44 protein-coding genes and 2 tRNA genes (1 of these 46 running past the window's edge) are annotated in these 42,760 nt (G+C 72.1%); 34 read left to right on the forward strand and 12 right to left on the reverse strand.

Annotation, left to right across the window (positions count from 1 at the left end):
- The 4 genes from ettA to D7147_RS19760 form a co-directional block, all read left to right on the forward strand.
- A protein-coding gene (gene ettA / locus D7147_RS19745; protein WP_120679730.1) for an energy-dependent translational throttle protein EttA crosses the window boundary here: on the forward strand, window positions 1-809 show its final stretch. Its footprint begins 868 nt before the window's first position; only the last 809 of its 1,677 coding nucleotides appear in the window; the start codon falls outside the window, past its left edge; it ends in the stop codon at window positions 807-809.
- A 2-nt stretch (window positions 810-811) separates the two neighbouring features.
- Window positions 812-1,258 (forward strand): acyl-CoA thioesterase, encoded by a 447-nt coding sequence (locus D7147_RS19750; RefSeq protein WP_120679732.1) that lies wholly within the window; start codon window positions 812-814, stop codon window positions 1,256-1,258.
- A gap of 23 nt (window positions 1,259-1,281) precedes the next feature.
- The gene (locus tag D7147_RS19755) at window positions 1,282-2,001 is read left to right on the forward strand and encodes a serine/threonine-protein kinase (protein ID WP_120679929.1); all 720 of its coding nucleotides are present in this window, start codon (window positions 1,282-1,284) and stop codon (window positions 1,999-2,001) included.
- A gap of 131 nt (window positions 2,002-2,132) precedes the next feature.
- Entirely contained in the window at window positions 2,133-2,717 is a 585-nt protein-coding gene (locus D7147_RS19760; protein ID WP_120679734.1) for a type III secretion system chaperone family protein, read from the forward strand.
- A gap of 208 nt (window positions 2,718-2,925) precedes the next feature.
- On the opposite strand, the gene D7147_RS19765 is transcribed toward D7147_RS19760, so the two are convergent.
- From D7147_RS19765 to D7147_RS19775, 3 genes are all read right to left on the reverse strand, one after another.
- Window positions 2,926-3,345: a globin gene (locus D7147_RS19765; protein ID WP_120679736.1), complete on the reverse strand. Its 420-nt coding sequence runs from the start codon at window positions 3,343-3,345 to the stop codon at window positions 2,926-2,928.
- Window positions 3,346-3,574: 229 nt separating this feature from the next.
- Entirely contained in the window at window positions 3,575-4,987 is a 1,413-nt protein-coding gene (locus D7147_RS19770) for an MFS transporter (protein WP_120679738.1), read from the reverse strand.
- A 239-nt stretch (window positions 4,988-5,226) separates the two neighbouring features.
- Window positions 5,227-6,279 carry a mechanosensitive ion channel family protein gene (locus D7147_RS19775; RefSeq protein ID WP_120679931.1) on the reverse strand — a complete coding sequence of 351 codons (1,053 nt, stop codon included), beginning with the start codon at window positions 6,277-6,279 and terminating at the stop codon, window positions 5,227-5,229.
- A gap of 341 nt (window positions 6,280-6,620) precedes the next feature.
- Here D7147_RS19775 and D7147_RS19780 point away from each other — a divergent pair, with 341 nt between their 5' ends.
- On the forward strand, window positions 6,621-7,154 hold the full coding sequence (locus D7147_RS19780) for an HNH endonuclease (RefSeq protein WP_120679740.1): 534 nt from the start codon (window positions 6,621-6,623) through the stop codon (window positions 7,152-7,154).
- Window positions 7,155-7,165: 11 nt separating this feature from the next.
- On the opposite strand, the gene D7147_RS19785 is transcribed toward D7147_RS19780, so the two are convergent.
- The 3 genes from D7147_RS19785 to D7147_RS19795 form a co-directional block, all read right to left on the reverse strand.
- Window positions 7,166-8,026: a class F sortase gene (locus tag D7147_RS19785; protein WP_120679742.1), complete on the reverse strand. Its 861-nt coding sequence runs from the start codon at window positions 8,024-8,026 to the stop codon at window positions 7,166-7,168.
- Window positions 8,027-8,038: 12 nt separating this feature from the next.
- Window positions 8,039-8,575 carry a hypothetical protein gene (locus D7147_RS19790; protein ID WP_233563225.1) on the reverse strand — a complete coding sequence of 179 codons (537 nt, stop codon included), beginning with the start codon at window positions 8,573-8,575 and terminating at the stop codon, window positions 8,039-8,041.
- Window positions 8,576-8,707: 132 nt separating this feature from the next.
- The gene (locus D7147_RS19795; RefSeq protein WP_120679744.1) at window positions 8,708-9,187 is read right to left on the reverse strand and encodes an Lrp/AsnC family transcriptional regulator; all 480 of its coding nucleotides are present in this window, start codon (window positions 9,185-9,187) and stop codon (window positions 8,708-8,710) included.
- 145 nt (window positions 9,188-9,332) lie between these two features.
- Here D7147_RS19795 and D7147_RS19800 point away from each other — a divergent pair, with 145 nt between their 5' ends.
- The 14 genes from D7147_RS19800 to D7147_RS19865 all read left to right on the forward strand — a co-directional run bounded on the left by D7147_RS19800 (window position 9,333) and on the right by D7147_RS19865 (window position 22,376).
- On the forward strand, window positions 9,333-10,235 hold the full coding sequence (locus tag D7147_RS19800) for a tryptophan 2,3-dioxygenase (RefSeq protein ID WP_120679746.1): 903 nt from the start codon (window positions 9,333-9,335) through the stop codon (window positions 10,233-10,235).
- Between the two features lie 22 nt (window positions 10,236-10,257).
- The gene (kynU, locus tag D7147_RS19805) at window positions 10,258-11,568 is read left to right on the forward strand and encodes a kynureninase (protein ID WP_120679748.1); all 1,311 of its coding nucleotides are present in this window, start codon (window positions 10,258-10,260) and stop codon (window positions 11,566-11,568) included.
- Window positions 11,565-12,902, forward strand: a complete 1,338-nt coding sequence (locus tag D7147_RS19810; protein WP_120679750.1) for an FAD-dependent oxidoreductase — start codon at window positions 11,565-11,567, stop codon at window positions 12,900-12,902. Before kynU ends, D7147_RS19810 begins: the two co-directional genes overlap by 4 nt.
- A gap of 23 nt (window positions 12,903-12,925) precedes the next feature.
- Complete coding sequence (locus tag D7147_RS19815) at window positions 12,926-14,407, forward strand: 2-hydroxymuconic semialdehyde dehydrogenase (protein WP_120679935.1); 1,482 nt, start codon at window positions 12,926-12,928, stop codon at window positions 14,405-14,407.
- Between the two features lie 94 nt (window positions 14,408-14,501).
- Window positions 14,502-15,299 (forward strand): 2-keto-4-pentenoate hydratase, encoded by a 798-nt coding sequence (locus D7147_RS19820; protein WP_120679752.1) that lies wholly within the window; start codon window positions 14,502-14,504, stop codon window positions 15,297-15,299.
- Window positions 15,296-16,252, forward strand: coding sequence for an acetaldehyde dehydrogenase (acetylating) (locus D7147_RS19825; RefSeq protein ID WP_120679754.1), 957 nt, complete (start codon window positions 15,296-15,298; stop codon window positions 16,250-16,252). The genes D7147_RS19820 and D7147_RS19825 overlap by 4 nt, the downstream gene beginning before the upstream one ends.
- Window positions 16,249-17,310 (forward strand): 4-hydroxy-2-oxovalerate aldolase, encoded by a 1,062-nt coding sequence (gene dmpG, locus D7147_RS19830; RefSeq protein WP_120679756.1) that lies wholly within the window; start codon window positions 16,249-16,251, stop codon window positions 17,308-17,310. Before D7147_RS19825 ends, dmpG begins: the two co-directional genes overlap by 4 nt.
- 52 nt (window positions 17,311-17,362) lie before the next feature.
- Window positions 17,363-18,136 carry a 2-keto-4-pentenoate hydratase gene (locus tag D7147_RS19835; RefSeq protein ID WP_120679758.1) on the forward strand — a complete coding sequence of 258 codons (774 nt, stop codon included), beginning with the start codon at window positions 17,363-17,365 and terminating at the stop codon, window positions 18,134-18,136.
- Window positions 18,133-18,570, forward strand: coding sequence for a RidA family protein (locus D7147_RS19840; protein ID WP_120679760.1), 438 nt, complete (start codon window positions 18,133-18,135; stop codon window positions 18,568-18,570). The genes D7147_RS19835 and D7147_RS19840 overlap by 4 nt, the downstream gene beginning before the upstream one ends.
- Window positions 18,567-19,091, forward strand: a complete 525-nt coding sequence (locus tag D7147_RS19845; RefSeq protein ID WP_120679762.1) for a 3-hydroxyanthranilate 3,4-dioxygenase — start codon at window positions 18,567-18,569, stop codon at window positions 19,089-19,091. Before D7147_RS19840 ends, D7147_RS19845 begins: the two co-directional genes overlap by 4 nt.
- Window positions 19,091-20,092, forward strand: a complete 1,002-nt coding sequence (locus tag D7147_RS19850; protein ID WP_120679764.1) for an amidohydrolase family protein — start codon at window positions 19,091-19,093, stop codon at window positions 20,090-20,092. The genes D7147_RS19845 and D7147_RS19850 overlap by 1 nt, the downstream gene beginning before the upstream one ends.
- 63 nt (window positions 20,093-20,155) lie before the next feature.
- Window positions 20,156-21,619, forward strand: a complete 1,464-nt coding sequence (locus tag D7147_RS19855; protein ID WP_120679766.1) for an amidase — start codon at window positions 20,156-20,158, stop codon at window positions 21,617-21,619.
- Window positions 21,620-21,676: 57 nt separating this feature from the next.
- Window positions 21,677-21,982, forward strand: a complete 306-nt coding sequence (gene ctaJ, locus D7147_RS19860; RefSeq protein ID WP_435820950.1) for an aa3-type cytochrome oxidase subunit CtaJ — start codon at window positions 21,677-21,679, stop codon at window positions 21,980-21,982.
- Complete coding sequence (locus tag D7147_RS19865; RefSeq protein WP_120679770.1) at window positions 21,969-22,376, forward strand: DUF5130 family protein; 408 nt, start codon at window positions 21,969-21,971, stop codon at window positions 22,374-22,376. Before ctaJ ends, D7147_RS19865 begins: the two co-directional genes overlap by 14 nt.
- 198 nt (window positions 22,377-22,574) lie before the next feature.
- Here D7147_RS19865 and pepN read toward each other — a convergent pair whose 3' ends face one another.
- Window positions 22,575-25,124 carry an aminopeptidase N gene (gene pepN / locus D7147_RS19870; protein WP_120679773.1) on the reverse strand — a complete coding sequence of 850 codons (2,550 nt, stop codon included), beginning with the start codon at window positions 25,122-25,124 and terminating at the stop codon, window positions 22,575-22,577.
- 216 nt (window positions 25,125-25,340) lie between these two features.
- On the opposite strand from pepN, the gene D7147_RS19875 reads away from it, so the two are divergent.
- The 4 genes from D7147_RS19875 (at window position 25,341) to D7147_RS19890 (ending at window position 28,378) form a co-directional block, all read left to right on the forward strand.
- Window positions 25,341-25,967, forward strand: a complete 627-nt coding sequence (locus D7147_RS19875) for a mycothiol-dependent nitroreductase Rv2466c family protein (RefSeq protein WP_120679775.1) — start codon at window positions 25,341-25,343, stop codon at window positions 25,965-25,967.
- A 166-nt stretch (window positions 25,968-26,133) separates the two neighbouring features.
- The gene (locus D7147_RS19880) at window positions 26,134-26,535 is read left to right on the forward strand and encodes a hypothetical protein (RefSeq protein ID WP_120679776.1); all 402 of its coding nucleotides are present in this window, start codon (window positions 26,134-26,136) and stop codon (window positions 26,533-26,535) included.
- 106 nt (window positions 26,536-26,641) lie between these two features.
- Window positions 26,642-27,841, forward strand: coding sequence for a DUF1015 family protein (locus D7147_RS19885; RefSeq protein ID WP_120679778.1), 1,200 nt, complete (start codon window positions 26,642-26,644; stop codon window positions 27,839-27,841).
- A gap of 69 nt (window positions 27,842-27,910) precedes the next feature.
- Window positions 27,911-28,378, forward strand: coding sequence for a ribose-5-phosphate isomerase (locus D7147_RS19890; RefSeq protein ID WP_120679780.1), 468 nt, complete (start codon window positions 27,911-27,913; stop codon window positions 28,376-28,378).
- Window positions 28,379-28,467: 89 nt separating this feature from the next.
- Here the strand turns inward: D7147_RS19890 and D7147_RS19895 are convergent, their stop codons facing one another.
- On the reverse strand, window positions 28,468-28,803 hold the full coding sequence (locus D7147_RS19895) for a hypothetical protein (RefSeq protein ID WP_120679782.1): 336 nt from the start codon (window positions 28,801-28,803) through the stop codon (window positions 28,468-28,470).
- Between the two features lie 193 nt (window positions 28,804-28,996).
- Between D7147_RS19895 and D7147_RS19900 the strand changes: the two genes are divergently transcribed.
- Window positions 28,997-29,536, forward strand: a complete 540-nt coding sequence (locus tag D7147_RS19900) for a DUF2189 domain-containing protein (RefSeq protein ID WP_120679784.1) — start codon at window positions 28,997-28,999, stop codon at window positions 29,534-29,536.
- A 356-nt stretch (window positions 29,537-29,892) separates the two neighbouring features.
- Here D7147_RS19900 and D7147_RS19905 read toward each other — a convergent pair whose 3' ends face one another.
- Window positions 29,893-32,037, reverse strand: a complete 2,145-nt coding sequence (locus D7147_RS19905; RefSeq protein WP_120679787.1) for a M14 family zinc carboxypeptidase — start codon at window positions 32,035-32,037, stop codon at window positions 29,893-29,895.
- A gap of 21 nt (window positions 32,038-32,058) precedes the next feature.
- Between D7147_RS19905 and D7147_RS19910 the strand changes: the two genes are divergently transcribed.
- On the forward strand, window positions 32,059-33,240 hold the full coding sequence (locus D7147_RS19910) for a major royal jelly family protein (protein ID WP_233563226.1): 1,182 nt from the start codon (window positions 32,059-32,061) through the stop codon (window positions 33,238-33,240).
- 121 nt (window positions 33,241-33,361) lie between these two features.
- On the opposite strand, the gene D7147_RS19915 is transcribed toward D7147_RS19910, so the two are convergent.
- On the reverse strand, window positions 33,362-33,943 hold the full coding sequence (locus tag D7147_RS19915) for a GNAT family N-acetyltransferase (RefSeq protein WP_120679789.1): 582 nt from the start codon (window positions 33,941-33,943) through the stop codon (window positions 33,362-33,364).
- A gap of 197 nt (window positions 33,944-34,140) precedes the next feature.
- Here D7147_RS19915 and D7147_RS19920 point away from each other — a divergent pair, with 197 nt between their 5' ends.
- From D7147_RS19920 to D7147_RS19930, 3 genes are all read left to right on the forward strand, one after another.
- Window positions 34,141-34,863: an acetate uptake transporter family protein gene (locus D7147_RS19920; RefSeq protein ID WP_120679791.1), complete on the forward strand. Its 723-nt coding sequence runs from the start codon at window positions 34,141-34,143 to the stop codon at window positions 34,861-34,863.
- Window positions 34,864-34,976: 113 nt separating this feature from the next.
- Window positions 34,977-35,156, forward strand: a complete 180-nt coding sequence (locus tag D7147_RS19925; protein ID WP_120679793.1) for a hypothetical protein — start codon at window positions 34,977-34,979, stop codon at window positions 35,154-35,156.
- 215 nt (window positions 35,157-35,371) lie between these two features.
- Complete coding sequence (locus D7147_RS19930) at window positions 35,372-35,818, forward strand: GNAT family N-acetyltransferase (protein WP_120679939.1); 447 nt, start codon at window positions 35,372-35,374, stop codon at window positions 35,816-35,818.
- 162 nt (window positions 35,819-35,980) lie between these two features.
- On the opposite strand, the gene D7147_RS19935 is transcribed toward D7147_RS19930, so the two are convergent.
- Window positions 35,981-36,054 (reverse strand) — tRNA-Gly (locus D7147_RS19935).
- Between the two features lie 227 nt (window positions 36,055-36,281).
- Here D7147_RS19935 and D7147_RS19940 point away from each other — a divergent pair.
- The 6 genes from D7147_RS19940 to D7147_RS19965 all read left to right on the forward strand — a co-directional run bounded on the left by D7147_RS19940 (window position 36,282) and on the right by D7147_RS19965 (window position 41,720).
- Window positions 36,282-36,355, forward strand: a tRNA-Pro gene (locus D7147_RS19940).
- A 145-nt stretch (window positions 36,356-36,500) separates the two neighbouring features.
- Complete coding sequence (gene tig, locus D7147_RS19945) at window positions 36,501-37,850, forward strand: trigger factor (protein WP_120679795.1); 1,350 nt, start codon at window positions 36,501-36,503, stop codon at window positions 37,848-37,850.
- Between the two features lie 172 nt (window positions 37,851-38,022).
- Entirely contained in the window at window positions 38,023-38,664 is a 642-nt protein-coding gene (locus D7147_RS19950; RefSeq protein WP_120679797.1) for an ATP-dependent Clp protease proteolytic subunit, read from the forward strand.
- A 10-nt stretch (window positions 38,665-38,674) separates the two neighbouring features.
- Window positions 38,675-39,337, forward strand: a complete 663-nt coding sequence (locus D7147_RS19955) for an ATP-dependent Clp protease proteolytic subunit (protein WP_120679799.1) — start codon at window positions 38,675-38,677, stop codon at window positions 39,335-39,337.
- Between the two features lie 210 nt (window positions 39,338-39,547).
- Complete coding sequence (clpX, locus tag D7147_RS19960; protein ID WP_120679802.1) at window positions 39,548-40,837, forward strand: ATP-dependent Clp protease ATP-binding subunit ClpX; 1,290 nt, start codon at window positions 39,548-39,550, stop codon at window positions 40,835-40,837.
- An 85-nt stretch (window positions 40,838-40,922) separates the two neighbouring features.
- Window positions 40,923-41,720: a carbon-nitrogen hydrolase family protein gene (locus D7147_RS19965; RefSeq protein ID WP_120679804.1), complete on the forward strand. Its 798-nt coding sequence runs from the start codon at window positions 40,923-40,925 to the stop codon at window positions 41,718-41,720.
- Between the two features lie 5 nt (window positions 41,721-41,725).
- On the opposite strand, the gene D7147_RS19970 is transcribed toward D7147_RS19965, so the two are convergent.
- Window positions 41,726-41,953, reverse strand: coding sequence for a hypothetical protein (locus D7147_RS19970; RefSeq protein WP_120679806.1), 228 nt, complete (start codon window positions 41,951-41,953; stop codon window positions 41,726-41,728).
- Between the last annotated feature and the right edge of the window lie 807 nt (window positions 41,954-42,760).

Genomic DNA, 42,760 nt, shown 5'->3' on the forward strand with positions numbered 1-42,760 from the left:
GCTACGACGAGATGGCCGCCGAGGCGGAGAAGACCCGGAAGCTGGACTTCGAGGAGATCCAGATCCCGCCGGGCCCGCGCCTGGGCAGCACGGTGATCGAGGCGCGCGACCTCAGCAAGGGCTTCGGTGACCGGCTGCTGATCGACGACCTGTCGTTCTCGCTGCCGCGCAACGGCATCGTCGGCATCATCGGCCCGAACGGCGTCGGCAAGACCACCCTGTTCAAGACCATCGTCGGGCTGGAGCAACCGACCGACGGCGAGGTCCGGGTCGGCGAGACCGTCTCGCTGTCGTACGTCGACCAGAACCGGCAGGGCCTGGACGGCGACAAGACCGTCTGGGAGGTCGTCTCCGACGGGCTGGACCACCTCATGGTGGGCAAGGTCGAGATGCCGTCCCGGGCGTACATCGCGGCGTTCGGCTTCAAGGGGCCGGACCAGCAGAAGCCGACCAAGGTGCTCTCCGGCGGCGAGCGGAACCGGCTCAACCTGGCGCTGACGTTGAAGATCGGCGGCAACGTGATCCTGCTCGACGAGCCGACCAACGACCTGGACGTGGAGACCCTCTCCAGCCTGGAGAACGCGCTGCTGGACTTCCCGGGCTGCGCCGTGGTCATCTCGCACGACCGGATGTTCCTGGACCGGGTCGCCACGCACATCCTGGCCTGGGAGGGCGACGACCAGAACCCGTCGAAGTGGTTCTGGTTCGAGGGCAACTTCGAGGCGTACGAGAAGAACAAGATCGACAGGCTCGGGGCCGAGGCGGCGCGCCCGCACCGGGTGACGTACCGCAAGCTGACCCGCGACTGAGCATGGCTGACCGGTTCGTCTACCACTGCGCCCTGCGCTGGTCCGACCTCGACGCCTTCGGTCACGTCAACAACTCGCGCTTCCTCACGCTCTACGAGGAGGCCCGAGTGGCGTTGATGTTCGCCGACGCCCGGGCGTGGGGGGTGGACTCGTTCGCGGAGGGCGTGGTGATCCGCCGCCACGAGGTCGACTACCTGCGCCCGGTCGACTACTCCCTGGACCGGGGGACGCGCGAGGCCGCGCCGACCGTACGAATCGAGCTGTGGGTGGAGGAGATCCGGGCCTCCCGGTTCACCGTCGCCTACGAGCTCTACGACGGCGAGACGCTGGCCGGGCGGGCCCGTTCGGTGCTGGTGCCGTTCGACCTGGGCCGGCAGGTGCCACGCCGGATCACCGAGCGGGAGCGGGAGTTCCTGCTGAACTACGCGCCGGCGGGCGGGTCCGCGTGACCCGCCCGGAGGCGGCGGGCTCGGTGGCCGGCGCCGGTGGCGGGCCGCCGGAACGCGCCGCCATCCCGAGCGGCGGGCACGGCATCGTCGGGTCGGCCGACGCCGGGGCGTTCCTGGCCCGGCTCGTCCGGCTGGACCGCTCCGCGCCGGTGCGGCTGCGGCCGGTCGGGGCGGACCGGATCGCCCTCTGGGCCCGCTTGCCGTGGCAGGTGCTGGTGGTGCGGACCGTGGCGGGTTCGGGCGGCGGTGACGTGGCCGTGGGGGCCGCTGATCTCCTCGCCGAGCTGGAACGCTCCGGTGCGGCGCTCCCGCCCCGCCGGGACGCACAGTGGCGCTGGCCGCTGCCTCCGGCGGCGAGCCGCCCGATCGAGGTCCTGCCCGCCGGCGAGGTGTGGCGGATCGCCCGGGCGGCGGCCGGCACCCTGCGGACGGCGAGCGAGCAGGGCGTGGCGGGCCGGGCGGTGGGGCAGCGGGCGCTGCGCGACGCCCTGCTCGACCACGTGGCCGTGCTGGTCACTCCTGACGACCCGCCGGGCCCTCCGGTCGAGGTGCCGCAGCGGCTGGTGCAGGGGCTCGTCCGGATGGGTTTTCTGGGCGCGCCGGAGCAGCCCGGACCGGTGGCCGACGTGCAGGTGCGGGTCGCGGGCCGATGGGTCGGCCTGGTGGGACCGTACGGAGCGGCTTGGTTGCAGAAAGGCACGGATCTTGCCGTGATGTCCCTCACGCCTCATCCGAACGGCTGAGCTGGGATCGTCCTTCTGGGTTGGGGCGGTCGTTGGGGGGATGCTTCAACTCGGCTGTCCGGGTACCGTCCATCCTCGGATCCAACGCACGGTAGGCGACTGGATCCGCTGGGGAGTGAGGTGCGCGAGCGATGCCGTGGTGGTCATGGCGCCCCGGTCCCGCCGACGGCGGCGAGCCGGAAACTCGAAGCGGGATCACAGTGGAGGGCACCGTCCGGGTCGGACCGCCGACCCAGCGCCAACCGGAAGACGACTGCAAGACCAACGACCGGTCCGTGCTCGCCGAGATTCCGGCGACCGTCGCGCCGGTCACCCTGAGCCGGGTCTGCGACGCGCTCGACCTGCTCGACGTGCGCTACCTGGCCGACGGCGACGGCAACCTGCTCGCCATGTGGGAGCGGCACGCCGTGCTGGTCACCCTCGAGGGGCCGGAGGACGAGATTCTGGTCATGCGGGCCCGTCCACACGCGACGGTGCCGCCGGACTGGGCCGACCGGGCCTACCGCGTGGTCAACGAGTGGAACCACACCCGCCGGTTCTGCAAGGCGTACGTCGGCGACCCCACCGAGCGTGGCCAGTTGCCCATCTACGCCGAGTTGCAGGTGCCGATGGGCGCCGGGGCGCACGACGCGCTCCTGGTCGAGATGCTCGACTGCGGTGCGGCGGTGGCCACGAGCTTCGTGGACTGGCTGCACGACGAGGGCGCGCTGCTCTGAGCCTCCGGGCCCGACGGTCCCCGCCACGGGCCACGGGCTCGGGGTGCCGACCAGGCGGCGGCCCGTCCGGCTCGGGCGGGCCCTGGCCCGGTGAGCGGCCCGGCCGCCAGGCGGCGCCTCCGGCTCGGGGCGGGCCCTGGCGGTGGGCCGCTGAGCGGTCCGGCCGCGACGGCGGGCGGCCCCGCCCGGTGGCGGGTACGCCCGCGGATCAGGCCGGGTCCTCCATCACGTTGACCATGAAGTACGCGGCGCGTTCCAGGTAGTCCCAGAGCGCGGTGGCGTGCTCCGCCGGCAGGTCGAGCCGATCGACCGCCCGGCGCATGTGGCGCAGCCAGGCGTCCCGCTCGGCCACCCCGACCCGGAACGGCGCGTGCCGCATCCGCAGTCGCGGATGCCCCCGCTGCGCGGAGTAGGTGTTCGGGCCGCCCCAGTACTGGATGAGGAAGAGGGTCAGCCGGTCAGCCGCCGGGCCGAGGTCCTCCTCCGGGTACATCGGGCGCAGCAGCGGGTCCGCCGCCACCCCGGCGTAGAACTCGTCCACCAGCTTGCGGAACGTGGGCTCGCCGCCGATCGCGTCGAAGAGGGTCTGCGACGGCCGGGAGCGCTCGGATTCGCCTGCGGGGTTCACCGCTCCATCCTGCCAGGCACCCGGCCGGCACCGGCACCGAGGAGACCGCTGGCGCTGTGCGTCCGGTCACCGCCGGCGAGCGGAGCGCGGCCCCGCCGAGCCTCCGCCCAGGGTCTGTTTGATCAGGCTCGCCGGCGCGGCCGGGAACGGTCCGGTGAAACAGACCCCGAAGGGCGGCCGGGCGTGGTGGTGTCGTGGCCGTGCCGGGCGGCTGGGCGCCTGCGGAGCTTCAGGTGACCGCGTGCCGTTCCCGCTCGCCGTCGACGGCATCGTCGCCCGGCAGGTCAGCCGCCGCCGGGGCCTCCGGACCGCCGGTGGAGCCGACCCGGCTCGCGTCGGCGGAGCGGTTCCGGGCCGCGCCGGCGCCTCCGCGTGAGGCGAGCGCGACGGCCGCCTCCACCGCCGGGCGGCTGGGCCAGCTCAGGCTGGCCACCAACATCAGCACGACCCCGGCGGCGCTCCACACGCCGACCACGGACGGGATGGAGAAACGTTCGGCGAGCACGCCGGTGACCAGTACCGCCAGCCCCTGGATCACCTGCATCCCGGTGGCCATCACGCCGAAGGCGCGGGCGCGGAAGGAGTCCGGCAGGACCTGGACGAAGAGCCCGTTCGCTGTCGGCAGCATGCCCGCGACGGCGAAGCCGCAGGCGGCGGCGAGCAGCGCCACCACCACCGGGGAGGGGTCGAGCAGGGCGGGCACCAGGGTCAGTGGGGCGAGTATGGCCAGCGGCCGCATCAGGGCCAGCCGCCGGGCCGGGCCGAAGGCGCGCCCGATCAGCAGCCCGCCGAGGACGAAACCGACCGGGTTGGCGGCCATGATGACCGCCTGCGCCAGGCCCGGATCCAGGTCGCCGCCGGCCTTCTGGTCCGCCCACGCCGCGGCCAGGCCCTCGGGCACGATCGAGAAGAGCATGGAGCTGAAGACCAGTACGGCGATAGCCCGCAGCACCGGGGTGCCGAACACGATCTGGAACCCCTCGGCGGTCTCCCGGAGCAGGTGGGTGCGGTTCGCCACGTCCAGCGCCGCGGACCGCTCGCGCACACCGAAGCGGAGCAGGGCCGCCGAGAGGGCGAAGGTGGCCGCGTTGATCAGCAGCGCGAAGGCCGGATCGAACTGGGCGATCGCGGCACCCACCAGGTAGCCGACCACCTGGGCCGCCTGACCGGCGCTGGCGTTGAGTGAGAGCCCGAGCACCAGCCGGTCGCCGGTGAGGATCTGCGCCATCAGCGCGGACTTCGCGGCCTGGCTCGGCGGGTTGGCCAGGGTCGCGAGGAAGAGCAGCGCCAGCACGACGTAGACCGGCAGGCCCGGAATGGCGATGAGCAGCATCAGCGCCATCCGGATCAGGTCGCACGCCACCATCACCCGCCGGTACGGGTGGCGCTCCGCGAGCGCGGCGAGCAGCGGGCCGCCGACCAGCCACGGCAGGAAGCTGACCGCGAAGGCGGTGGCGGAGAGCGCGACTGACCGGGTCTCCTGATAGACCAGCACGGTGACCGCGGCCTTGGCGAGATAGTCGCCGATCCAGGAGAGTGCACCCGCCGTGAAGACGGCCCCGAACTCCCGCTGGGCGAATACCTCGCGGAAGGTCGCCGGCCCTTCCGGAGAGGGTCGCTCGTCGGTCAACGTCGCCTCCATCGCTCCCGAGGGGGCAGGCCACTGGTGGCGGCGCCGGCTCGAGAACTCTCGTCAGATCTGCGGATCAGCGAGGACGCAACACGCTTCTGGCGGGAACACGTGCCCCGGATTCTGCCCGATCGTCTGACAACTGGCTAGGGCGAACGGATAGATCGTCGCATCTCCGACTGAACGAACGGACGATACCTGAGGGGCCGCGCGGCCCGCGACCCCTCCGTCGATGGACGGCCGAGAAAGACTCAGGTCGCTCCGCTCTGGCCGGTCTCACCGTCGGCCGGCGGCCGGGTCGGCATGCCGGGGAAGAGGCGGGCGGCGGCGATCTGCGCGGTGATCCCGGAGTTCTCCAGCGCCTCGGCGAGCCGGCGGCGCAGCTCCCGGCCGACCGCGAACTGGCCGTCCGCGGTCGTCTTCACCACCGTCCGGATCACGGCGCCGTCCACGGTCATCTGCTCCACGCCGAGCACCTCGGGCGGCTCGACGATCTCCGGGGCGAGCTCCGGATCCACCGCCACCGAGGCGGCCGCCGTACGCAGCACCGCCGTGGCCTCCTCCGTGCCGGCGAACCCGATCGGCAGGTCGACCACGACCAGTGCCCAGCCCTGGCTCTTGTTGCCGACCCGGACGATCTCGCCGTTGCGGATGTACCAGAGCACCCCCCGCCCGTCCCGGACGGTGGTGACCCGCAGCCCCACCGACTCGACCACCCCGGTCGCCTCGCCCAGGTCTACGGTGTCGCCGACGCCGTACTGGTCCTCGATCAACATGAAGAGGCCGGCCAGCAGGTCCTTGACCAGGCTCTGCGCGCCGAAGCCCAGTGCCACACCGGCGATCCCGGCGCTGGCCAGCAGCGGGGCCAGGTCGAAGCTGAACTCGCGCAGGATCATCAGCAGCGCGATGCCGAAGACGAACGCGGTGGTGAGGCTGCGCAGCACGGAGCCGATCGCCTCGGCCCGCTGCCGGCGCCGCTCCGGGACGAACTCGCCGGGCTCCGTCGCGGCCGTCGGCACCCGCTCGCGCAGCGGCCGGAGCATCGCCGGCACGCCCGCGTCACTGGTGGTGCGGACCAGCCGGTCGATCGTCTTGCGCACCGCCCAGCGGGCGATCACGGCGAGCAGCAGGATCAGGATGATCCGTAGCGGCTTGACGAGGATCCAGTAGCTGCCCTCGGCGAGCCAGCTCCAGTGGGTCGCCCGCCAGACGGCGTTGCACAACGCCTCGTTCAGGCACTCCGGGCTGGGGCTGTCGTCCGGGGGAGCGGCGGCGGCGAGGGCCGTCAGGGCAGAGGCAGTCACCTTGAATTCGTACCGCAAGACGTCGGCAGGTCCACGGCCGACCCACCGCCGGGCGGCGCCCGCGGCCCGGTTGCGGCGATCATCCGGAATCCGGGGGGTGGCGGAGGGCCCGAGGTGAGGTGGCGAGTGCCCGAACGGGCGGGGGCGAACCGGTCATCCTGGCATGGCCGGAAAATGCTTCACGAGGGACCCCGGATTAGTACGTGCAATCCGGGGTCCGATCAGGGACGATTGGCGCAACGGACGTCGGTGATCCGGCCGGCGTCGACCGTGGTGGCCGTCGTGCCCGTCCCCGGTCGGCGGCGCGCAGAAGGTGCCGCTGAACCGGGAGGGTGTGCGCGATGCCTGACATACGACCCACGGTGGGCTCCGGTGCGCTGGTCCTCAACGCCACCTACGAGCCGCTGTGCGTCGTGTCGGTGCGTCGGGCCGCGATCCTCGTCCTCTCCGCCAAGGCGGTCTGCGTCGCCGACGGCGAGGGCATCCTGCACAGCGCCCGAGACGCCCTCCCGGTGCCCTCGGTGGTCCGGTTGACCCGGTACGTCCGGGTGCCCTACCGCACCCACGTCGGGCTCTCCCGCCGGGCGATCTTCGCCCGGGACGGCTGGCGCTGCGCCTACTGCCGGGGGCCGGCGGAGACCATCGACCACGTCTTCCCCCGCAGCCGGGGCGGCCGGCACGCGTGGGAGAACGTGGTGGCCGCCTGCGCCCGCTGCAATCACACGAAGGGCGACAAGACCCCGGCCGAGCTGGGCTGGCGGCTGCACTCGGCGCCCGCTGCGCCGAAGGGGGCCGCCTGGCGGGTGCTCGGCCACCGGGCGCCCGACCCACGCTGGGCCGACTGGCTCGACCTGCGGGAGCCGGAGGCGGCCTGAGCCGACGAGCCTCACCGGCGCGCCGTCACCAGGGACGCGAAGACCACCACGTTGTCGGCGTAGCCGGTCGCCCCACCGACCCAGCGGCCACCGCAGGTGATGAGGCGCAGGTTCGGGCGGCTGAAGTCGCGGAAGACCTCCTCCACCGGCAGTTCGTTCTTGTCGAACCGCTGCACCGAGTTCACCTCGAAGACCGCCACGGTGCCGTCCTCCCGGGTCACCTCCACCCGGTCGCCGGCCCGCAGCTGCTTGAGGTCGTGGAAGACCGCCGGCCCGCTGGTGGTGTCCACGTGCCCGACGATCACCGCCGGGCCGTACTGGCCGGGGGTGGGGCCCTGGTCGTACCAGCCCGCCTCCTGGGCCCGTCCGGCGTCCGGCACCCCGATGCTGCCGTCCTCGGCGATCCCCACACTGTGCACCGGGGCCCGCACGTCGATCGTGTTGATGGAGAGCTCCGCCGGTCGGCTCGCCGGCAGCACCGGGAACTTCTTCGGCGGTGGGCGCAGACCCGCGCTGAGCTGGTCCGGTAGGACGCTGAGCCCGGTCACCCGTTCCACCCCGAGCATCGCGACGATCAGCACCATCAGCCCGGCGACGAGCAGCACCGGAAGACCCGGTCCGGCTCCCGCTCCGAGCCGGTGCCGCACTCGCGGACGCCCGGGCCGGGCCGGTAGCGGCGCCTTGCCCGGGTCGGCGGTGGCCACCCCGGCGGAGAGCGTGTGCCGGGCGACCCGGCCCAGCCGGCGCGAGGTACGCGCCGCCAGCCGGCCCGACGCGCGCAGCGTCGACCGGGAGGCGCGCAGCGTCGAGCGGGTGGCCGTCCGGAACGTGCTCCGGTCCGGTCGCCTCCGGCCTGCGGTCGGGCGGGCCATGGTGCCTCCGGGTCAGGAACCCGCTCCGCGACGGCGGCTGCCCGCCATGCCCAGCGCCACCGCGGCGCCGACGGCGGCCAGCCCGCCGACGAGCAGCAGGGTGCCGGTGCCGCGGCCCATGGCGGTGCCACCACCGCCGGTCGCCGGGCCCTTGCTCGGCTGGGCCATGTTCAGCACGGTCAGCGTGGTGGACGCGTTGTTGCCGTTCGGGCAGCGCAGGTTGACCGGGTAGTCGCCGGGCTCCTTGTTCTCCGGCACGGTCGCCGAGCCGGTCAGGAAGCCGTTGTCCGGTCGTACCGTCACCCGGCCGAACGCGTCCGACTCGACCTGCGCCTGCCGGTTGTTCGAGTTGTCGCAACTCGCCCGGATCCGTACCTTGTCGCCGGCCTGCACGCTGTTCGGCGTGACCTCGACGAAGACGTTCTCGCCCGCCCGGGCGGGCGCGGCGCCGACCAGGACGAACGACGCGATCAGGGCGAACGCCCCGAGCAGCCTGAGAATGGTCGACGGGGCGGGAAGCACCCCACCGTCCGGTCGCTGACCCCGCATGATCCTCCCTCCCGGCACCGGTGCACCGGTCCTGCTGGGGCGACCCGCGGTGTTTTCCCCCTGGTCTGCCGGCAAACCCGACCGCGCCGGCATCGGGACGTCCTCCGCCCGACGTGCGCCGGCCGTCGTCGGTCAGCGGCGGCGGCCGCCCGGGTCGGCGTCGGGGCCGGGGCCGCGCGGGAGCGGGGTGACCGGATGCCAGTCGAGCGGGGTGGAGAGCACCATCGTGCTGGAGGGCTGGCCGTACGGGGCGAGCCGGTCGATCACCCGCTCGAACTCGTCGATCGACCCGGCCGCCACCTTCAACATGCTGCACGCGTCGCCGGTGATCCGGTGGATCTCCAGGATCTCCGCCCAGGTGGGCACCTTCGGGTCGTGGAGGATGCAGCGCGACCCGTAGCAGGACATCCGGATCAGGGCCACCACGCTGCGTCCGGCCCGGGCCAGGTCGACGTGGGCGTGGTAGCCGGTGATCACGCCCGACTCCTCCAGTCGGCGTACCCGCTCCGCGACCGCGGGCGGCGACAGGTGCACGCGGCGGGAGAGCTCGCTGAAGGAGAGGCGGGCGTCGGCCTGCAGTTCGCGCAGCAGCGCCCAGTCCATGTCGTCCATGAGGCGACCTTACTTTCCTGAACCGGAATGGCCTTCACGCCTTCGGTCCGGCAGGCCGATTGCGGTCAGCCCCGTTGATCGCGCATTCCGCGAAGGTCGGCGGCGCGACATCATGGCGGGAACCGGCTCATGGAGGAGACAAACGGTGAAGCAGACGGAGCTGCGGGGGCCGGCGCCGGCCGCGGCGGTGCGCCCGGTCACGCCACAGCAGCGCGAGGCCAAGGCGGCGCGTACCGGCGGGGAACCCACCCTGGAATTCGCCGGCCAGGTGCCGTACGACGTGTACACCCACGCCAGCACCCTGCACCGGTTGCAGCAGCCGCTCAGCGACGACCCGGGCGAGATGTCCTTCCTCATGGTCAGCCAGATCATGGAGCTCTACTTCGGACTCACCCGCTACGAGCTGCTCCAGGCCCAGCAGCTGATCCGCGCCGACCAGGTCTGGGACGCGCTCGCGCCGCTGCGCCGGGCCACCCTGCATTTGGAGGCGCTCAACGCGGCGTGGCGCGGGCTGCGCTGGATGTCCCCGGCCGACTTCAACAAGTTCCGCAACCTGCTCGGCGAGGCGTCCGGCTTCCAGTCGGCCATGTACCGGCAGCTGGAGTTCCTGCTCGGGCTCCGGGACCCGGCGTTGATCCGCCCGTTCCGCCGGCACACCGAGGTCTACGCCGAGCTGCGCGACTCGCTCGCCGCACCGAGCCTCTGGGACGATGTGGTCGCCCTGCTCGCCCGCCGCGGCTTCGACCTCCCCGCCGAGGTGCTCGACCGGGACGTCAGCGTCGAGCACGAGACGCACCCGCGGATCGAGGCGGCCTGGGTGGCGATCTACGCCGAGGACGGGCCGGGCAACCACCTCCGGCAGCTCGGCGAGGCGCTCACCGAGGTGGCCGAGCAGTTCGGCGAGTGGCGCTGGCAGCATGTCAAGGCGGTGCAGCGGACGATGGGCGCCAAGGTCGGCAGCGGCGGCTCCGCCGGGTTGGCGTGGCTGCAGCGCAGCATGGCCCGGGTGGTCTTCCCGGAGCTGTGGTCGGCCCGTACCAGCATGTGATCGGAAGCGAGAAGTCAACCGGATGAACGCCCCTCACCCCGCTCCACCCCGCCCGACCGCGTCTGAGGACGAGGCACGCCGACTCGACGCCGCCGACCCCGGGCACCGTCACCTGTTCCACGTGCCGCCCGCCGACGGGGGCCGCTACCCGCAGGCCGCCTACCTGGCCGGCAACTCGCTCGGACTGCAGCCGCTGGCCACCCGCGACGAACTCCTCGCCGACCTGGACGCCTGGCGTCGGCTCGGTGTCGAGGGGCACCTGGAGGCGCAGCGGCCCTGGCTGCCGTACCACGAACTGCTCACCGAGCCGGCCGCTCGGCTGGTCGGGGCACTGCCGGCGGAGACCGTGGTGATGAACTCGCTCACGGTCAACCTGCACCTGCTGATGGTGAGCTTCTACCGCCCGTCCGGGCGGCGTACCCGGATCGTCATCGAGGACAGCGCCTTCCCCTCGGACAGCTACGCGGTGCGCAGCCAGGCCCGCTTCCACGGCCTCGACCCGGACGAGACGGTGGTCCGGCTACGCCCCCGCCCGGGTGAGGAGACCCTGCGCACCGAGGACGTGACCGACTACCTGGCCGCCGAGGGCGACCGGGTGGCGCTCGTGCTGCTCGGTGGCGTCAACTACCTGACCGGTGAGCTGCTCGACGTCCCGGTGATCACGGCGGCCGGTCGGGCCGCCGGCGCGATCGTCGGCTGGGACCTCGCGCACGCCGCCGGCAACGTGCCGCTGCGCCTGCACGACTGGGACGTCGACTTCGCCGCCTGGTGCTCGTACAAGTACCTGAACTCCGGCCCCGGCGCGCTGGCCGGCGCGTTCGTGCACGAACGGCACCTCGGCGACCCCACGCTGCAGCGCTTCGAGGGCTGGTGGAGCACGGAGGCGGCCACCCGGTTCGAGATGACCCCGGTCTCCCGGCCCCCGGCCACCGTGGAGGCGTGGCAGATCTCCAACCCGCCGATCTTCTCGATGGGGCCGGTCCGTACCTCGCTGGAGCTCTTCGACGCCGTCGGCATGACGACGCTGCGGGAGCGGAGCCTGCGCCTCACCGGCTACCTGGAGCGGCTGCTCGACGAGGTGACAGTCGATCGCCCGTTGACCGTGCTCACCCCCCGGGACCCGGCGCGGCGCGGATGCCAACTCTCGGTACGCATCGGCGCCGGCAGCGCCGCGGAGCTCGCCAAGCGGCTGCGTTCGGAGCACGGGGTGATCGCCGACGCCCGGGAGCCCGACGTCGTCCGGTTCGCCCCGGTGCCGCTCTACTCCACGTTCCACGACTGCTGGCGGGTCGCCGAGGCGCTCGCCGCGACCGTGGCGGAGGTAAGCCGATGAACCGGGAGCACGACGAGATCGCAGTCGTCGGCGCTGGGCTGGCCGGCTGCCTGCTGGCCTGCTTCCTGGCCCGGCGCGGCTACCGGGTGGCGCTCTACGAGCGGCGGCCGGATCCGCGTACCGGCCGGGTCGAGCGAGGCCGCTCGATCAACCTGGCCCTCTCCGAGCGCGGCCTGGACGCCCTGCGCCGCATCGGCCTCGACGAGCAGGTGATGGCCGACGCCCTGCCGATGCGCGGCCGGATGATCCATCCGGTGGCGGGCGAGCCGCAGTTCCAGTCCTACAGCTCCTCCGGCGACCGGGCGATCAACTCGATCAGCCGTGGCGCGCTGAACAACGCCCTGCTCGACGCGGCCACCGCGCGGCCCGGGGTGCGGGCCGTCTTCGACCACCGCCTGGTCGGGCTCGACCCGGCCACCGGCGATCTGACGTTCGAGACTCCTGAGGGCAAGGTGACGGCGAACGCCCCGGTGGTCCTCGGCGCGGACGGGGCCGGCTCGGCCGTACGGGGTCAGCTGCTCGCGCACGGGCTGCTCACCGAGAGCCTCGACTTCCTCGACTACGGCTACAAGGAACTCACCGTCCCCCCGGCGGGCGGCGACTTCGCGCTGGATCCGGACGCCCTGCACATCTGGCCACGGGGCACCTCGATGATGATCGCGTTGCCGAACCCGGACCGCTCCTTCACCTGCACGCTCTTCTGGCCGACGCACGGCACGGCGGCCTTCGCCTCGCTGGGCAGCCCGGCGGCGATCGAACGGCACTTCGCCGAGCACTACCCGGACCTGGTCCCGCTCGCGCCGAACCTGGTGGACGACTACCAGCACAACCCGGTCGGAGTGCTCGGCACGGTGCGGTGCACACCGTGGCAGGCGAACGGGAAGGTGGGTCTGCTCGGCGACGCGGCGCACGCCATCGTCCCGTTCTACGGCCAGGGCGCGAACTGTGCCCTGGAGGACGTCGTCGAGCTGGACCGCTGCCTGGACGAGTGCGGCGACGACTGGTCCGCGGCGTTGCCGCTGTTCCAGCAGCGGCGGCAGGGCAACGCCGAGGCGATCGCCCGGATGGCGCTGGCGAACTTCGTGGAGATGCGGGACAAGGTCGCCTCGCCGCTCTTCCAACTCGGCCGTAGGGTCGAGCACGCGCTGGAACGGGCGCTGCCCGGCCGGTACGTCTCCCGCTACGAGCTGGTGTCCTTCTCCACCACCCCGTACGCGGAGGTGGCCCGTCGGGTACGCCGGCAGCACCAGGCGCTCGGGGTGGTCGCCGCGGGCGCGGCGGCCCTGCTGGTCGGCGCGGCCGGGATGGTGCTCGGTCGAGGGAGGCGTCGATGAGCGTCACGTGGGATCCGCGGCTGATGAGCGGGCGGGCCCCGGCCGGGCCGGCTCTGCTGCGCAACTTCGTCGGCGGCGAGTTCGTCGACTCCGGCCGCCGCTTCACGAAGGCCAGCCCGGTCACCGGTGAGCCGGTCTTCGAGGTGGCGGAGGCCGACGCGTCCTGCGTGGACGACGCGGTGGCCGCCGCCCGGGCGGCGGTGCGTGGCCCGTGGGGCCGGATGGGGGAGCGGGAGCGCGCCGAGGTGCTGCGCCGGATCGCCGACGAGCTGGAGCGCCGCTTCGACGACCTGGTCACCGCCGAGGTGGCCGACACCGGCAAGTCCATCTCCCAGGCCCGGGTCCTCGACATCCCGCGCGGCGCCGCGAACTTCCGGGCGTTCGCCGAGATCGTCGCGACCGCGCCCACCGAGTCGTTCACCACCGTCACCCCGACCGGCGGGCGTGCCCTCAACTACGCCGTCCGCAAGCCGGTCGGCGTGGTGGCCGTGGTCGTGCCGTGGAATCTGCCGCTGCTGCTGCTCACCTGGAAGGTGGCGCCGGCGCTGGCCTGCGGCAACGCCGTGGTGGTGAAGCCCAGTGAGGAGACCCCGGCGTCGGCCACGCTGCTCGCCGAGGTGATGGCTGCGGCGGGCGTACCGGCGGGCGTGTTCAACCTGGTGCACGGCTTCGGGCCGGACTCGGCGGGGGAGTTCCTCACCCGGCACCCCGGCGTCGACGCGATCACCTTCACCGGTGAGTCGGCCACCGGCAGCGCCATCATGCGCGCCGCGGCCGACGGGGTGAAGGCGGTCAGCTTCGAGCTGGGCGGTAAGAACGCCGGGCTGGTCTTCGCCGACGTGGACCTGGACGCGGCGGTGGCCGGGTCGGTCCGCTCCAGCTTCACCAACGGCGGGCAGGTCTGCCTCTGCACCGAACGCATCTACGTGCAGCGGCCGGTCTTCGAGGAGTTCACCGATCGGCTCGCGAAGCGCGCCGGGGAGCTGGCGTACGGCTGGCCGGCCGACGAGGCCACGGCCAACATGCCGCTGATCTCGCACGGCCACCGCGCCAAGGTGCTCGGCCACTACGACCTGGCTCGGGCCGAGGGCGCGCAGGTGCTCGCCGGGGGCGGCACCCCGCACTTCGGCGACGCCCGGGACGGCGGCGCGTACGTGCAGCCGACGGTGCTGACCGGGCTCGGTCCGGACGCCCGGACCAACCGCGAGGAGATCTTCGGACCGGTGGTGCACGTCGCGCCCTTCGACGACGAGGAGGAGGCGTACGCGTTGGCCAACGGGACCGAGTACGGCCTCGCGGCCACGGTGTGGACGCGGGACGTCGGCCGGGCGCACCGGGCCGGGGTCCGCCTCGACGCCGGCATCGTCTGGGTGAACACGTGGTTCCTGCGCGACCTGCGGACCCCGTTCGGCGGGGTCAAGGCGTCCGGCATCGGCCGTGAGGGTGGCGTGCACTCGCTGGACTTCTACTCCGAACTCACGAACGTCTGCGTGGACCTCACGTGAGCGGGCGGATCGTCCGGCTCGATCGCGGGGCGCCGCGAGCCGGCGCGGCGGGCACCGGGCCCGACGTCGCCTCCGTACGCGCCGAGGAGTGGGCATGAGCGTCGACATCGAAGCGGCGAGCCGGGAACTGGAGCTGGCGCGCGACGGCGCGAAGCCGTGCCCGCCGCTGCGCGGGCGGCTGCTGCCCGAGGGTGACATCGAGTCGGCCTACCAGGTGCAGCAGGTCCACACCCGGCAGCGGCTCGACGCGGGGCGCCGCCGGGTGGGGGCGAAGATCGGCCTCACCTCGCGCGCCGTGCAGGAGAGCTTCGGGGTCTTCCAGCCGGACTTCGGCGTGCTCTTCGACGACATGGCGGTCCCGGACGGTGTCGAGGTGCCGACGAGCCGGCTGCTCCAGCCCCGGGTGGAGGCCGAGGTCGCCTTCGTGCTCGGCACCGACCTGCCCGACGAGCGGGTAACCACCGCCGACCTGATCGGCGCGGTCGACCACCTGCTCCCGGCCATCGAGATCGTCGACTCCCGGATCGCCGGCTGGGACATCTCCATCGTGGACACCGTGGCCGACAACGCCTCCAGCGGGCTCTTCGTGCTCGGTACCTCGCCGCGCCGCCTACGCGACGTCGACCTGCGGCTCTGCGGCATGGTGCTGGAGTCGGCCGGGGAGCCGGTCTCGGTCGGCGCGGGGGCGGCCTGCCTGGGCAATCCGCTGCACGCGTTGGAGTGGCTGGCGCGCACCCTGGCCCGCTCGGGGGACCCGCTCCGCGCCGGGGACGTGGTGCTCTCCGGTGCGCTCGGGCCGATGGTGCCGGTGACGCCCGGCGCCGCGTACGAGGCGCGGATCTCCGGCCTCGGCTCGGTACGTACCTGCTTCTCGAAGGAGGCTGACCGGTGAGCGCTGGCTCGAAGCGCGTCGGCGTGGCGGTGATCGGTTCCGGCAACATCGGGACCGACCTGATGATCAAGGTGCTCCGGCTCGGCGACCGCCTGCGCATGGTGGCGATGGCCGGTATCGACCCGGACTCCGATGGGCTGGCCCGGGCCCGCAGGCTCGGCGTGGCCACCACCGCGGGCGGGGTGGACGGGCTCGTCGCGATGCCGGAGTTCGCCGAGGTGGAGATCGTCTTCGACGCCACCTCGGCCGGGGCGCACCGGCACAACGACGCGGTGCTCGCCGCGCACGGGCGCACCGTCGTCGACCTGACCCCCGCCGCGGTCGGCCCGTACGTGGTGCCGCCGGTGAACCTCGACGAGCACCTGGACGAGCGCAACCTGAACATGGTCACCTGCGGCGGTCAGGCCACCGTGCCGATCGTCGCGGCCGTGGGCCGGGTGACCCCGGTGGCGTACGGCGAGATCGTCGCCTCGATCGCCTCGAAGTCGGCCGGCCCGGGCACCCGGGCGAACATCGACGAGTTCACCGAGACCACCGCGCGAGCCATCGAGGTGGTCGGCGGCGCCGAGCGGGGCAAGGCCATCATCGTGCTCAACCCGGCGGACCCGCCGCTGCTGATGCGCGACACGGTCTACTGCCTCTGCCCGGACGCGGAGGCCGACACCGCGGCGATCGCGGCCTCCGTGGCCGAGATGGTGGCGACGGTGCAGGAGTACGTGCCCGGCTACCGGCTCAAGCAGGACGTGCAGTTCGACCGGGTGGACACCTACGTGCCGTCACTCGGCGCCCACCTGTCCGGCCTGCAGGTCTCGGTCTTCCTGGAGGTCTCCGGCGCGGGGCACTACCTGCCCGCGTACGCCGGGAACCTGGACATCATGACCTCGGCGGCGCTGCGCACCGCCGAGCGGCTGGCGGCCCGGCGGGCCGCCGTGGCCACGGAGGTGACCGCGTGACCGACCTCTACATCCAGGACGTGACGCTGCGCGACGGCATGCACGCCATCGCCCACCGGTACACGGTCGACCAGGTCCGCGCGATCGCCTCGGCGCTCGACGCGGCCGGGGTGGCCGCCATCGAGGTGGCGCACGGCGACGGTCTCGCCGGGTCCAGCGTCAACTACGGCCACGGCGCGGCGAGCGACGCCGAGTGGATCTCCGCTGCGGCCGAGGTGCTGACGAACGCGAAGCTCACCACCCTGCTGCTGCCGGGCATCGGCACCATCGCCGACCTGAGGGCGGCGAAGGCGCTCGGGGTGACCAGCGTCCGGATCGCCACCCACTGCACCGAGGCGGACATCTCCGCCCAGCACATCTCGTGGGCCCGGGAGAACGGCATGGACGTCGCCGGGTTCCTGATGATGTCGCACATGAACGACCCGGCCGGACTCGCCGCCCAGGCCAAGCTCATGGAGTCGTACGGGGCGCACTGCGTCTACGTCACCGACTCCGGGGGCCGGCTGCTCATGTCCGACGTGGCGCAGCGGGTCGACGCGTACCGGCAGGTGCTCGACGCCGACACGCAGATCGGCATCCACGCCCACCACAACCTGTCGCTCGGGGTCGCCAACAGCGTGCTCGCCGTGGAGCACGGCCGGGTCACCGGCTCCGCGCCGGTCGGCCCGGACGCGACGCACGGCCGGACCGTACGGGTGGACGCCTCGCTCGCCGGCATGGGCGCGGGCGCCGGCAACGCGCCGCTGGAGGTCTTCGTCGCCGTCGCCGAGCTGCACGGCTGGAAACACGGCTGCGACGTGTTCGCGCTGATGGACGCCGCCGACGACCTGGTCCGCCCGTTGCAGGACCGGCCGGTCCAGGTGGACCGGGAGACGCTCTCCCTGGGGTACGCGGGCGTCTACTCCAGCTTCCTGCGGCACGCCGAGCGGGCCTCGGCGAAGTACGGGGTGGACGTCCGCTCGATCCTCGTCGAGCTGGGCCGACGTCGGATGGTCGGCGGCCAGGAGGACATGATCGTCGACGTGGCGCTGGACCTCGCCGGCCGGGAGGGCAAGTGAACGTGGGGAAGCTGTCGAGGGCGGCACGGCCGCGCGCGAAGGGTGCTGGAGCATGATCGGGCCGGACGTCGCCGGAATCGCCGAGCGGCTCGGCCTGGCCGCCGACACCGCCACCGCCACCGGTCAGCTGGCCGCCGAGACCGGCCTCGACGTGGACGCCGCGTACGCGGCGCAGACGGCGCTGCTGCGGCGCCGGCTGGACCGGGGCGAGCGGCTCGTGGGGCTCAAGATGGGGCTCACCAGCCGGGCGAAGATGGCCCAGGTCGGTGTGGACGAGGTGATCTGGGGTCGGCTCACCGACGTGATGCGGGTGCCCGACGGCGGCACCGTCGACGTCGGCGCGTACATCCACCCCCGGGTGGAGCCGGAGGTGGCGTTCCTGCTGGACCGCCTTCCCGCGCCGGGCGAGCCGATCGGTGACTTCAGGGAGGCGGTCCGCGCGGTCGCGCCGGCGATCGAGCTGATCGACTCCCGGTACGCCGACTTCACCTTCTCGCTGCCCGATGTGATCGCCGACAACACGTCGGCCGCCTCCTTCGTGATCGGACCCTGGTCGCCGGTGCCGGACGGGCTGGAGAACCTGGGCGTGCTGCTGGAGATCGACGGCCGCGTCGCCCAGGTCGGCTCGACGGCAGCGATCCTCGGCGATCCGCGCCGCGCCCTCGACGAGGGGATCCGGCTGGCCGGACGGCACGGGGTGCGGCTGCGTGAGGGCTGGGTCTTCCTCGCCGGCGCGGCGACCGCCGCGGTGCCGCTGCGCCCCGGCGCGCACGTGCGCGCGGTCGTGGAGAAGCTCGGCACCGCGACGCTGCGGGCGTCCTCGTGACCGGCCGGGGCGCGAGCGCCAAGGTGGTGGCCGGCAAGGCGGTGCCCCGAGGAGCGTTTCCGCACGTCAAGGTCGCGGGTGGGTTCGTCTTCGTCTCCGGGACGTCGTCCCGTCGGGCGGACAACACCTTCGCCGGCGTCGAGGTGGACGAGTTCGGCACCACCGCCCTGGACATTCGCGCGCAGACGCGCGCGGTCATCGAGAACGTCGCCGACCTGCTCCGCTCGGTCGGCGCCGAGCTCTCCGACCTGGTACAGGTGACGTCGTACCTGGTGAACATGAACGACTTCGGCGGCTACAACGAGGTGTGGGCGGAGTTCTTCGACGCCACCGGCCCCACCCGGACCACCGTCGCTGTGCACCAGCTGCCCCACCCGCACCTGCTCATCGAGGTACAGGCCGTCGCCCTTCTCCCCTCAGGAGGTCAGTCGTGAGCGAGATCGCCGAGCCGTTCAGCTTTCCGGGCTGGATCGCGGAGAACCAGCACCTGCTCAAGCCCCCGGTGGGCAACAAGGAGATGTTCCCCGGCGGGGACGACTTCATCGTGATGGTGGTGGGTGGCCCGAACCAGCGCACCGACTTCCACGTGGACCCGTACGAGGAGTTCTTCTACCAGGTCAAGGGCAACATGCACATCAACCTGATGCTCCCGGAGGGGCCGCGTACGGTGCACGTGCGCGAGGGGCAGATGTGGATGTTGCCGCGGAACACGCCGCACTCCCCGCAGCGCCCGGAGGCCGGCTCGATCGGGGTGGTCGTGGAGCGGGTCCGTGCGGAGGGCACGCTGGAGAAGTTCCAGTGGTACTGCCCCGAGTGCGGGAACAAGGTGCACGAGGTCGAGTTGCAGGTGCGCGACATCGCCGCCGACCTGCCCCCGGTGTTCCAGGCGTTCTACGCCGACGAGAAGGCACGTACCTGCGCCGACTGCGGCGCGCTGCACCCGGGCAGGGGCTGATGCGCACACCTGTGGTCGACGTGCACACGCACGTCGTACCGAAGGGGTGGCCGGACCTCACCGCCGCGTGCGGCGGGTCCGGCTGGCCGTGGCTCCGCGTCGACTCCGAGCGCGCCGCCATGATCATGGTGGGGGAGACGGAGTTCCGACCGGTCGGCGCGGAGTGCTGGGACGCGCCGACCCGCCTCGCCGACATGGACGCGGACGGCGTCGACCTCCAGGTCGTCTCGCCCACGCCCGTCTTCTTCAGCTACGACCGGCCGGCCGACCAGGCCGCGAAGGTGGCCCGGATCTTCAACGACCTGACGTTGGAGGTCACCGCGGCCGGCGGGTCGCGGCTGGTGCCGTTCTGCCAGGTGCCGTTGCAGGACCCGGACCTCGCCTGCGCCGAGCTGGACCGCTGCCTCGCCGCCGGGCACGCCGGGGTGGAGATCGGCAACCACGTCGGCGACCGCGACCTCGACGACGCCGGGATCGTGCAGTTCCTCACCCACTGTGCCCAGGTGGGCGCCCCCGTCTTCGTCCACCCGTGGGACATGCCGGGCGGGCCACGACTGGACCGCTGGATGGCCCGCTGGCTGGCCGGCATGCCGGCGGAGACGCACCTGTCGGTGCTGGCGCTGATCCTCGGCGGCGTCTTCGACCGGGTCCCCGACACGCTGCGGATCTGCTTCGCGCACGGCGGTGGGAGTTTCCCCTTCTGGCTCGGCCGGGCCGACAACGCCTGGCACCGTCGCGGTGACCTGGTCCGCGGATCCTCCACCGCGCCGCCCAGCGCCTACGTCGACCGGTTCTGCGTCGACTCGGTGGTCTTCGACCCGGCGGCGCTGCGACTGCTCGTCGACACGGTGGGGGAGGACCGGGTCCTGGTGGGCAGCGACTACCCGTATCCGCTGGGCGAGCGGCCCGTCGGGCAGGTGGTGCAGAAGGCGGGCTTCCTCACCGCCGACCAGCGGGAGAAGCTGCTGTCCCGCAACGCGCTGCGTTTCCTCGGCCGATAACCGGCGACGCCGGCCGCCGTGTCTTTCGCACCCCCACGGCACGGCGGCGGGCAGGATGAGGGCATGGCCGAGCCGCACGACCTGACCGCGCTGGAGCAGGCCGCCGCGATCTCCCGCGGCGAGCTGTCCAGCGTGGAGCTGGTGGAGCACCACCTTCGGCGGGTGGCCGCGCTCGGTGACACCGTCGGCGCGTTCGTCACCGTCACGGCCGAGGCGGCCCGGGAGGCGGCCCGCGCCGCCGACGCGGTGCCGGCCGACGAGCGCGGCCCGCTGCACGGCGTACCCACCGCCATCAAGGACCTGACGTTGACCGCCGGGATCCGGACGACCTTCGGCTCGGCCGCCTTCGCCGACTTCGTGCCACCGGTCGACGCCGACGTGGTCCGCTTCATCCGGGCCGCCGGCCTCGTCAGCCTCGGCAAGACCACCACCTCCGAGCTGGGCTGCTCGCTCTACTCCGAGGGCCGCGTCGCGCCACCGGCGCGCAACCCGTGGGACCTCGCGTACACCGCCGGCGGATCCAGCGGCGGCGCGGCCTCGGCGGTGGCGGCGGGGCTGGTCCCCGTCGCCCAGGGCTCCGACGGCGGCGGCTCGCTGCGCATCCCCGCCGGGCTCTGCGGCCTGATCGGCTACAAGCCCAGCCGCGGCCTGGTCTCCGGCGGCCCGGTCGGCTTCGGCGCGTTCGGCCTGCCCACTCACGGGCCGATGGGGCGTACGGTCGCCGACGTCGCCGCTCTGCTCGACGTGATGGCCCAGCCGGTGCCGGGCGAGCCCTACCTGTCGCCCGGGGCGCCGCCCGGCGGCTACCTGGCCGCGGCACGCGCGGCGGCCCCCGGCCGGCTGCGGATCGGGCGGTTCACCGCCGCGATGCTCGCCGAGGAGCCGGTGCACCCGGACTGTGTCGCCGCCGTGGACCGGGCCGCCGAACTGCTCGCCTCCGCCGGTCACGAGGTGGTCGAGGTGTCGCCGCCGCTCGGGCCTGCGGCGTGGCCGCTCTTCGAGATCGTCTGGTACGTGCTGGCGCTCGCGCCGGTGCCGCCGGAGCGGGAGAGCGAGCTGCTGCCGCTGACCCGGTTCCTGCGCGCCCGGGGCGCCGGGGTCTCGGCGGGCACGCTCTCCGCCACCCTCGGCGAGCTGCAGGCGCAGGTACGCCTCGGCGCCCGCCGTACGGCCGGCTGCGACCTGCTGCTCTGCCCCACCCTCTGCGCTCCGCAGGCACCTGTCGGTTGGTTCACCGCGGACGGTGACCCGGCGGCGGATTTCGATCGGCAGCGCCGTTTCTCCCCGTACTGCGCCATTTTCAACGTCACGGGCGAACCGTCCGTCTCGTTGCCGGTAGCGGCGACTGCGGCGGGACTGCCTGTGGGGATCCTGCTGACCGGTCGGTACGGTGACGACGCGCGGCTGATCGCGACCGCTGCGGAATTGGAGAACTCCAGTGGCGGTTGGGATCGGCACCCCGCGATCTGGCGGGCCGTCGACTCCGCTAACGTGAAAGGCAGCGGAGTCGGGCGGTTGACGCCTTGAACCTGTCCACCCGACCTCGATGCCTGAGGTCTCTTCTTCCGCCTGGGGGCGTTGGGATTGTCTGTTACCGACACGTTGCTGGTCTTCGTCGGCATCCCGGCGGCAGCGATACTGGTGATCGGCGGCCTGGCGTACGCCGGCAGCCGCGGTCACGGCGGTGGTGGCGCCAAGCGCTACCGGCCGGGCCGCTCCTTCGACTTCACTCCGGTCTGGTTCCTGGGCCGTCCGGAGCAGCTGGCTGACTCGGCCGGCACCGCCCTGGCCGCCGGGGCGCAGGCACCGGCGCTGACCAGCCGAAAGCAGGAGCAGGCCGGCCGCGAGGCGCCGGCCGGTGGAACCGGAGGCGCAAGTGACCGTTGGTGAGACGCAGGTCAGCACGGGCAACCCGCCGGAGGTGCTGGACGGCCCGTTCTCGACCCGGCAGCTGCTCCGCATCGACGAGGCGCTGCGCCTGGCCGACCAAGGCACCGGTCTCGTCTTCTCGGTCTTCGTCGGTGGCCTCGACGAGCCGATCCGGGAGCACGCCGAGCGGCTGCACCGCCAGCTCGCCGACCCGGACCGTTCGGTGCTGATCGCGCTGTCGCCCAACCAGCGGCGGCTGGAGGTCGTCACCGGCCGGCACGCGCGTAAGCGCATCCCGGACACGTACGCCAAGCTTGCCGCGCTCTCCATGGTGGCGGCCTTCGGCGGCGGCGACCTGGCCGGCGGCATCATCAACGGCCTCGACCAGCTCGCCAGCCACGCCGGCCGGGGCTGAACCCTCGTACGACAAAGCCCGGTCCGCGTTCGCGCGGACCGGGCTTTCTCGTGTCAGCGTGGCCAGTCGCCCGGATCGAGACGCATCGGCCGTCGCCCGGTCACCTCGCCCGCGACGTCGGAACCGACGGCCACGACAACGGCCCGGGGCCGACGTGGGCTCCCACCCACGCCGGCCCCGGGCCGGTCACGTCGTGCGTCAGGCGCTGCGGGTGTCCCGCTCGCGGGCCTTCAGGGCGCGGACCACGCCGTCGCGCCCCTCGGCGACGAGCCGGCGCAGCGGCGCCGGGTGCCCGTCACCGGCGAGCCAGGCGTCGGTGGCCGCCACCGTCTCCTCCTCCACCAGGTACGTCGGGTAGGCGAGCTGAGCGAACTCCTGCGCCGGCTCGCTGTCGCGGCTGCCCCAGACCTGGCCGACCGCCGCGAAGTACTTCTCCCGGTACGGCGTGACCAGCTCCACCTGCGTCGGGTGGGTGAAGCCCTGCAGCAGGGCCCGGTTACGCCAGTTCGGCAGCGCCTCCGCCCCGGTGAGCTGCGCCCACACGGCGGCCTTGTTCTCGGCGGTCGGCACCAGCGCGTGCACGAACGCGGCCTCCCGCTCGCCGCTCGCCGTCCGGTCCCGCGCCAGCTCGGCGTCCACCTCGGCGACGCCGGCCGTGCCGCTGGCCACCATCGACGCGAGCACGCTCCAGCGCAGCTCGGTGTCGATGTTCAGCCCCGCCGGCACGTCGGTGCCGTCGAGCCAGCCCCGCAGCGTCGCCAGGTCCTCCTCGGAGCGGGCCGCCGAGACGTACGCCCGGGCCCAGGCGAGCTGGAAGCCGCTGCCCGGCTCGGCGGCGGCGAGCGCCGCCTTGGCGGTACGGGCCAGCTCCGTCCAGCCGGTCGGCGCCCAGGCCGGGTCGGCGTAGAGGGTGAGCGTCGTGGTGGCCTGCCGCAGGGTGGCGGTGACCAGGTTGATGTCGGTCTCGGCGGGCAGCCCGGCCAGCACCAGCGCCACGTAGTCCCGGGCCGCCAGCTCGGCGTCGCGGACCATGTCCCAGGCGGCCGTCCAGCAGAGCGCGCGGGCCAGCGACGACTCGAAGCCGGCGATGTGCTGCACGACGGTGGACATCGAGCTGTCGTCCAGCCGCAGCTTCGCGTAGCTGAGGTCGTCGTCGTTGAGCAGCAGCACGTCGGCGGCGCGGACGCCGGCCAGGGCGCCGAGCTCGGTCCGCTCGCCGGCCACGTCCACCTCCAGCCGCTCCCGGCGGACCAGGCGTCCGTCGGTCAGGTCGTAGAGGCCCACGCCGATCCGGTGGGTACGCAACGTCGGGTAGTCGGCCGGCGCCTCCTGCCGCACCACCACCTGCTGGTACGTGCCGTCCGGGCCGACGGTCACCTCCGGGCGCAGCGTGTTGACCTGGGCGGTCTCCAGCCACTGGGCGGCGAACTTGCGCAGCTCCCGGCCGGATGCGGTCTCCAGCTCGGTGAGCAGGTCGTCGAAGGTGGCGTTGCCCCAGGCGTGCTTGCCGAAGTACGCGCGCAGCCCGGCCAGGAACGGCTCCTCACCGACGTACGCCACCAGCTGCTTGAGCACGCTCGCGCCCTTGGCGTACGTGATGCCGTCGAAGTTGACCTCGACGGCCTCCATGTCCGGCATCTCCGTGTAGACCGGGTGGGTGGAGGAGAGCTGGTCCTGCCGGTAGCCCCAGTTCTTCCGGATGGAGAGGAACGTCGTCCACGCCTCGTTGAAGCGGGTCGCGTGGGTGTTGCACCAGTGGCTCGCCCACTCGGCGAACGACTCGTTGAGCCACAGGTCGTTCCACCACCGCATGGTGACCAGGTCACCGAACCACATGTGGGCCAGCTCGTGCAGGATCGTGTTGGCCCGCTGCTCGTACTCGAAGTCGGTGACCTGCGAGCGGAAGATGTAGTGCGACTCGGCGTGCGTGACGCAGCCGAAGTTCTCCATCGCGCCGGCGTTGAAGTCGGGCACCCAGAGCTGGTCGTACTTCGGCAGCGGGTAGCGGACGCCGAACTGCTCGTGGAAGAAGTCGAACCCCTGCTTGGTGATGAGGAAGAGGTCGTCCGCGTCCAGGTACTGCGCCATCGAGGCCCGGCAGAAGACGCCGAGGTCGATGCCGTCGTGGCTGTCCCGCACCTCGTGGTACGGCCCGGCGCAGAGCGCGGTGATGTAGGTGCTCATGCGGGCCGACTGCGTGAAGTGGACGGCCTTCAGGCCGTCACCCGCCGGCTCCTCCCGATCGACGGGCATGTTCGACACGACCCGCCAGTGCTCCGGCACCGTGGCCCGCCAGGTGTAGACGCTCTTCAGGTCCGGCTGGTCGAAGCAGGCGAAGACCCGCTGCGCGTCGGCCGTCTCGAACTGGCTGTAGAGGTAGGTCTCACCGTCGACCGGGTCGACGGTGCGGTGCAGGCCCTGCCCGCTGCGGGAGTACGCGAAGTCGGCGTCGACGACCAGCGTGTTCTCGGCCGCGAGGCCGGCGAGGACGAGCCCCTTCTCGGCGGACCAGTCGGAGAGGTCCACCGGGGCGCCGTTCAGCGTGGCCGAGCGGACCGAGTCGGCGGCCAGCTCGATGAAGGTGTTCGCGCCCGGCTCGGCGCAGCGGAACCGGACCTCCGTGGTGGACCGGAAGGTGCGACCCTCGTCCGCCAGCACGGCGGTCGACAGGTCCAGCGTGATGTCGTACCCGGTCACCTCGAGCAGGCGGGCCCGCTCGGTGGCCTCGACCTGGGTCAGGTTGCGCACTCCCGGCACTGTTCGTCTCCATCCCACTCGCTCTACGCCGCGCGGCGCCGTCCACCGACCGCTCGTGGCGGTCGGCCCGGAAACGAGTCTTCCATGCAGCGGCGTCCCGCGGTGGCCGAGGTCACGCTCTCATCCCGGTGCCGGTCGATGCCTGTCGGGGTGAGGATCGGCAGAGACGCCGGACGATCGGCGTCCTCGTTGCGAAGGGACCTCACCGTGACCGAACGTGTCGCCGTTGACATGTGGTTCGACCCGGCCTGCCCGTGGGCCTGGCTCACGTCCCGTTGGCTGCTCGAAGTCGAGCGGGTCCGGGACGTGGACGTACGTTTCCACGTGATGAGCCTCTCGGTGCTCAACGAGGGCCGGGACTACCTCTCGGAGGAGTACAAGACCTTCCTGAGCACCGCGTGGGGACCGGTACGCGTCTGCATCGCCGCGGAACAGCGGTACGGCGCCGAGGTGCTGCGCCCGCTCTACACCGCGCTCGGCACCCGGATCCACCTGGAGAAGCAGGAGCGGGGGCCGGAGCTCTACGCTGCCGCGCTCGCCGACGCCGGCCTCGATCCGACGCTCGCCGCCGCCGCGGACGGCACCGAGTACGACGAGGCGCTGCGCGCCAGCCACGAGACCGGCATGCGCCCGGTCGGCGAGGACGTGGGCACCCCGGTCATCCACGCTCCCGGCCCGGACGGCGGCACCGTCGCGTTCTTCGGCCCCGTGGTGACGCCGGCCCCGAAGGGGGAGGCCGCCGGGCGGCTGTGGGACGGGGTCCTGCTGGTGGCCGGCACGCCCGGCTTCTACGAGCTGAAGCGGACCCGCGACGCCTCCCCGATCTTCGACTGAGGGGGCAGGGGCTCCCGGTAGGCCGCCCCCGGCCGCTGGGAGCCCCTGTTAACACCCGTTACCTCGGCCACCTCGCCCGTCACCGCCCCGCCGTCGACCTCGTTTGGCCCGATGTCCGCCGCAGCCGTTCGCAATCGGTAAATTCGCAGCTCGTGGAGGCATCCCGATGGCCAAGCACCGCCATGCTCCCGGTGACGATCCGCTGAAGTCGGAAGAGTCGGCCGAGAACCCCGCGTACTGGTCGGTCGACGACTCCCGCTGGCCGGCGGTCCGACCCGACCTGCCCAAGGACGTGGCGGACCTGCTCGCCCCACCGATCGTGGTGGGCGTCGCCCGGGTGGCGGCGACGTCCCGGCTGACCCCACCCGGCGCGCCGCCGAACCGGGGCCGGCGGACTCCGCCCGGCGTGGCGCCCACGCCGGCCCTGCTGGGATCGTCGAACACCGCCGGCACGCCGATCGGGCGGATCAAGCCGCCGCCGACCAACCGCCCGGCGGACGCAGCCGACCAGAGCCGCCCGCCCGCCTCCGCGGGCCGGCACCGCCGGAGCAACGACCGCCGCTTCTGACCGCCCGCCCGTGCGGACCGATCCACCCCGGCCGCCGCTTTCACCTGTTGGACGGCGGCCCGGGTCCACGTCCCCGGCCGGCCCGGCGACGGTAGCGTCAGCGGGCATGACGGTCGTGCATCCGATCGCCCGGGCCTGGATCACCACTGGCGGCACCGGCGCGCAGAACTACGACGAGTTCGCCGACGACGCGGAGATCACCGCGATCATCGAGGCGAACCCGCACAGTGCCCTCGGCATCGAGATGCCGCACCGGGCGCCGGGGAGCCTCGGCAGGTCCTTCCTCGACGCGCTGCCCGACGCGGTGGCCCGGCTGACCGAGGCGAAGGCCGACGGGAGCTACACCCCGGCCGAGCAGGTGGTCGTGCTCTACCGGATCACCGCTCCGGGCGAGGAGCCGGCGTACGGGCTCTTCGCGATGGTGGAGACCGACCAGATCTCCACCCGGGCCGACGAGCCCGGTCTGGTGATCCGCAACGAGGACGTCTTCATCGCCAAGGTCCGCGAGCGCGTCGCCCTGGCCGAGTCGCTCGGCCACCTGCTCTCGCCGGTGCTGCTGCTGCAGACCGGACGCGGTGCGGAGCTGCACGAGGTGCTCGCCGACGCCACCGAGGCGGCGGGCGCGCCGGCCGCCACCGACCTCGACCAGGCGGGGCGTACCCATGCGATCTGGCTGGTGGCGCCGGGGCCGCAGCAGGACGAGCTGACCCGCCTCGCCGGCGGCGGCGAGCTGGTGGTGGCAGACGGCAACCACCGCAGCCTCGCCGCGCAGACCGGCGGCCTGTCGCGTTTCCTGGCGGTGGTCACCACGCCCCGTTCGGTCGCCATCCAGCCGTACAACCGGCTGGTCAGCGAGCTGACCACCAGCGGCGACGAGCTGGTGGAGCGGCTGCGCGCCGCGGGTGCGGAGGTCACCCCGATCGCCGGTCCGGTCGAGGTGCCGGCCACCGGCGGCACCGTCCATCTCCGGCTCGCCGGCCAGGGGTACGCGGTGCGCCTGCCGCGCGTCGCGGGCGACCGGTTGGAGAACCTGGACCACGCCCTGGTCGAACGGCTGCTGCTGCGTGACGCGCTCGGCCTCGACCCGGGCGACAAGCGGATCACCTACGTCGGCGGTGACTATCCGGCGAGCTGGCTGACCGGCGAGGTCGACTCCGGTCGGGCCGAGCTCGCCGTCCTGATCGCCCCGGTGACCGTGGACGACTTCGTCGCGGTGAACCTGGCGCGGGAGAAGATGCCGCGCAAGAGCACCTGGTTCACGCCGAAGGCGCGGGGCGGCCTGGTCGTCGCCGAGCTGCCGCGCTGAGCTGTGACGAACCGCCCGGTGGCGCCGCCCCTGCAGCGTCACCGGGCGCGGCCTGACAGACTGCGCGTTATGCGCGTCTACCTGGGATCCGACCACGCCGGCTACGAGCTGAAGGTGCACCTGGCCAGCTACCTGGCCAACCAGGGCTACGAGGTGGTCGACGTCGGCCCGCACGTCTTCGACCCCGACGACGACTACCCGGCCTTCTGCCTGCACACCGGCGACCGGGTGGTGGCCGACGAGGGCAGCCTCGGCGTGGTGATCGGCGGTTCCGGGAACGGTGAGCAGATCGCCGCCAACAAGATCGCCGGGGTGCGGGCCGCGCTCGCCTGGAACATCGAGACCGCACAGCTGTCCCGGGAGCACAACGACGCGAACATCGTGGCCGTCGGCGCCCGCCAGCACACCCTGGACGAGGCGACCGCCATCGTCGAGGCGTTCCTCAACACCCCGTTCTCCGGCAACGAGCGGCACGCCCGCCGGATCGTGCAGGTCGCCGCGTACGAGGCGAGCCGGGAGCTTCCTCCGCTGCCCTGATGCACCGGGGTCGGGGCCACCCCCGGTGGTCCCGACCGGCCGGTCCCGGGCCGGCGACGATCGAGGCGGCGCGCCCCTCTTCGACCGGCTCAGCGCGGCGGCCGGGGCAGCTCTTCGCGGGGCACCCAGTTGCGCCGGACGACGACGACCCGCTCCTCGGCCTCGGCCAGGTCCTGCTCGGTCGGCCGGGCGGCGTCCCGCGCCCGCAGCGCCGCGCTGAGCCGCACCTGCGAAGAGCCGGAGCCGACCAGACCACGGAGCCCGCGCTCGCTCTCCCGCTCGTCGCCGGCCGGGCCGCGGCGGCGGGACACCTCGGGCCCGTCGTGCACCCGCGCGGTGCTGGCCGACGGTCCGTCGGGGTCCCGGGTCTGCTGTTCGGCGTTCTGGTGTCGCAGTCGGCGTCGCCGTCGCTCCGCATCACCCATCCCCCGACCGTACCGTCGCGGCCCGCGTACCGCCGCCCGTCGTTCCTCCGACCGGCCGGGCGGTCGTGGGTCCGGCGACGCCGGTCCGGTCCGTCCGCAGTCGGGTGCTGCCGGGCTCGGCGACCGATTTGCCGGGTGGCTACCCTCGGAGCGAGGCGCCGACGGCGCCGTCGGTACAGGGGAGGGGACGAGCATGGCGGACCAGACACAGCCGTGGGCGGAGCGGACCGTCGAGGTGCCGCCGCAGCCCGGGGTGGTGCCGCAGCAGCGGGACGGCTTCCGCCGCGGGGTGGCCTCGGTCGGTCAGCCGCAGACGCCCCGTACCGAACCGTTCCCGGTCGTGGAGGAGCCGACCGGCACCGGCTGGCCCGGCGAACCGGTGCCGCGGCGGCCGGTCAGCTGGCATCTGGCCCAGCTCCGCCGCGGTGGCGAGTGGAGCGCCGCGGGCGGGCTCTTCGCCTTCGTCTGCTGGGGGATCTGGGCGATCTCCGGTCGGGGCAACCTGACCGGCCCGTTCCTGATCTTCGTGCTGAGCCTGCTCGTCGCGGTCGGCCTCTTCGCGCTCTCCCGGCTGCTCGGCCGTGTGATCATCGAGCGGCAGCTCGGCCGGGTCCGGCGGACCGCGCGGGGCGCGCACCTGATCACGGCGGTCTTCCTCGTCGGGCTGGGCGTCGCGTGGCTCCAGCAGACCGAGTGGGTCGTCTCCGCCTGGAACTGGATCACCGGAAACTGAGAGGGTGTTTGAGGAGGCTCGCCCGTAGCGAGCCGGGTGCCAGGCGGCGTTCGGCAAGGCGGCGGTTCGCCCGGATACCGGTGTTGTATCCGGGCGAACCGACAACGCGGCCGGGCGTCGTCTGTGGCCGGCGCAGTAGGGCACGGCCTTCTCAAACACCCTCTGAGCCCCCGCGGTAGGGGCGGGCGGGCCGGCCTGCGCCGCCCGCCCGCCCCTCCGGTCGCGGAATCGCCGCGACGCCGGTCGTCCTCCGCCAGGATGGTGCCGCTTACCCGGCCGGCCGCGGTTCATCCGCGGCCGGCCGGCGCAGCTCGAAGGGGCCGGCCGGCCGGGTGTCCCGGCCGGCCGGCGTCCCGTCAACCCTCCTGCGCGGCGGCGTAGTCGCGGGCGACCCGGACCATCTCCACGAGCCCACCGGCGTACTCCTGGGACTCGCCGTGCGCCTCGTCGAACGGCGGCTGGAAGCCGACGCCCTCCCACTGACCGGTGGCCGGATTCCACCGGTCGTTGCCCACCTCGAAGTCCCAGGCGAAGATGCCGAGCTCGTAGTAGAGCTCGTCGGCGGAGTTGCCGGCGGCCGAGTAGAGCACGTCCGCGACCGGGCCGGTCTGCGAGGGCCAGGTGACCGTGCCGCGCTCCTGGGCGATGGCGCCGACGATGCGCCGGGCGCTGTCCAGGAAGAGCTTCGACTCGTCGATCGACGGCCGGGGCAGGGTGACCCGTCCGTCGGCCTTGTACGCCCCCGGCGGCCACATGAAGTACCCGCCGTAGGAGTGCACGTTCATCGCGAACCGGATGTTGTCGTGCTCCCGGGCCAGCGCGACGACGTTGCGGCTCTCCGCCTCGGAGAGCTCACCGGTGCCGGCGTACGAGCCGGAGAGGCAGTTGCTGCTGGCGCCCACGTAACCGTCGAAGTGCGAGCCGACCGTGTAGTTGCGGTTGAGGTCCACGCCCCACGAGTCGCGGTTCGCCGGGTCCCGGCTGACGCCGGTGCAGTGGTTCACCAGGTTCTTGCGCTGGAAGTCGAAGTCGTGGAACGAGTAGTTCGCCCCGTCCGGGTTCACCGTCGGGATGACGAAGATCTCCGTCTGCTCCAGCAGCTCGCGGGTGGCCGGGTCGGTACGCGAGTTGGCCAGCATCCGCTCCGCGAACTCCAACGTGACCAGCGGGGTGGCCCACTCCCGGGCGTGCTCCTGCGAGTAGGCCAGGACGCCGATGCGGGAACCGTCGCGGTGCACGCCGATGCGCAGCGCCTGCACCGTCCACGGCTTGGTCGACACCTCCGTGCCCTGGAGTCCGTCGTCGAGGCGTACCGGCGCGACCACCGGCATGGGCAGTCCGGCCGAGCCCTGCTCCACGAACGCCTGGAACCGGTTGGCGAACCGCGCGTTGATCACGGCGGCGACCTGATCGGTGCTGCTCGTCACCTTGCCGGCCCCGTCGGTGGCGAGGGAGACGGTGAGCACCCGGTCCCGGTAGGTCGCGGTTAGCGGCCGGTTCGCCCGACCGGGATCGACCGTGCGCACCTGGACACCGTTCATGCCCTGGTCACCGAAGCGCACCGACTCCACCACCACGGCGGCGGCCGCCGGATCACCGAGGTACGCGACGGCGGTGCGCCGGTACCCCTGGGTCTTGTTCGGCAGGTCGATCACGTCTACCAGGTCGCGGTACTGGCGGGCGAGCCGCTTGATCCGCGCCTGGATGTCCGTCGGCGTGAGGTACGCGTCGATGAAGTCCTTCTGGTAGCCCTCGGGCAGCGGCGGCGGCGTGGCGTTGGGCCAGACCGCCGGGGTGACGGGGCGGCTCACCCCGCCCAGGCTGGACGTGGCGGTCACCTGCACCGGCCGGCTCGGCACCGGCACGGGCTGCGCGTAGTGGTACTGGTACTCGCCCGAGTCCTCGAACCGGAAGAGCGGGAACGAGCCGGTCGCGCCGTCGGCGGCCCGCCAGCTCACCGTGATCTCGACGTCCGGGTCGTCGGTGGCGGTCGTGGCGACCTGGGTCTGCACGAACGTCTGCCCGTTGCTGGTCCACCAGTACGCCTGGAGGAACTGGAGCGTGTCGACGGCCGCGGCGCTCGCCGTGCGCTGGCCGGCAGCCGGGGCGCGCAGCCCGGCGGCGGTGCGGGCCTGGGAAGCGCGGAGGCTCTCCGCGAAGTGCCGCTCGCCGTCGCCCGCGCGCTGCACCACCTGCAGCGGGGTGGCCCCCTGCGCGGTCAGCTCGGCGAGCTGGACGCCGGTGAGCACCAGGTCGGCGAAGATCCGGCCGTCCGCCGACCGGGGACGGTTGGCGAGGTCCGCGCCCCGGGCCACCAACTGGTCGAGCTGCGCCTGGTCGCGGAGCTGCACGCGGACCAGCGCGGTCTCGTCGTCGGCCAGGGCCACCCTTGGCGGTGTGGCGGGGGCCGGCGCGGCGGTGCCGGAGCCGGGATGGGACAGCACCACGCTGACCAGGATCGCTGCGGTGGCCGCGGCCGCCCACCTTCGGGGGACGATCATGTGCCCTCCTGACGGAAATCGATGTCGCTGCCCTCCCACACCAGTCGACAGATCGACATCTGTCAAGAGATCGGCGTCGGAGTGGTGTTTGGACGGGCGCGCGGCGGGAAGGGGACGCCGTCCCGCGCCGGGACCGAACGCCTCGCCCTGCTGGAGGAGCACATGCCGTTGCCGACCCGGACGGACAGCCGCCTGATCCCGACGGTGCGCAACGACCGTGTCTGCACCGGCGTGACGACCGTCGAGGGACGCGTCTTCGTGAGCTTCCCCGCCGCGGATTCACCGGGAGCGCAGGTGGCCGAGGCGCTGCCGGACGGCCGGCGGGTGCCGTGGCCGGACGAGTCGTGGAACGCGGTCCAGGACGAGCCCCGCCCCGACGGGGCGTACGTGCACGTCAACGGCGTACGCACCGGGCCGGACGGCCAGCTGTGGATCATCGACTCGGGTGCGCCGGGGCCGGGCCGGCCGCAGGTCCCCGGCGCCGCCCGGCTGATCGTGACCGACCCGGCCACCGCCGCGGTGACCCGGATCTACCACCTCACCGAGGCGGTCCGGGACGACAGTTACGTCGACGACGTGCGGTTCAACGGGGCGATCGCGTACCTCACCGACGCCGGGGCGCCCGGCCTGATCGTGCTCGACCTCGCGTCGGGGCGGGCCCGTCGGGTGCTGGACGGGCACCCCAGCACGGTGGGGCGGCGGCTGATCGCCGACGGGGAGGTGCTGCACGACTCCGCCGGCGACGAGATTGTCCTGCACGCCGACCAGCTCGAGGTCTCCCCGGACGGGCGCCACCTTTACTACCAGCCCGCCTCCGGGGGCCTGTCCCGCATCGAAACCCGTTGGCTCGACGACCCGACGCTCGACCCCGCCACGGTGGCCGGGTACGTGGAGCCGTGGCTCGACACCCCGACCACCGGTGGCACCGCCATCGACGCGGACGGCACGATCTACCTCAGCGACGCCGAGCGGCGGCGCATCCTCACCATCACTTCGGAGCGGGTGGTGACGATGCTCGTCGCCGATCCCCGCCTGGCCTGGGTGGACGCCATGTGGATCGACTCCGGTGGCGACCTCTGGCTGCCCGCCGCCCAGCTGCACCGCACGCCGGGCCTCTCCGGGGGCGTGAACCGCGTCGACTACCCGCTCTGGATCTACCGGCTGAACGTCGGCGTCGGCCCCGCGCCCAACGACCACGCCTGATCCGCACCGCGGCCCGGCTCGGCCCGGCCCGGAGTCTTCGACGCGGCTCGGCGTCATGCGGCGTGGCCCGGCCCGGCGTCTTCGACGCGGCCCGGCTCGGCTCGGCGTCGTGCGGCTCGGCTCAGGGTCGTGCGGCCTCGGCCGACCGGGCGGCGAGCCACTCGTCCCGGGTGAGCGCGTACTCGACCTCGCCGAGCTCCGTGCCGGGCAGCGGATCGTCGAAGTCCAGGTGGAAGGTTCGGACGTACCGCAGGCCCACCGAGGCCATCGTGGCGCGGGACCCCTCGTTCACCGTCATCGTCTCGGCGAAGATCCGGTTCAGGCCCAGCTCCTCGAAGCCGTGCCGGATCAGCTCGCGGGCCCCCTCGCTGGCCAGCCCCCGGCGCCAGTACCGGCGCAGCAGGCGGTAGCCCAGTTCGGCCTGGCCCGCCACCGGGCCCTGGTCGGCGCGCTCCGGCGGTTCGAGGATCCACCAGCCGACGAAGTCCCCGTCGACGAGACCGGCCCAGAAGCCGAGCCCCGGCACCCGCCGCGCCGCCGCGAGCCGCCGCCCGTGCAGGACCTCCACCTCCGCGCGGGTACGAGGCGGACCGAGGTACCGCATCACCTCGGGGTCGGCGTCGAGCTCCACCTCGTGGTCGAGATGCTCGTCGGCGAGCGGAACGAGGCGGATCCGGGCGGTGTGCAGCGTCGCTTGGGGCATGCGCCGGATTTTCGCCCCGACACCCGAACCGGACCAGCCATTTTCCGTCCGGCGGGGCCCGGTGCGACCGGGTCGGACGGTGGCCCGGCCCGGTGCCGGGGGAAGAGGCAGGTGAATGGGAGCCGTCGGAGGGGGTAGACGGCGCCGACGTTCGGACGGACCGGCGGGGAGTCCGCCGTCGTGACGAGGAGGATCAGATGTCCCGCGTTTCACACGCGCAACCGCACGACGGCGAGTTCGAGTTCTGGCGCAACCACGCCCAGATCTCACTGCAGCCGGTGGCCGCGCCGTCCATCCTCGGCCTGTTCGGTTTCGCCGCGGCCACCTTCGTCGTCGCGGCGAACCTGGCCGGCTGGTACGGCGACACGGGAACCCCACGTTTCCTGTTCCCCTTCGCCGCCCTCACCGGCGGGCTCGCCCAGTTCCTCGCCGGAATGTGGGCGTACCGGGCGCGCGACGGCCTCGCCACCGCGATGCACGGAATCTGGGGGGCGTTCTGGCTCGCCTACGGCGTGCTCTTCCTGCTCGTCGCGGTCGGCGCACTGACCCCGCCGAACCCGTTCGTCCCGCTCGGCTACTGGTTCATCGCGCTCGCCGCGATCACCTGGTCGGGCACGTTCGCCGCGCTCGCGGAGAGCATCGGTCTGGCGGCGGTGCTCGCCACGCTCGCCGCCGGCGCCACCTGCCAGGCGATCGGTCAGATCGCCGGCATCTCGGGCTGGCGGACGGCGGGCGCCTACATCTTCATCGTCTCCGCCGTGATCGCCTGGTACACCGCCACGGCGATGATGCTGGAAGGGACGTACCGGCGCGTGGTCCTGCCGATCGGCAAGATGCGGGCCCCGGACCGGCCGGGCCAGGAGCCGCGCCAGGTCATCCAGTTCATGGCCGGTGAACCGGGCGTCAAGGTCGGCCAGTGACGTAACCCGGCAGGCACAGGTTTCGGGCGGGTCCGCGACGTTGCGGGCCCGCCCGACTGCACCACGGGGTACGTGGGACAGCGCCGACGGGGCCGGGCGCATAGCGTCTCTGCATGTCTTCCGGCAATCGACTCCCCGAGCTGCTCTTCGCCATCGTTCTGGCCTGCGTGCTGACCGCCGTCTTCTTCGGCGTCCTCTACCGGGTCGTGCGGGTGGCCGTACGCGACGGCATCGAGGATGCGGATCGGCGGGTCCTTCGGCCGGCCGGGCGCGGGGACGCCGAGAGCGGCTAGTCCGCTGCGCCGGCCTCGACGCGATCACCGACCTGCTGAAGTCTGAACGCTCTGCCGCGTTCCGGCCGATCCGTCCGGGACGGGCCTTGGTCGGCCGGCCGCCGATAGCCGCTGGCAGTCGGCACGAGGCAGCAGCGCGTCAGGAGGAGCAGGTGTCATGTCTTGAGGCCGATCGTCCATTTCCAGCAGCGGTGGGCCTGGGAGAGGATGCCGAGGTGGTGCAGATCCGGCTGTTCCGGCCTGGCGACGGCTCGGCGGTAGCCGACCTCGTCCAGCGGTGTCTGCGCGAGGTCAACAGTCGCGATTACCCTGCGGAGATCGTCGAGCGCATGTGCCGCCACTTCTCTGAAGAGCGGATCGCGCAGCTCGCCGACGAACGGCAGATGTTCGTCGCCGAGCAGGCGGGGATCGTGGGCACCGTCTCCCGCGACGGCAACAGGGTCTTCACCATGTTCGTCCATCCCGAGGTGACCGGCCAGGGTGTCGGACGGCGATTGATGCGTCACATCGAGCTGCTCGCGGCGGCCGAGGGCTGTGACTACATGGAAACTGGCGCGAGCATCACCGGGCACGGGTTCTACCGGCGGCTGGGCTACGTCGACTTACGCAGCAGCGAGACGGAGTTCGGCCTCAACTACATCCTCCGGAAAGCACTGCCATGACGATGCCGGAGACGCCGGCGGTGGCTTCCAGGCGGCCGTGGGAGTCACAGCGTCGGAGCGAATCTCCTCGTCAGGCGTAGGACCTTCCGCCTCCCCGCACGCTGGGGGAGATGCGGAAGGCCCAGGTGCCGCGATCATGCGGTCTACCTGGGCCTTCGTGGGTGGAGCGGGCGACGGGAATCGAACCCGCACCGTCAGTTTGGAAGACTGAAGCTCTGCCATTGAGCTACGCCCGCGTGCGCCCCGAGACGCGGGGCGCGCCCGACAGCCTACCGAATGTCCCGGTGCCGCGCGCAGCCGCACCCGGCTCGCCGCGCCGCACGGGCATCCGAGGTCGACTCGACTTGTGGGTGCGTCGCGCCGTCCCGACGCGCCGACACCGCGACTTCCCGGGAAAACGGGCCCGGCGGAGTCCGCCCCGAGGCCCGAGCCGGGGCGCGAAGGCATACACTCTTCGTCGCCACGGGGTGTGGCGCAGCTTGGTAGCGCACTCGCTTTGGGAGCGAGGGGCCGTGGGTTCAAATCCCGCCACCCCGACTGTCGTCCGCGGCCGGGTCGCCCCGGGTGCCGCCGTTTTCCGCTGCGGTTCCCGGGCGCTGCCGGAGTGCCCGGCCGGCTCGCCTACACTCGATGGGCTGAATCCACGCCCAGACTCAACTGAGATCCGTCAAGGAGTACGCCTGTGAAGAGCACCGTCGAGACTCTGAGCCCGACGCGCGTGCGGCTCGCCATCGAGGTGCCGTTCGTCGAGCTCGAGCCGAGCCTCCAGAAGGCGTACCGGGAGATCGGCCAGCAGGTCCAGGTTCCCGGCTTCCGCCGGGGCAAGGTGCCGGCCGCGGTGATCGACCAGCGGGTGGGCCGGGGCACCGTCCTCAACGAGGCGGTGCAGGAGGCCATCCCGCAGCAGATTCTCGCCGCGGTCCGTGAGCACGACCTGAAGACGCTCGGTCGCCCCGAGGTCGAGATCACCGAGTTCAACGACGGTGACTCGCTGAACTTCACCGCCGAGGTCGACGTCCGCCCGGAGATCACGCTGCCCGACCTCGCCACCGTCGAGGTGACGGTGGACGAGCTCCAGATCGACGACAGCGAGATCGACGAGCAGGTGAAGAACCTGCGTGAGCGGTTCGCGACGCTGAAGACCGTGGAGCGGGCCGCCCAGGAGGGCGACTACGTCCAGATCGACCTGAACGCCACCGTCGACGGTGAGGACGTGCCGGGCGGCTCGGCCAGCAACATCTCGCACGAGGTCGGCAGCAAGCAGCTCCTTCCGGGCCTGGACGAGGCCGTGGTCGGCGTCGCGGCCGGCGAGAGCAAGACCTTCACCACCCAGCTGGTCGGCGGCGACTACGCCGGTCGGGACGCCGACGTGGCGGTGACCGTTCGCACGGTCAAGGAGAAGGAGCTGCCGGAGCTGGACGACGAGTTCGCCCAGCTGGCGAGCGAGTTCGACACCATCGAGGAGCTCCGCAACGACCTGCGCGAGCGGGTCACCCGGGGTAAGCAGGTCGAGCAGATCTACGCCGCCCGGGACAAGGCGCTGGAGCAGCTGGTCGCCGCCGCCGAGGTGCCGGCGCCGGAGGGGGTCGTCCGCGAGGAGGTCGCGAGCCGCAAGCAGGCCATGGTCGACCAGCTCGAGCGGATCGGCGCCACCATGGAGGACTACCTCGCCTCGGAGGAGAAGACCGAGGAGCAGATCGACACCGAGCTGACCGACGCCGCCACTCAGGGCGTCAAGGTCCAGCTGCTGCTGGACACCGTCGCCGACGCCGAGAACGTCGAGGTCTCGGACGACGAGTTCGGTCACGAGATCGTGCACCGGGCCCAGCACGCCGGGATGGCCCCGCAGCAGTACTACGACCAGCTCGTGCGCTCGGGCACGGCGCCCGCTGTCTACGGCGACGTCCGGCGCGGCAAGGTCCTCTCTTCGATCATGGAGCGGATCACGATCAAGGACGCCGCGGGCAACGAGGTCAGCCTCGACGCGCTGCGGGCCGCCAACGAGGCCGAGCACCACAACCACGAGCACTGATCATCGGGGAGAGGCCGTCATCCGCCGCTTGCGGTGGGTGGCGGCCAAAACCCTTTTCCGGGTACGTCCCGACGGTGGCTGCGCTGTGAGCGAACAGTGCCACGACCGGGACTCTGCCGCCCGGCAGAGCGGTTAGTGTCGGGTAGGACGGTACGGAGAGCGAAGGGCTGCCATGACCGACATGCACATCCCACCGAAGCCGCTCCGGGCGATTGACGCCCGAGGTGGCGACAACATTGGCAACCTCGACGACTCGGTCTACAACCGGTTGCTCAAGGAGCGGATCATCTTCCTGGGCAGCGAGGTGACCGACCAGGTCGCCAACCGCATCTGCGCGCAGCTGCTGCTGCTCGCCGCGGAGGACCCGGACCGCGACATCAACCTCTGGATCAACTCGCCGGGTGGCTCGGTCTACTCGGGCATGGCGATCTACGACACCATGCAGTTCATCGACAACGACGTGTCGACCGTCGCGATGGGCATGGCCGCCTCGATGGGGCAGCTGCTGCTCTGCGCGGGCACGAAGGGCAAGCGTTACGCCCTGCCGCACGCGCGGATCATGATGCACCAGCCGTCGGGTGGCGTGGGTGGCACCGCCGCCGACATCGCCATCCAGGCGGAGCAGATGCTCTACACGAAGCGGATGTTCCAGGAGCGGGTCTCTCACCACACCGGTCAGGCCCCCGCGCAGATCGAGGCGGACTCGGACCGCGACCGTTGGTTCACCGCCCAGGAGGCCGTGGACTACGGCTTCATCGACAAGGTCATCACCGGAGCCACCCAGGTTCCGGAGGGTGCCGGGACTCTGAGCTGAGGAGCTGACGATGACCGACCTGAGTTTGCCACCCCAGTTCGCGGCCGTGCACAACCGCTACGTGCTGCCGTCGTTCGTGGAGCGCACCTCGTACGGGGTGAAGGAGTCCAACCCGTACAACAAGCTCTTCGAGGACCGGATCATCTTCCTCGGCGTCCAGGTGGACGACGCGTCGGCGAACGACGTGATGGCCCAGCTGCTGACGCTGGAGGGCACCGACCCGGACCGCGACATCATCATGTACATCAACTCGCCGGGCGGCTCGTTCACGGCCATGACGGCGATCTACGACACCATGCAGTACGTCCGGCCGGACATTCAGACGGTCTGTCTGGGTCAGGCGGCCAGCGCCGCCGCGGTGCTGCTCGCGGCCGGCACCCCGGGTAAGCGGATGGCGCTGCCGAACTCGCGGATCATCATCCACCAGCCGGCCACCGAGGGCGGCTACGGGCAGGGCTCGGACATCGAGATCCAGGCTCGGGAGATCCTGCGGATGCGGACGCAGCTGGAGGACATGCTGTCCCGCCACTGCAACCGCCCGATCGAGCAGGTTCGCAAGGACATCGACCGTGACAAGATCATGACGGCCGAGGAGTCCCGCGAGTACGGGCTGGTCGACACCATCCTGACCAGCCGCAAGAAGGGCCTGCTGGCCGCCAACGCCGCCAGCTGACCGATTTCGGGTCAGAGGTCGGTCGGGGCGTCGATCCCGGCCGGCCTCTGACACACCCGTTTTGGGGGTCGGAGAAAACTCCGCCAGCGGGTAACGTCGGGTCTGTACCGCTTCGCTGGGTCGGACCGGCGGGGTGCAAGAGACGGGCGGGGCGTAGCCGCCGCAGGTCATGGCCGGGTCTCCGGCCGATTGAGTGCAGGGAGAACGTAGGTGGCACGGATCGGTGACGGCGGCGACCTACTGAAGTGCTCCTTCTGCGGTAAGTCGCAGAAGCAGGTCAAGAAGCTCATTGCGGGGCCCGGCGTCTACATCTGCGACGAGTGCATCGATCTCTGCAACGAGATCATCGAGGAGGAGCTGGCCGAGTCCGGCGAGGTGAAGTGGGAAGAGCTTCCCAAGCCGATGGAGATCTGCCAGTTCCTCGACAACTACGTCGTCGGCCAGGACCAGGCCAAGAAGGCGCTCTCGGTAGCGGTCTACAACCACTACAAGCGCATCCAGGCCGAGGCGTCCGGTGCCCCCGGTTCGGACACCGTCGAGCTGGCGAAGTCCAACATCCTGCTGCTCGGGCCGACGGGGTGCGGGAAGACCCACCTGGCGCAGACCCTCGCCCGGATGTTGAACGTCCCGTTCGCGATCGCCGACGCCACCGCCCTCACCGAGGCCGGCTACGTCGGTGAGGACGTGGAGAACATCCTCCTCAAGCTCATCCAGGCCGCCGACTACGACATCAAGCGCGCCGAGACCGGCATCATCTACATCGACGAGGTCGACAAGATCGCCCGCAAGTCGGAGAACCCGTCGATCACGCGGGACGTCTCCGGCGAGGGCGTTCAGCAGGCGCTGCTCAAGATGCTGGAAGGCACCGTGGCGAACGTGCCGCCGCAGGGCGGCCGGAAACACCCGCACCAGGAGTTCATCCAGATCGACACCACCAACGTGCTCTTCATCTGCGGTGGTGCCTTCGCCGGGCTCGACCAGATCATCGAGGCCCGCACCGGTTCCGGCGGGACCGGCTTCGGCGCCCGGCTCCGATCGGTCTCCGAGCGCTCGACCGACGACATCTTCAGCCAGGTCATGCCGGAGGACATGCTCAAGTTCGGGCTGATCCCCGAGTTCATCGGCCGGCTTCCGGTGATCACCAGCGTGCGCAGCCTCGACCGCGACGCCCTGGTGCAGATCCTCACCGAACCCCGCAACGCGCTGGTACGCCAATATCAGCGCCTCTTCGAGCTCGACGGCGTCGAGCTGGAGTTCGAGGAGCCGGCGCTGGAGGCGATCGCCGATCAGGCCATGCTGCGCGGTACGGGTGCGCGCGGATTGCGGGCGATCATGGAAGAGGTCCTGCTCTCCGTGATGTACGAGGTGCCAAGCAACCCGGACGCCGCGCGGGTGCTGATCACTCGCGAAGTGGTGCTCGAGAACGTCAACCCGACGATCGTGCCGCGCGAGTTCACCGGCCGGCGTGCCCGCCGGGATCGCGAGGAGAAGTCCGCCTGAGTTCCGGGGGCCCGCCTGCCGGGGCTGAGGGTTGGCGGCTCACCGACCCTGTCCGGCGGGCCGCTGTCCCCGTACGCTGAGGCTCATGCGTGTCGCCGTCTGCCAGCTCAACACGCGCGAGGACCGCAAGGCCAACCTCGCCGCCGCGGAGGAGTTGCTGGAGCGCGCCGCGGCCGGCGGCGCGGACTTCGCGCTCCTACCGGAGTACGTCGACTACCTCGGCCCTGGGCCCGGCATGCCCGCAGCCGAGCCGGTCGACGGGGAGGTCGGCGAGTTCTTCGCCTCCGTCGCGCGTCGGCTGGGTATCTGGGTGATCGCCGGCTCGTTCCACGAGGCCGGCCCGGACCCGGAGCACACCTGGAACACCTCGCTGGTCTTCGACCGCGCCGGCGCGCTCGCCGCCAGCTACCGGAAGATCCACCTTTACGACGTGGAGATTCCCGGCCGGGTCTCGTACCGGGAGTCGGCGACGGTGGCGCCGGGGGATCAGCCGGTGGTGGTGACCGTCGACGGCGTACGCGTCGGCTTGTCGATCTGCTACGACCTGCGCTTTCCTGAGCTCTACCGGCGACTCGCGACCGAGGGCGACGCCCAGGTGCTCGTGGTTCCCGCCGCGTTCATGCAGCACACCGGTCGCGATCACTGGGAGGTGCTGCTGCGCGCTCGCGCCATCGAGAACCAGTGCTACGTCGTGGCCGCCGGTCAGATCGGTGATCACGAGCCGGGGCGGACCTGTTTCGGCCGCAGCATGGTCGTCGACGCCTGGGGGACGGTGCTCTGCCAGGTGCCGGACGGCTCCGGTGTGGCCTTCGCCGATCTGGATCTCGACCGGCTCGCCGCCATCCGGGCCGAGCTGCCGAGCCTGGCCAACCGGCGGCTCTGACCGGGTCACCCCTGCAGCAGGACACCCACCAGGGCGAAGCCGGCGATCGCGGCCGCGGTCACCACCAGCGCGGTGGTCATGCGGGAGGGCCCTCGCCGGGCCAGCCGGCCGACCGACAGTACGACGACGACGAGGACGAAGGCGCCGATCACCAGCTGCCAGAAGGGCAGCAGCAGCCCGAGCACCGCCTCTTCGGCGAGCGGGGCGGCGGACGGCCCGGAGTCGACATCCATGACAGACACTCTGACACGTATCGGCGCCGGTGAGCAGGGTCGCAAGGGGCAGTCATCCGAGTGCGTACGGCTGGGTCGGCTGCCGCACCGGGTCGCGCGGTGATCCGGGCGGCGGGCGGGGTCGAACAGGGGCGGTACGCAAGCGTGGCCGGCGGGTGTCGCTCCGGGTCTGCGAGGGTCTCGCCCGACGGATTCGGGGCGTCATCCACGGACAGTGACCGGCGTTGATTTGCCTTCTTCGGGGCGTCCGCGTAACTTTCTCTCTGCACGGGGGAGGCCGGACAAACCGGCCGAGAACGGGCGCCCAGGTTCGTGGCGGGAACGCCGAGCGAGGCTGGAGCGGGCGGTGCGAAAACACTCCGGAAATTCGGAGTTGCGAACGCGAAGCCGACCGGGTAAAGTACTGAAGCCGGCAGGAGCCGGGCGGATGGCCGCGAAGCGGCGATCGGCCGGTCTGCGGTTTCCCACGACAGCAACGACCGCCTCAATCGGGCGTGCGTCGACGTGGGCCCCGACGAAGCAGTTGATCTTCTCTGGTAGAGTTGACAGCGAAGTTCGGACCGGGTAGTTTGGAACGGTTGCCCCGAGACGGGTTCCGCGGAGCGGAGCTTCTGAACGGTGTGTGGTTGTTCTTTGAGAACTCAACAGGGTGCTTGATAAGCCAGTGCCAAATTGATTATTACCCCGGACTGGTTGATTCTTCGGGATCTTCCGGTTGGGATTCCTTTGGCAACATTTTGTTGCCGGGACATTTTTTCCACAAAGATTTTTGTTGGAGAGTTTGATCCTGGCTCAGGACGAACGCTG

Source organism: Micromonospora musae (genome assembly GCF_003626545.1).
In the GTDB taxonomy this organism is placed as follows: domain Bacteria; phylum Actinomycetota; class Actinomycetes; order Mycobacteriales; family Micromonosporaceae; genus Micromonospora; species Micromonospora musae.

What these genes read in the sequence shown, in the direction of transcription:
- D7147_RS19750 (WP_120679732.1), top strand. Translation starts at nt 812, where the DNA reads ATGGCTGACCGGTTCGTCTACCACTGCGCCCTGCGCTGGTCCGACCTC.
- D7147_RS19760 (WP_120679734.1), top strand. Translation starts at nt 2,133, where the DNA reads ATGCCGTGGTGGTCATGGCGCCCCGGTCCCGCCGACGGCGGCGAGCCG.
- D7147_RS19770 (WP_120679738.1), bottom strand. Translation starts at nt 4,987, where the DNA reads ATGGAGGCGACGTTGACCGACGAGCGACCCTCTCCGGAAGGGCCGGCG.
- D7147_RS19780 (WP_120679740.1), top strand. Translation starts at nt 6,621, where the DNA reads ATGCCTGACATACGACCCACGGTGGGCTCCGGTGCGCTGGTCCTCAAC.
- D7147_RS19785 (WP_120679742.1), bottom strand. Translation starts at nt 8,026, where the DNA reads ATGGCCCGCCCGACCGCAGGCCGGAGGCGACCGGACCGGAGCACGTTC.
- D7147_RS19790 (WP_233563225.1), bottom strand. Translation starts at nt 8,575, where the DNA reads ATGCGGGGTCAGCGACCGGACGGTGGGGTGCTTCCCGCCCCGTCGACC.
- D7147_RS19795 (WP_120679744.1), bottom strand. Translation starts at nt 9,187, where the DNA reads ATGGACGACATGGACTGGGCGCTGCTGCGCGAACTGCAGGCCGACGCC.
- kynU (WP_120679748.1), top strand. Translation starts at nt 10,258, where the DNA reads ATGAACGCCCCTCACCCCGCTCCACCCCGCCCGACCGCGTCTGAGGAC.
- D7147_RS19810 (WP_120679750.1), top strand. Translation starts at nt 11,565, where the DNA reads ATGAACCGGGAGCACGACGAGATCGCAGTCGTCGGCGCTGGGCTGGCC.
- D7147_RS19815 (WP_120679935.1), top strand. Translation starts at nt 12,926, where the DNA reads ATGAGCGGGCGGGCCCCGGCCGGGCCGGCTCTGCTGCGCAACTTCGTC.
- D7147_RS19820 (WP_120679752.1), top strand. Translation starts at nt 14,502, where the DNA reads ATGAGCGTCGACATCGAAGCGGCGAGCCGGGAACTGGAGCTGGCGCGC.
- D7147_RS19835 (WP_120679758.1), top strand. Translation starts at nt 17,363, where the DNA reads ATGATCGGGCCGGACGTCGCCGGAATCGCCGAGCGGCTCGGCCTGGCC.
- D7147_RS19850 (WP_120679764.1), top strand. Translation starts at nt 19,091, where the DNA reads ATGCGCACACCTGTGGTCGACGTGCACACGCACGTCGTACCGAAGGGG.
- D7147_RS19855 (WP_120679766.1), top strand. Translation starts at nt 20,156, where the DNA reads ATGGCCGAGCCGCACGACCTGACCGCGCTGGAGCAGGCCGCCGCGATC.
- D7147_RS19880 (WP_120679776.1), top strand. Translation starts at nt 26,134, where the DNA reads ATGGCCAAGCACCGCCATGCTCCCGGTGACGATCCGCTGAAGTCGGAA.
- D7147_RS19885 (WP_120679778.1), top strand. Translation starts at nt 26,642, where the DNA reads ATGACGGTCGTGCATCCGATCGCCCGGGCCTGGATCACCACTGGCGGC.
- D7147_RS19890 (WP_120679780.1), top strand. Translation starts at nt 27,911, where the DNA reads ATGCGCGTCTACCTGGGATCCGACCACGCCGGCTACGAGCTGAAGGTG.
- D7147_RS19895 (WP_120679782.1), bottom strand. Translation starts at nt 28,803, where the DNA reads ATGGGTGATGCGGAGCGACGGCGACGCCGACTGCGACACCAGAACGCC.
- D7147_RS19900 (WP_120679784.1), top strand. Translation starts at nt 28,997, where the DNA reads ATGGCGGACCAGACACAGCCGTGGGCGGAGCGGACCGTCGAGGTGCCG.
- D7147_RS19905 (WP_120679787.1), bottom strand. Translation starts at nt 32,037, where the DNA reads ATGATCGTCCCCCGAAGGTGGGCGGCCGCGGCCACCGCAGCGATCCTG.
- D7147_RS19910 (WP_233563226.1), top strand. Translation starts at nt 32,059, where the DNA reads ATGTCGCTGCCCTCCCACACCAGTCGACAGATCGACATCTGTCAAGAG.
- D7147_RS19915 (WP_120679789.1), bottom strand. Translation starts at nt 33,943, where the DNA reads ATGCCCCAAGCGACGCTGCACACCGCCCGGATCCGCCTCGTTCCGCTC.
- D7147_RS19920 (WP_120679791.1), top strand. Translation starts at nt 34,141, where the DNA reads ATGTCCCGCGTTTCACACGCGCAACCGCACGACGGCGAGTTCGAGTTC.
- D7147_RS19925 (WP_120679793.1), top strand. Translation starts at nt 34,977, where the DNA reads ATGTCTTCCGGCAATCGACTCCCCGAGCTGCTCTTCGCCATCGTTCTG.
- D7147_RS19950 (WP_120679797.1), top strand. Translation starts at nt 38,023, where the DNA reads ATGACCGACATGCACATCCCACCGAAGCCGCTCCGGGCGATTGACGCC.
- D7147_RS19955 (WP_120679799.1), top strand. Translation starts at nt 38,675, where the DNA reads ATGACCGACCTGAGTTTGCCACCCCAGTTCGCGGCCGTGCACAACCGC.
- D7147_RS19965 (WP_120679804.1), top strand. Translation starts at nt 40,923, where the DNA reads ATGCGTGTCGCCGTCTGCCAGCTCAACACGCGCGAGGACCGCAAGGCC.
- D7147_RS19970 (WP_120679806.1), bottom strand. Translation starts at nt 41,953, where the DNA reads ATGGATGTCGACTCCGGGCCGTCCGCCGCCCCGCTCGCCGAAGAGGCG.